This window comes from Brucella pituitosa (genome assembly GCF_003049685.1).
Lineage (GTDB): Bacteria > Pseudomonadota > Alphaproteobacteria > Rhizobiales > Rhizobiaceae > Brucella > Brucella pituitosa.
Window position 1 is genome coordinate 1,600,001 of record NZ_PYSY02000002.1, and the last position, 57,671, is coordinate 1,657,671.

The window sequence follows — 57,671 nt, forward strand, 5'->3', positions numbered from 1 at the left end:
TCGCAAGAGCTTGCTCAAGCCTTGCATTATGATTGGTCGCCTAACCGCACCACCGATTGTATCTCGAGAAGCTGGTCTTTCTGCTGATAACATTGAAACTGATGTTTTGATGGATATTGGCAATGAGAGTGATCAAGTGTCTTAAGGGCATTTGGTGGATGCCTTGGCATGCACAGGCGATGAAGGACGTGATACGCTGCGATAAGCGTCGGGGAGGTGCGAATACCCTTTGATCCGACGATTTCCGAATGGGGCAACCCACCTTAGATAGCTAGAAAATCACTTTAGTTGGAGCAAGTCTGTACTGGTTTATACCAATACAGACCGCTAGGTCGTCGGCCCATGTGGGCCGCCCCTGCGGAGTGCCAGCAGCGCAAGCTGCGTACGGCACGCGAGCAAGAACTAAAATGATTTCTAGTTATCGTAATAAGGTATCTAACTCTGAATACATAGGGGTTAGAAGCGAACCTGGAGAACTGAAACATCTAAGTACCCAGAGGAAAGGACATCAAACGAGACTCCGCTAGTAGTGGCGAGCGAACGCGGACCAGGCCAGTGGCTTATGTGAGTAAAGTGGAACAATCTGGAAAGGTTGGCTAGAGTGGGTGATAGCCCCGTACACGCAACATGATCATAAGTCCTTGAGTAGGGCGGGACACGTGAAATCCTGTCTGAACATGGGTAGACCACTATCCAAGCCTAAGTACTCGTGCATGACCGATAGCGAACCAGTACCGTGAGGGAAAGGTGAAAAGCACCCCGACGAGGGGAGTGAAATAGTACCTGAAACCGAATGCCTACAAACAGTTGGAGCCCAAGATTCGTTCTGGGTGACAGCGTACCTTTTTGTATAATGGGTCAGCGACTTAGTCTGACGAGCAAGCTTAAGCCGGTAGGTGTAGGCGCAGCGAAAGCGAGTCTGAACAGGGCGTTCAGTTCGTCGGATTAGACCCGAAACCAAGTGATCTAGCCATGAGCAGGTTGAAGGTACGGTAACACGTACTGGAGGACCGAACCCATATCTGTTGCAATAGATCGGGATGACTTGTGGCTAGGGGTGAAAGGCCAATCAAACTTGGAGATAGCTGGTTCTCCGCGAAATCTATTTAGGTAGAGCGTCCAGCGAATACCCCCGGGGGTAGAGCACTGAATGGGCTATGGGGACTCACCGTCTTACTGATCCTAATCAAACTCCGAATACCGGGGAGTACTACTGGGCAGACACACGGCGGGTGCTAACGTCCGTCGTGAAGAGGGCAACAACCCTGACCACCATCTAAGGTCCCTAAGTTATGGCTAAGTGGGAAAGGATGTGAGGATCCCAAAACAACCAGGATGTTGGCTTAGAAGCAGCCATCATTTAAAGAAAGCGTAACAGCTCACTGGTCTAAATAAGGGTCTTTGCGCCGAAAATGTACCGGGGCTAAAGCCATACACCGAAGCTGTGGATGCACGTATGTGCGTGGTAGCGGAGCGTTCCGTAAGCCTGTGAAGGGACAGTCGTGAGACATCCTGGAGGTATCGGAAGTGAGAATGCTGACATGAGTAACGATAAAGGGGAGTGAGAGACTCCCTCGCCGAAAGTCCAAGGGTTCCTGCTTAAAGTTAATCTGAGCAGGGTTAGCCGGCCCCTAAGGCGAGGCCGAAAGGCGTAGTCGATGGGAACCACGTTAATATTCGTGGGCCTGCAGGTAGTGACGGATTGCGTGTGTTGTACATTCTTATTGGATTGAATGTGCAGCGAAGCGGTTCCAGGAAATAGCTCCTGCATATAGACCGTACCCTAAACCGACACTGGTGGACTGGTAGAGAATACCAAGGCGCTTGAGAGAACTGCGTTGAAGGAACTCGGCAAAATGCACGCGTAACTTCGGAAGAAGCGTGACCCTTCTATAGGCAACTATTGGAGGGTGGCACAGACCAGGGGGTAGCGACTGTTTACCAAAAACACAGGGCTCTGCGAAGTCGCAAGACGACGTATAGGGTCTGACGCCTGCCCGGTGCTGGAAGGTTAAGAGGAGATGTGCAAGCATTGAATTGAAGCCCCAGTAAACGGCGGCCGTAACTATAACGGTCCTAAGGTAGCGAAATTCCTTGTCGGGTAAGTTCCGACCTGCACGAATGGCGTAACGACTTCCCCGCTGTCTCCAACGCAGACTCAGTGAAATTGAATTCCCCCGTGAAGATGCGGGGTTCCTGCGGTTAGACGGAAAGACCCCCGTGCACCTTTACTATAGCTTTACACTGGCATTCGTGTCGACATGTGTAGGATAGGTGGTAGACTTTGAAGCAGTGGCGCCAGCCATTGTGGAGTCATCCTTGAAATACCACCCTTATCTATATGGATGTCTAACTGCGGCCCGTTATCCGGGTCCAGGACCGTGTATGGTGGGTAGTTTGACTGGGGCGGTCGCCTCCTAAAGAGTAACGGAGGCGCGCGATGGTAGGCTCAGAACGGTCGGAAATCGTTCGTCGAGTGCAATGGCATAAGCCTGCCTGACTGCAAGACTGACAAGTCGAGCAGAGACGAAAGTCGGTCATAGTGATCCGGTGGTCCCGCGTGGAAGGGCCATCGCTCAACGGATAAAAGGTACGCCGGGGATAACAGGCTGATGACCCCCAAGAGTCCATATCGACGGGGTTGTTTGGCACCTCGATGTCGACTCATCGCATCCTGGGGCTGGAGCAGGTCCCAAGGGTATGGCTGTTCGCCATTTAAAGCGGTACGTGAGTTGGGTTCAGAACGTCGTGAGACAGTTCGGTCCCTATCTGCCGTGGGTGTAGGAATATTGATAGGATCTGTCCCTAGTACGAGAGGACCGGGATGGACGTATCTCTGGTGGACCTGTTGTCGTGCCAACGGCATAGCAGGGTAGCTATATACGGACGGGATAACCGCTGAAGGCATCTAAGCGGGAAACCCACCTAAAAACGAGTATTCCCTATCAGAGCCGTGGAAGACTACCACGTTGATAGGCCGGGTGTGGAAGTGCGGCAACGCATGTAGCTTACCGGTACTAATAGCTCGATCGACTTGATCATTCTCATTTACAATATCCATCGAACCAAGTTCGATAGATATTAGTTTAGTTTATGTCCTTACGGCTGAGCGCCTGACTAACGTCAGGCTAGCCTGCGGACAGCACGCCGAAACATCGGCGACGGCCAGTCGGCCTTGCGAAGCTTCGCTTCGAAACGCTTAAACTGATATCGTTTTATTATCTGCACGAAAGACAACCAGCTTCTCATATTTGTGTTCTTCGCCGACCTGGTGGTTATGGCGGAGCGGCTGCACCCGATCCCATTCCGAACTCGGCCGTGAAACGCTCCAGCGCCAATGGTACTTTGTCTTAAGACACGGGAGAGTAGGTCGCTGCCAGGTCTGCTAAGCACACAAATCATCAACATCTTCTCATAATCATACAAAACAGCTTTCATCAGCGATAAGCGCAAAAAATACCAAATCCGGTCATACAAATTAAGCCCTTAACGCGGGGTGGAGCAGCCCGGTAGCTCGTCAGGCTCATAACCTGAAGGCCGCAGGTTCAAATCCTGCCCCCGCAACCAAATTCAAAAACGCCCGTGGACAAAACCACGGGCGTTTTGACGTTTAAGGGACAGATAGATTGCACTCCCCCACGACGGATAACCGTCGTCCAAACGCTCACAACCTGAAGGGCGAGGAGAAAAAGCAATCATCGAGTATCAAGTCCCCCACAAACCGGACAAAGCCTCACACCAAAACCAAAAAGGCAGCAGCGTTCTGTGTTTGAAAATTGTGCCTGGTGCAGGATCGGCAAGGATGCAACTCCAAGCCCCCATGCAACGGCAATCAGTACCTTCGGAAGCCAAAGGCCAGACAATTAAACCCATGAAGGCTGGTTCTAAACGAAATCGCTATCTACATAGAGAAAAGCCCCGGCAACGAGAGTTGACCGGGGCTACGTTATTTTTAAACCTCTGTGAGGCTAACTCTGGAGGCCACGTAAATGTGCGGAAAAGCTAGACGGTTTCCGTGACTTTGCTGAGGTTCATAGGCTGGTCCGGATCAAGACCACGGCCAAGCGCAACACGCTCAATCAAGGTGTAATAAGCTCCAAGACCGACGAGCGGATCAATCAAACCGTGCCCCGTTGGTGTTATCCCTATAGTTTTATGCTGGGTGCGTTCAGCGCCAATCGTTAATACATCGGCCCCCAGACCGATCAGACGGTCGACTGCCTGTTTGCTGGCAGCGAATGCGTCGTCTTCATTCAAAAATGCCAGGACGGGAAAGCCGCTATGAACCAGACGTATAGGACCATGCATAACTTCAGCCAAAGAAAAAGCCTCCGCGTGAATGCCACAGGTTTCCTTGGCCTTAAGTGCCGCTTCCAATGCAACCGCAAAACCCGTGCCCCGTCCGACGATATACATTCCGTCTATCGAGGCGATCTGAGAAATCAGTGCGTCATCTAGGGGGGCTGCTACGGTGGCGTCTAACGCCTGCGGAAGTTTCGAAAGGGCCAGCTGCAACGCACTGTCGCCGTTGATTGCTGCCGTGATGGCGGCGAGCGCGGTTGCGCCAGCGATGCAGGATTTCGTTGCGGCTACACTCTGTTCTTTACCTGCGTGCAAGCCCAACACAATATCGGCCTGCTCTGCCAATGGGCTGTCAGTTACATTGACGATGGCCACAGTAATGGCTCCGCCTGCTTTGGCGGCCTTCTGCAAGGCAACAATGTCAGGACTCGCACCAGACTGTGAAACCGTAAAATGCAATCCGTCCTGCAGTTGCAGGCGGCTGTTATAAACGGATGTCACGGAAGGGCCGATTGAAGCCACCGGTAAGCCAACGCTGATCTCAAACAGATACTTGAAGAAGGAAGCGGCATGATCGGATGATCCGCGGGCAGCCGTGGTGATCACACGTGGCTTGCGCTCTTCATAGAGACGTTTGATTTCCGCGATTGTTGCGGCTTCTTCAGTCAGCAAACGCGAAACAACGGCAGAGGCCTCGATTGTCTCTTTGCGCATAAACGATGTCGTGACCATGAAGGCACCCTTGCTTGAATAGTTGTGTAATGTGCTGACGGTCTAGCTCTGCAGGATGGAAGCTCCGCCTGCGGCCTGTACGGCCAGACTGCCGCTCTTGACGCCTGCGGCGAGACAGTCGGCCGGGCTGCGCCCGTCAATCCACGAGTCAATGAAGCCAGCATTGAAAGCATCGCCCGCACCGGTCGTATCGATAACATCTACCTTGTCAGCCGGAATATGCATCTCCGTTGAGCCGGTAGTCAGCCATGCCCCTTCTTCGCCCGCCTTCAGAGCGACGACAGGGAAGTGCTTCGATAGAATATCAATCGCCTTACGGGGATCTCTATCGCCGGTAATGGCTTCTGCTTCTTCGCTGTTTGGCAGGAATATATCCACGCCCTCGCAGCTTTTCAGAAAGTCCTGGCTGTAGATGAGAGTTTCATCCCAGCTTGGATCCAGTGATACGGTCAGGCCGGCAGCTTTGGCTTTTGCTACCAGATCCGGAATTTCATGCAGTGTCGCATATTCTGCGATGTGCAGATGTTTAGCGCTGTTCCACATCAATGCGTCATCCAGAGTGGATGGCCTCGCGGAACCCGCACGACGGGAAAGAAACGCTCGGTCGTTGCCGATAACACTGGCCACAGTCACTTGCGGCCCAGCCTCAATTGAGGTTTCCAGAAAGCGAAGATCAAGGCCATCGATGGCCAGGTCTGTGGATATGCCTTTTGAGAGACTGTCAGTGCCAAGCCGTGCGACCAAAGCCACTGAGCGGCCAACATGAGCAAAGTGGGCGGCGGAAATAAAGGCACCGCCGCCGGCTACGATCTTCATGTCGCCTGCGAAAACTTCTCTGCCTGGTTGCGGTAACGCATCAAGGCCAGTGAAAATCAAGTCGCAGTAAATCCGTCCTATGCTCAGGACAGCAGGAGTTTTGAATTGTTTTGACATTATAGGCGACCGAGGCTCTTTTCCGTTTTGGCATCGAACAGATAAAGGCTACCAGCAGGCGCAAAGACGCTCAGTGTAGTGCCCGATTTTGGAACGGTTTTGCCCGGTGCTGTCGCAATGACTGCGGCGCCTTCGACATCAAGATGGACCAGAGTTTCCGCACCGAGTGGTTCAACAGCCGTTACAATGCCTTGCAGCGATATCCCGCCGGGCGTGCCGGTTTCACCAACAGTCAGCTCATGCGGGCGGATACCGATCAGCATGTCGCCATCAGCGGCAAACTCAACCGTGTCGCCCTTGCGGCGACCTTGGAGCAGGTTCATCGACGGGCTGCCGATAAAGCGCGCGGTAAACACATCCACTGGATGTTCATAAAGTTCAGTTGGTGTGCCGGTTTGCAAGATATTACCATCGCGCATTACTACAATGCGGTCGGCCATGGTCATGGCTTCAACCTGATCATGCGTTACATAAACCGTTGTGGTCTTGAGGCTCTGGTGCAGGCGCTTGATTTCAATGCGCATCTGCGCCCGCAATTGCGCATCAAGATTGGACAATGGCTCATCGAACAAAAACGCCGAAGGGTTGCGGACCATCGCGCGGCCAATCGCAACACGCTGACGTTGCCCACCGGACAATGCCGCTGGGCGGCGGTCCAAATAGGGTGTCAGGCCCAATGATGCGCCAACATCTTCAATTCGCTTGGCCTTTTCCGCCTTGGAAAGCTTCGATGTATAAAGACCGAAACCGATATTCTGGCGCACGCTCATATGCGGATAAATTGCATAATTCTGGAACACCATCGCAATATTGCGCTGTTTCGGATCGCGTTCGTTGACGACTTCGCCGCCGATTTTCAGCTGGCCGCCTGAAATATCTTCGAGACCGGCAATCATACGCAGAGTTGTTGATTTACCGCAGCCGGAAGGGCCAACGAAAACAACAAATTCTCCGTCTTCGATCTGCAAATCGATTGCGCGAACTGCTTCGACTTTGCCGTAACGTTTGACAAGTTTTTCGAGTTCAATGGTTGCCATTAACGTGTCTCCGCAAGTGCGCTGAATTTTTCATTAAGTTCTTGATTGGCTTTGGCTTCATAAGCTTCGTGCTCTGCTGCACGTGCATTGAATGCCTCTGCAGCCGCATGGTATCGCGTCAGAGCCTCGCCTATAGGCTTTGGTGCCGGACCGCCGAGACGGTCGCGTACGGCAACGAAATGTTGCGGCGAAACCAGTTCTTCAAATTTTATCTGATCAAAAGACGGTTCGCGCCCCGTTGCTTCATGGAATGCCGTAAGGAAAGGTGCAAAGCCGTCTTTCTCAAGTCCGCCACCCTGAGCCACCACGGCACGTGCTACAGTCGCTGCAATCTCATGCGCCTGACGGAACGACAGGCCTTCAATACGCACCAGTGAGTCTGCAAGTTCTGTAATTGTGATACAGGAGCGGCGAATATTTTCCGCAACCCGTGCCGGATCAATGCGGATGGCTTCAATGAAGGCTGCCAGAAGATCAAGCACACGACCGGAGGAAGCAAAAGCCTCATAGCCCATCTGCTGCGTTTCGCCTTCACTGTCATTCATATCGGTGAAAGGCGTATTGTGCATTACATCCAGCACGGTGCGGGCTCGCCCCATTGTCTGGCTCGACAGATGACGCATGTGCTCAATTGGCACCGGATTGCGCTTTTGCGGCATGATTGAAGAAATCTGCACAAAGGCATTCGGCACATAAATCTGGCCAACTTCAAAACTCGTCCAGAACTGGAAGTCCTGAATGAGCCGTCCCAGATGAATGAACATCAGTTCCAGCGCGGAATAGGTCGAGGTGACGTAATCCACGGCTGCGATACAGCTATAGGAATTGTTTAAGGGGGCAGCAAAGCCCAACAGCTCCGAGACGCGTTTGCGATCGATCGGAAAGCCGGAGGTGGTGATGGCTGCTGCCCCCATCGGGGACTGGTTTACAATCGTGCGTGCGGCTTCAAGGCGCTCGATATCCCGGATCAGCACTTCCGTAGCCGCTGCAAGATAATGCCCGAATGTTGTCGGCTGTGCCGGTTGCCCATGGGTATAGGCAACGATCAATGTAGCCTGCTCGCGTTCAACAGCTGCAACCAGCACATCAAGCAGGTGCCGTGACTTGGCGAGCAGCGTATCAATTTGCTTTTTCAAACCGAGCTTGAACAGCGTATGATCAATATCATTGCGTGAACGCGCAGTATGCAGGCGACCGGCAACATCGGCACCGATACGGGCTTTAAGTTCTTTTTCGATGAGGAAGAAGAAGTCTTCAACCTCACCGGTATAGGTCAGCTCAGCCGGATTGATTTCCTGATCAATAGCTTCCAGAGCGACGGCAATCTGTGCCGCCTGATCGCGATCAAGAATGCCGGTTTCAACCAGCATCACCAGATGGGCGCGGTCGATGCGTCGAAACCCATCCACATGATGCGTCTTGGCACCGTCAAACAGCGGCCGCAGCACGGTTTCTTTATAAACCGGATTTGGAAACACGCTGTTGTCGGACAATTTTGGGTCGAGATCAGACATGGTTCAACCTTTAAGACCAGCAAGCATAACACCGCGTACGATGTAGCGCTGCAGCAGCATGAAAACGATAAGCGTAGGCAATGTGGCGATAGCTGCGCCGGTCATGATCATTTCCCACTGGATCGACTGTTCAACCGCAAAGCTTGATAGACCAACCGGCAGCGTATAAAGCTCTGGACTGGTTGAAACGATCAGCGGCCAGAAGAATGCGGTCCAGTTGCCAAGGAAGGTAAAGATCGCCAGCGCTGATAGGGCCGGGGTGACCAATGGCATGGCAATTTTCCACCAGATCTGGAACTCGTTAAGCCCGTCCACACGTGCGGCTTCGAGGAAGTCATTTGGCACACCTTCAAAGAATTGCTTCATCAGGAAGGTGCCGAAGGCAGTCATCATGCCTGGGAACATGATACCCCAATAGCTATCCAGCCAACCGAGTTTGCTCGACATCAGATACCATGGAATAACCAGCATTTCGGTCGGGATCATCAGGGTCGAAAGGATCGCAAGGAAGATGAAATAGCGGCCCCGGAACTGGAATTTAGCCAACGTATAACCGACAAGGCTGTCGAAAAAAACGTTCGACAAAGTCACGACTACAGCCACGATCATCGAATTCATGAACCAGCGCAGAAAGCGCCCGTCAGCAAGAATGGTGGCATAGTTCTGGAGCGTTGGCTCCGCAGGAATAAGCCTCAAATCATAGACCTGACTTGCAGTTTTCAACGAGGTTGAAAACATGAAAACAAGTGGCGTGATCATGATCAGACCGCCGATGAACAGCAAAGTCCATGTAATGACGCGGCCGGGCTTCAGATTCTGGAACGGGAGGGATTTGGTTTGTGCAGGCGCGGTCATTTCTTTTCCCTCAGAATCCAGAGCTGTAACAGGGATACGCAAAGCAGAATGATGAAGAGAATGATTGTTTGAGCAGCCGCATAGCCCATTGCATAGGACGAAAACGCCGTTTGATAGATCATCAGTACCAGTGGTTTTGTCGAACCCAGCGGACCACCCGGATCATTGGTGGTCATGTTGTAGACCTGATCGAAGATGCGCAGGAAACCGATCGAGGAAAACACCACCAGAAACACAGTTGTTGGCTTTAGCAACGGGATGGTGATTTTGCGCAGGATTGCCCACTCGCCGAGGCCATCGATGCGCGCGGCCTCATAAAATGTGCCGGGAATTGCGCGCAAACCTGCCATGAAGATGATGATCTGAAAGCCAAGTCCCGCCCAGATCGACGTTGCCATAATGGCATAAAGCCCCTGGTCAACCGAGCGCAGAAAGCCCTGTTGAGGCAGGCCGAGCGAACTCAGAATATTATTGATGAAGCCGATTGGTGCCGGCTGATAAAACCAGCGCCATACCCACGCCATTGCTGCTGCGGTTGTCAGATAAGGCAGGAAATATAGGGCGCGAATGAAGCCGTGCATGAGCCTGACACGGTCCAGATAGTAAGCGATGACAAAAGCCAGAACCAGACTGATGGGCGTGCCGACCAACAGGTAGATGAAAGTGTTTTTGAAAACTTTCCAGAATTCAGGATCGGCAAAAAGCTTCTGATAGTTGGCGATGCCGATAAATTTCGGCGGGCTCATCAGATCCCAGTTGGTGAAAGATAGCCAGAATGCTTCAATCGTCGGATAAAAGCGAATGACGCTATAGAAAAGGATGGGCAGAGCCAGAAAGCTCCACACCCAAATCAATCTTCTAGTTTTCATCGACAGGCGATCTGTCAGTCGCGAACCGAAAGGTCTGCGCGCTGTATGATCGGGTTGAGCCGTCATTGTCATAATAAAAATCCTTCGGCCAGCCGGTGCGTTGCAAGGCAGCCACGGTCGGAAGCGGTAAGCTCCCAAAACAGAGCCGTATTGTTCAAAGCAGTACGAAAGCTGCTGAAAATCGGAAGTGGGCGGTCTGCGAGAACCGCCCAACCGAACGCAGTTTTACTTCGCAGTGTCCAGAATGGCCTGTTCGGCCTTGGCAGCTTCATCAAGGGATTCCTTGACTGGCTGGTTCTGCAGGATCACGCGGTTAGACATGTCGACAACGATCTGGCGCTGTTTCAGCTCATCGGTGAACATGGTTGTATGGGCATATTCCAGACCTTTGAGGAATGGTCCATAAACCGGATCAGCCAAGTTGGTTTCCGTCAAAGCCGCCGAGCGACGTGCAGGCAGTTCGCCCACACCTTTCAGCCAGATTTCCATCGCTTCAGGTGAAGTGATGTAGTTGAGGAACTTTGAGGCTGCTTCCAGCTTTTCGCCCTTTGCCGATGCGCTGATGCCGTTGGCAAAATAGCTGGCATAGTTTGAACGCACGCCTTCAGCATTGGCTGGCAGCTCTGTCACGCCCCATTCAAAGTCTTTGATGGTGTTGAATGCTGCCAGACGGAACGTTCCGTCCACAGTCATTGCCGCTTTGCCGGAGCGGAATGCTGCATGGCCTTCATCCATGAACTTCACTTCGCCGACTTTATATTTGGTCTGCAAATCGGTGTAGAACTGCAATGCCTTTTCACCGGCAGCGTCGTCGTAGGCAACCTTGCGATAGTCATCGCTGTAAGGTGCACCACCGAACTGGCGAACCAGCACTTCGCGCCACCAATGCAGATCCTGACCCGGCATATCGAGTGTAATGCCTTCGCTCAACAGATTGCCGGAAGCATCGCGCTTGGTGGCTTTCTGGGCGTAAGCGAGCAGTTCGTCGAGGTTTTTCGGCGGGTTCTTGGGATCAAGACCAGCTTCTTCGAAAAGCTTCTTGTTGTAGAACAGTGCCAGCGAGCGCACAGCCGTCGGCAAGCCATAATATTCATCGCCGCGCTTCATTGCACTGACGATCGGGAAGAATTCACTTTCGATCTTGTCGTGCGGAAATGCGTCCTGCGGCAGCGGCTGCAAAATGCCACCGGCTGCAAATTTATCGAGCCAGCCATAGAACAGCTGCATGACGTCCGGGCTTTTGCCCGCCATCTTCGCCGCAATGACGCGGGTCTGATAGTCGTCATAAGGGAACGTAACCTGTTTTACCTTGATGTCAGGATTGGCTTTTTCGAAATTCTCGATCAGTTTGTCCATCGTCTTGACGCGCGATTCAAAGACATACTGCCAATATTCGATTTCAACGGCTTGTGCAGCGTTGATTGCGATAGAGCTCAGACCGGCCACAAGACCCGCAAGCAGCAATTTACCCATTTGCATTAGACCTCCCCGTTGCTCAGCCCCTCTGGTGCCCGAGCAAGGTATGTGCAGGTCAATGACCTGCCGGTTCCACCATTGCTGCACTTTTCGTGCAGCATCCTCACCATCAGCATGTTCGGCCAAGTGCCGTTCGAATGCCGACAGGGCAATTATTTACCCCTGCATTAGGCTTCTATTTTGTGGCCCATTTGTCAATAAGATAATTTAGTTGAATTAATATATTGCTGTTAAAAGTCACGTGCGCTATCTAATTTGAGGCATATGGGAGAGGGCATGAAATCGAAGGCGGCGAACTCACCAACCATGGCGCATCTGGACACGCAACCGATCACTCTGGGTAAAAATCCTGAACGAATCCGGGATCATAACCGACGTGTTGTGTTGGATGTCGTTCGTCGTCACGGTCCCGTGGGTCGTATGCATATTGCCCGTTTGACCCATCTGACGGCGCAGGCCATCGCCAATATCGTCGACGAGCTGGTTGCTGAAAATCTTCTGATGCAGCTTGGAAGATTGAAGACCGGGCGTGGTCAGCCACCGATCCAATTTGCTGTTAATCCTTCTGGTGCGATGACGATTGGAATCGAAATGGGTTCGACCCATATCGTGACGACAGTCCTCGATCTTTCTGGCACTCCGCGCAGGCAACAGGTGCATCTGGTAAGCGACACGCGGCCAGAGGCGCTTTGCGCCCAGCTTCGTATAGAGATCGACAAGATCAAGTCTGAGTTTGATGCGCGTCTCCTTGGGGTTGGGGTTGTGATGCCCGGTCCGTTTGGCATTGAGGGCATGACTTCTGTTGGTCCGACGACACTGCCGGGTTGGGCTGGTATTGATGCAGCCGCTGTCTTAAGTGCTGCATTTGGTGAGCCTGTTATTGTTGAAAATGATGCGAATGCCGCAGCCGTTGGTGAACGCTTGTTCGGTGCGGGGCGTGCGATTTCAAACTTTGCGATGATCTATTTTGGTGCCGGCATCGGACTTGGTATGATTCAGGATGGTTCACCATTCCGAGGCGCTTTCGGCAATGCCGGTGAAATCGGACATATCTCAATTGTTCCGGGGGGACGGCTCTGCTCTTGTGGTCAGCATGGCTGTTTGGAAACCTATTCATCTGTGCATGTTCTCAAAGAGAAGTTGGCGAATGCGGGGCTTTTCGATGTCAGCATCGACAAGCTCGAGGAGCTGTTACGCGACAAAAATCCGGTGATTTTGGATTGGGTAGCGGATGCTGCAAAACATCTCGCACAAATGATTGCTATCGTCGAAAACATACTCGATCCCGAGACTGTTGTTCTCGGAGGAATGCTGCCAAATCCTGTCATCGACGCGCTGATTTCGCATATGGATGAGCTGCCGATATCGGTTGCAAACAGAAGCGCACGCACGCTTTCGCGTGTGCTTCGCGGGCAGACAGGTCAGTTCACGGCAGCGCTCGGGGCGGCTTCGTTGCCCATGTTTGAGGTGATGACTCCCAAACTCGATACGAGTCTATAGAGTCCGTTTCGATCTGATTGAACGAGATCGGCGCTCTAACCCTTCTATCTGAAGCATCCTTCAGATCGTTCGCTCGTCGGTTTTCCAGTTCTGAGGCGAGGCTGAGTCCACGCAAAAGTTCACAGAAATAGCATTTAATTCCAGCAGCTTGTTTAAGATGGCGGTGGAATTCCGCCTCTCTATTGGGTGTGCACCGTTGTCTTGCAAATCTCTATTTTGACAAATGACGTATGTTAATCAACAAATGTCAAATTCCTGTATTGACATATACGAGACAATTGGTGATTTTTGCCCTGCGTGGTCAAGGAGGATGACGTGCAGACGCTATCGGAGGATATGTCACCTTTTGCAGCAGTCTTTCTGGCATCAAGCGGCTCGCCCTATTGATCGATGGTGGAGCACAATTCTTTAAAGAAGCGGACGATCTGACGATTGGCTGGAGCCTTAGGCCTGACTTTACAATATATACCGCGGGAACTCATTTCTCGCCTTCGATAGGTGCAAAATGCAAAGATTTATCAATAACCCGGATGAAGTAGTCGAAGACACCGTCAAGGGCTTTGTCAAAGCTCATAAAGATCTGGTGCGGCTGTCGACGGAAAATCCCCGCGTGGTTGTAGCGAAAGACGCACCTGTCGATGGGAAAGTTGGCGTTATCACCGGCGGAGGCTCGGGCCACGAGCCAGCCTTCATTGGCTATACCGGCAAGAACCTGCTGGATGCTGTTGCCGTTGGCGAGCTTTTCTCTTCGCCGACCGCAAAGAGCTTTTACGATGCAGCGCGTGAAGCAAACGGCGGCAAGGGCGTCGTTTGTCTCTATGGCAATTATGCCGGCGACAACATGAATGTGAAAATGGCGGTGAAGCTTGCCGCCAAAGTCGGAATTGAGATTCTGACCGTTGTTGCCAATGACGATGTCTGCTCGGCTCCTATTGAAGAACGTGAAAAGCGCCGCGGCGTTGCTGGCGAAATCTTCATGTGGAAGGTTGGCGGCGCGAGGGCTGCTTCGGGGGCGAGCCTTCAGGAAGTACAGGCAACCGCACAGAAGGCCATCGATAACTGCCGTTCCATCGGCGTGGGTCTTGGTCCATGCACGTTGCCTTCGGTTGGGCACCCAAACTTCACGATTGAGCCGGGCACGATGGAAGTCGGGATCGGTCATCATGGTGAACCGGGCGTTCGCGTCGAGCCGCTGAAGCGTGCCGATGAAGTTGCCAAGGATATGACCAAGATTGTTCTTGACGATCATAACCTTCCAGAAGGCACTGAGGTGGCCGTTCTGGTGTCTGGTCTCGGTGCAACGCCGCTCAACGAGCTCTATATTCTCAACGATACCATTGAGCAGGAAATCACAGCACGCGGCCTTAAGATTTACCGCACCTATGTCGGCAACTATTTTACCTCACTTGAAATGGTTGGCGCGACGCTGACGATCATGGCGCTTGATGATGAACTCAAGACGTTGCTGGATGTTGAAGCCCGCTGCACGACAGTTTTGTAAGAAAGAGACGTATCATGCAGACTTTCAAGAACGCTGGATCGGGTAATATTGTTCTTTCGCTTGCAGACCGGATCATCGAAAACAAAGCCTATTTGAGCGAAATCGACGGCAAGATCGGCGATGGCGACCATGGTGTGAATATGGCCAAGGGCTTTGGCCTTGCCGCTGAACGCCTGAGAGGCAAAGATGTGACGCTCGCCGAAGGCCTCGATACGCTCGGAACGGTTCTGTTGACCGAGATCGGCGGCTCGATGGGCCCGCTCTATGGTGTGATGTTCAACGAGTTTGCAGAGAAGCTGGAAGGCATCGAGAATATTGACGCAGCCACTTTCAGCGCGATGCTTCATGCGGGTCTTGAAGGTATCCAGTCGATCGGCTCCGCAAAGCTCGGCGACAAGACGCTCCTCGATACGCTGATCCCGGCAATCAATGCTTTTGATGAAGCAAATGGCAAAGGCCAGTCCTTCGCTGAAAGCCTTGATGCTTTGTCGGCAGCTGCCGAAACAGGTCGTGACTCCACTATCAATCTCGTCGCTAAGATTGGTCGGGCAAGTCGTCTTGGCGAGCGCTCGCTGGGCGTACTTGACGCAGGTGCGACGTCCTGCGCGCTGATTCTGACAGACCTTTCGACACAGGCAAAGAGCCGTTTGCAGTAAGCTCTTTGCTTTAGTTTGGAATTTGGCACCTGAAAACTGTGTGGGTCAACACGTTCAGACGCCAAATTCGTTTCATCATGTTGCAATTGCGTTTGAACGCTTTCATGTTTGTGAGTGGAACAGAGGCAACAGAAAAATCGCATGACGCTCAAACCCAGCACATCGCGCAAGGCCGGCAAGCCCAAGGCCAATACCAGCGAAAATTCGTTTGCGATTCCCATGCGTTATGGTGACGACCCCTATGTTTGGGCCTGCTGGCTTTATTATGAAGACGGTCTGACACAAAGCGAGATTGCCGATGTCATGGGCATCTCGCGTGCCACCGTAAACAGCTATCTGGCTGAAGCGCGTGAAAAGGGTATCGTCAATATTTCCATTGAGGGTGGACGGCTTGAATCGCTGTCTATTGCTCAGGAATTGAAGCGCCATTTCGGTCTGGCAGACTGCCTTATCATTCCCCACGACGACAATGCCCGGCCTCTGATTGATCGGCTGGGTGGAGCTGGCGCTCATGCACTCAACAAGATCCTGAAATCAGGTGATACACTTGCCGTTGCCTGGGGCCGTACTGTGCTTTCGGTCGGAGAGCAGACCGTCATCGGTGCTTTGCAGGATATGACTGTTGTGCAAGCGACGGGTGGAACGACTGCATCTTTTCCTTATACGCCGGAACGCTGTGCAACCGTGCTTGCGGAAGCCGTATCTGCACGCTGCGTCAACATCATGGCGCCCGCAATGGTTCGTTCGCAACAGACGCGCGATGTTCTGCTTGACGAGCCCTTGCTTCACGAGCAATTCGCAACCCTTGAGAATGCCAATCGTATTCTGTTTGGTGTCTCGTCGCTTCGCTCCAATTCCACCATTCACACGAGCGGCTTTTTTGAATCTGTGTCTCTGCAGCAATATCTTGCAGCAGGTGCGGTCGGTGTTGTGGCCGGTCGTTTCATCGATGAGCGTGGGAAGCCGGTTGCGGGGCCACTTGATGAGCGCATCATAGGCATCTCGCTCGACAAGCTGCGCCAGATTCATACGCGTATTGCGGTTGCGGGTGGCTTCGACAAAGTGCCAGCGCTTCTCGCAGCACTCCGCGGAGGTTTCATCAATGTGCTTGTGACCGATGCTGCGACCGGGCTTGGTATTTTGCGTGCTGATGGCGTTATCGACCTTGATGCGCGCCTTTCGCAACGCCCGAAGGCAAATCAGGTGCCAGCGGCATTCCGCGTGCGGGTGAAGAAGCTTCTCAACAACCCCAACGAGGTGGTTGAGGAAATGCTCGACGGCGTGGTCCGCGCCCATGGAAAATTTCTGCAACCAATCAGCGGCTCCAATCGTGCGCTGGTCGCGCGTGATGGCCCGCGTCCCGGTAAGGTCGGCCTGGTGATTGGCGGAGGGGCTGGGCATGAGCCGTGTTTCCTTGGCTATGTCGGCAAGGGCCTGGCAGACGCAGTTGCTGTGGGCAACGTCTTCTCATCTCCTCCACCAGATCCGATTGTTCAATGCGCGCTTGCAGCCTCCAAGGGGGAGGGCGTACTCTTCGTTTACGGCAATTATGCTGGCGACGTCATGAACTTCGAGATGGCTGCCGAGATGGCCGAAGAAAAGGGCGTCAGGATCAAAACCGTTTTGACCACCGACGACATCGCCTCTTCGCCGATCGATGACAAGGACGGGCGGCGTGGTGTGGCAGGCAATTTCTTCGTCTTCAAAGTGGCGGGTGCCGCTTGCGATAAAGGACTGTCGCTCGATGCCTGTGAGATCGTTACACGCAAGGCCAATGTGCGAACTTATACCATAGGTGTGGCGCTGGAGCCGGGTTCCCTGCCGCAAACTGGTCGGCATAATTTCGAGATTGGTCCCGAAGACATGGAAATCGGCGTCGGTATTCACGGCGAGCCGGGCGTCTCACGTGACCGCATTCGTCAGGCCGATGAAATCGTTGACGGCATCATGGACAGAATTTTCAATGAAATGAAGGCGGTCTCTGGTGATCGCGTGGCCGTGTTGGTCAATTCGTTTGGAGCGACGCCGCTGATGGAACTCTACGTTCTCTATCGGCGCGTGGCGCAGCGACTGGAAGCGAAGAATATCCATATCGAAGCCAATTGGATCGGGCATTACTGCACGTCTCTGGATATGGTCGGGGCATCGATATCTGTCATGCATCTTGATCAGGAGCTTACGGATCTCTTACTGCATCCCTGTGAAACGGCGAGCCTCAAAATCAGCTAGACCCTGTGTTTGAGTTCTGTCGTTTCACTCTGCCTGAAAGTAAATTAGCATACGCCTTATGATGAGCGACGCGCGTTGCAGTTGTAAGGTTTGAGGAGATAATCCATGTCGGAAACTGCTGCTCGTCGTCTTGCCCATATGTTTGATGCTGTTTCTGCAGCCATAGAAGCTGATCGTGATCGGCTGTCCGAACTTGACGGCGCAATCGGCGACGGCGACCACGGAACGACAATGGCCCTGGGCTTTCAGACAGTGCGGAGTGAGTTGTCCAAGCTCAATCTGGATGAAGCTGACATTTCGATAGTTCTCAATACGGCAGCAACTGCCTTCATCAATGCGGTGGGCGCATCGACGGGTCCGCTTTATGCCACAGGTTTTCGTCGTGCAGCGCAGGCAACGACAGGCCGCAATGATCTCGACCTTGCCACTTGTGCAGTCATTATTGACGCTATCGGGGTAGGCATCCGTGAGCGTGGTCATGGTCAACGTGGCGACAAGACGATGCTTGACGCATGGCTGCCTGCCGCCGAAGCTGCTCAAGCGGCAGTCGCCGAAAATAGAAGTTCTGCTGAATTCTGGGACAAGGTTGTTTCAGCTGCCACGGCTGGCGCCAATACGACCCGCTCTATGATTGCAACCAAGGGACGCGCTGCGCGCCTTCGTGAACGCTCGCTCGGTCACATGGATCCGGGTGCGGCATCAGCGGTTATCATTTTGCAGGCGATGGCGGCATCAGCTAAAAACTGATGACAGTTATAGAGCTGAAAGCAGTTATCTGACAGCCCAACATTATCAGTATTTATTCGCCGTATGCCTCGATAGAAACCGATCAAGCTCTCTTTGCTGCGGTGCTTTGCCGGTGAAGGCTTCCACATAATGTGGAATGCGTGCGAGACGCACCTCAGTTTCTTCCTGTGTCCGCATGGAAATATAGCCGATCTGCACGAGATAGATTGTGCGGGCGCGGACATCTGAGATAGCTTTATCAAACCCGAAACGCTCAAACATGCGGGCCAGACCTTCCAGCCGCGAGGCATCGGCTGCACGCACTTCTTCTTCGACCTGTACGGATTGAAGCGCCCAGCTTCTAATGGCGAATTCGAAGGCTGGATCGAATAAATCGCGATCTAGCCAGCAGTCGAAGACATTCAAAACAGCTTCTTCGATGGTTTCTGCATAGGCGTCCGTCTGCCGTAAAAGAGCGCCGGTGTTCTTGTCACGCCAGCGTGCGATGAGTGCATCCAGCAACTCTTCGCGATCTTTGAAGAACCAGTAAAAACTGGTGCGTGAAATATCGAGGGTCTTTGCAAGCGGTAGAATGCGAACGGCATCCACGCCCTTTTCAATCAGTGCGTCATAGGCTGCCTGAAGCCATAAATCCGGCGAGCCGCGCCAGCCTGCATCACTCGTTGTGGCTTGTTCCATTGTTGAATTCTTACCAGACAGCATTGGTTTGGCAAGCGTAATGTACATCAATGATTATTAAATTGACAGTTGTGTACATTTATACTTAGCTCATAAAAAATCATAAAATGGGAACTCTCGATATGTCAGTCGATCCGCTGCTGCAGCCGCTTCAGATCAAGCATCTGACGCTTCGCAATCGCATCATGCTTACCTCTCATGAACCGGCCTATGCCGAAGATGGTATGCCGAAGGAACGTTATCGCGCCTATCATGTGGAGCGTGCCAAAGCTGGCATTGCTTTGACGATGACAGCGGGTTCGGCAGCCGTTTCAAGGGATAGTCCACCGGCTTTTAACAACGTGCTTGCTTACAAGGATGAGGTTGTGCCGTGGCTGCGCGATCTCGCTGACGAGTGTCATGAGCATGGCGCAGCAGTCATGATCCAACTTACCCATCTTGGTCGTCGCACGCGTTGGGATAAAGGGGATTGGCTGCCTTCGCTCTCCTCTACGGGTAAGCACGAGCCAGCGCATCGTGCCTATCCCAAGAAGGCAGAGGAATGGGACATTGAGCGCATTATCGGCAATTATGCCGATGCCGCAGAACGGATGAAGGCGGCAGGTCTGGATGGATTGGAACTCGAAGCCTATGGCCATTTGCTGGATCAGTTCTGGTCGCCACGAACCAATGAACTAGAAGGCGAATATGGCGGCTCGCTCGACAATCGTATGCGCTTTTCGTTGCAGGTATTGGGTGCCATGCGCGAACGTGTCGGCCCCGATTTTCTGATCGGTATTCGCTATGTTGCTGATGAAGTGCTGGAAGGTGGACTGACGAAATCGGATGGTCTTGAAATCTCGCGCAAACTCAAGGAGAGCGGTCTCGTCGATTTTCTCAACGTCATTCGCGGGCATATCGAAACCGATGCCGGATTGACGGATGTTATTCCCATTCAGGGTATGCCCAGTGCACCGCATCTTGATTTTGCTGGCGAAGTTCGCGCGAGCACAGGCATGGCGACCTTTCATGCGGCGAAAATTCAGGATGTGGCGACAGCGCGTCACGCAATTGCGTCCGGCAAGCTCGATATGGTGGGTATGACGCGGGCGCATATGACCGACCCGCATATCGTGCGCAAGATTATCGAAAAGCGGGAAGAGGAAATTCGCCCCTGTGTGGGTGCCAATTACTGTCTTGATCGTATCTATCAGGGTGGTTCTGCCTATTGCATTCATAATCCCTCGACGGGACGTGAACTGACCATGCCGCATGTGGTGCAGAAAGCAGATCAAAGCCGACGTATCGTCGTTGTTGGTGCTGGGCCAGCGGGTTTGGAAGTTGCTCGCGTGAGTGCGGAGCGTGGTCACAGGGTTACGGTATTTGAGGCCGCAAATCATCCCGGCGGACAGGTGCGATTGACCGCTCAAAGCCCGCGTCGCCGTGAAATGATGGGCCTTATCGACTGGCGCATGGCACAATGCGAAAAACTTGGCGTCGAGTTCCACTTCAATACATGGGCGGAAGCCGATGTCGTGCTTGGCGAGGCGCCTGATGTGGCAGTTATCGCCACAGGTGGCATGCCTGATGTGCAAGTCCTGCGTGAGGGTAACGAGTTAGCCGTTTCAGCCTGGGACATAATCTCAGGCGATGTGCGGCCGGGTGCAAATGTGCTGGTTTTCGATGAAGCTGGTGATCATGCCGGATTACAAGCGGCAGAGTTCGTCGCGACGTCCGGTGGGAAAGTGGAGATCATGACTGCTGATCGCACCTTTGCGCCTGAGGTGATGGGCATGAATCTCGTGCCCTATATGCGCAGCCTGCAAAAGAAGGATGTGACTTTCACGGTGGCCTATCGTCTGCACGCAATTCGCCGCGATAACAACCGGCTGATGGCACAGATTGGCAGTGATTACGGCGGTGTCGGTATTGAGCGCGAATTTGACCAGATCATCGTCAATGACGGCACACGACCGATGGATGATCTGTATTTTGAGCTTAAACCTCTTTCCCGAAATATGGGTGCCGTCGACTATGATGCGCTTATAGATGGAAGACCCCAGAAACTGGTTGGAAACGAGGAAAGTGTCTTTGAGCTCTACCGGATTGGTGACGCGGTTTCTGCGCGCAACACACATGCTGCCATCTATGACGGATTGCGACTTGGCAAGGCGCTATAGCCTGATGTTAGGCGGTATTACTTCAGGTTATGACTGCGGGGATATTTTTTGCATTTGTAATCTGTTGGGTCGGAACTATCGTGACTAACCAAGGGAACGCTGACGGCAAAAAAATAAAACAGCCGTTAGAACGATAAATACTTCAGCACCGCTGCAGGAAATTGAAATCTGCACGTCGCGGAATGGTGGAACAATCGTGATGAACGATCAAAATGGGGAGTTTGCTTGTTGAACGCAATGCGACCGACACTGGTGTCTGACAAGGCGAATGCAACCGCTCTCGCACCAAAACTTATTCGCCTGGAAGGGCTTAGCAAGCATTTCGGTGCACATCGCGTTCTCGAAAATATCGATCTGGATGTCGCGCAGGGCGAGGTTCTCGCAATTATCGGACCGAGTGGTTCAGGCAAAAGTACGCTGCTGCGCTGTATCAATTATCTCGAGCAGCCAGACGGCGGCTTGATTACGGTGGGCAAGGTGAAGCTTGATGCCACGCAACAGCCGCGTAAGGCGCAGTTGAAAGAGTTGCGCAACACGGTTGGTATGGTGTTCCAGTCGTTTAATTTATTTCCGCATATGAGCGTTCTGCGCAATGTCAGCTTGCCGCAGGAGCGCGTTTTGGGACGCAGCCGTGCCGAGGCTGAGGAAAGGGCGCTTCAACTCCTGGAGCGCGTAGGTCTTGCCGATAAAGCAACGCAATTTCCGGGGCGTTGTTCTGGCGGTCAGCAACAGCGTATCGCGATTGCGCGCTCGCTGGCGCTCGATCCGCAGGTGATGCTGTTCGATGAGCCAACTTCCGCACTCGATCCTGAACTCGGCCTCGAAGTCTTGGCCGTGATGCGCGAATTGGCTGAAAGCGGCATGACCATGCTGGTTGTCACGCATGAAATGGGCTTTGCCGAAAATGTTTCGGATACTGTCATGATCATGGCTGATGGCAAGATCATCGAAAAAGGCGCGTCGAAGGAAATCATGCGTAATCCGCAAGAGGAGCGTACGAAGCGGTTTCTTCGTGCGGTGCATGACAGATGACAGCAGACAATGTTCTTCTCATCCTGAGTGGCTTGCCATGGACACTTGCTCTGACGCTGGGTTCGTTTGGCATTGGCTGTATTCTCGGCGTTCCATTACTGGCAGCACGCAGAGCCGATTTTGCTCCCATACGCTGGATTGCGGCTTTCCTCATTCAGATCGTGCGTGCACTTCCGCCCATTCTTTGGCTTTTCATCATCTTCTTCGGCATCGGTATGGGTATCATGCCCATCAATCCGTTTGTCGCAGCATTGATCGGCCTCGGCCTGATTGCATCAGCCAATATGGCTGAGATCTATCGTGGGGCACTGGCGTCACTCCATCATGGTCAGTGGGAGGCGGCGACGGCTCTAAATCTGGGAACCAGATTTACACTGATTGACGTTGTTGCTCCGCAAGCGTTTCGTGTCGCGCTGCCTTCGGCTGCGAGCTATCTGATCGGGCTTATGAAGGAAACGGCTGTCGCATCGACCATCGGCGTTGCTGATCTGGCATTCCGTGGCAATCAGGTATCGCAGCTTACCTTCAAGGGTATTGAAGTTTTCGCGCTGGTTGGCCTGTTCTATATTTTCCTGAGCCTGCCGGTTGCGTGGTTGTCGCGTTCTGTGGACAGCTATTTGAGAGCAAAGGTGGCACGCTGATGTTTCCCACCCTGGATGAATTTTATGAATGGATGCCGGCGCTTCTTGGCGGACTTAAAATCAGCCTGCAAGTTGCGGCCTTAAGCCTCGCAATCGGTATTCCGCTTGGGCTCGGTCTGGCACTCGGTGTGGGTGCCAAATCCCGTGCAGCACGCTATGTAAGCCTGTTTCTGGTTGAAATTGGCCGTGGCGCGCCCGCACTGGTTCTTCTGCAGTTCATGTATTTCGGTCTGCCCTCAACGGGACTGACAATGACGTCTTTTGCGGCAGCAATAGTTGCACTAGCCTGGAATACCGGTGCCTATACGAGTGAAATCATCCGCGCCAGCCTGCAATCGATCCATCATGGTCAGCGGGAAGCAGCTGAAGCGATGGGGTTCAGTACGCTTGATGAGTTGCGCTTCGTTTTGTTGCCGCAGGCCCTGCGAGTGGCGCTGCCAGCACTGTTGGGCTTTGCCATCCTGATTTTTCAGAGCACCTCGCTCTGTTTCACCATCGCGCTGCCGGAACTCGTGAGCAATGCTTATGAAATCGGGGCTAACACCTTTCGCTATATGCCCGCGCTGATGCTGGCGGGGCTGCTCTATGCCACGATCTGCGTTCCGGCGGCATGGATCGTATCTTACGTGGAGAAGCGGTCATCCGCTTATGCCGCGCGATAATTCACAATAACAAAAGGGGAGTCGCACATGAATAACGGGATCATTCGCAAGGGTATTATTGGGGTCGCCATTCTGATGGGGCTGTCGGCAACAGCCTTAGCACAGGATTGCAAGCCGAAGCATGAGTTCAAAACCATTACGCCGGGAACATTGACGATTGCCGTCACCACCTATGCACCGCATTCATTTATGGATGAAAGCGGCAAAATGAGTGGGCTGGATGGCGATATAGCGACAGAATTCGCCAAACGCGAATGTCTGACGCTGAAGCCTGTTGCGGTCGATCCGGCTGCAGCTATTCAGTATGTCCTGTCGGGCCAAGCCGATATCACTACCGGTGACTGGTATCGCACGGCTGAACGCGCCAAGGTGATGAACCTTTCTTATCCGCTTTATAAGGATCAGATGGGCCTTTATTCCAAGGATGGCATCAAGACCGTCGAGGAACTGGTTGGCAAGAATGTAGGCACCGTTCAGGGTTATCTCTGGGTGACAGATGCCAAGAAACTGCTCGGTGCCAATCTTCGTCTTTATCCGAATTCGGTGAACATGCATCAGGATCTCGCATCCGGTCGTATCGATGTTGGTATCGATGGATATTCGACAGGCGCTTATGCTGCCAAGAATGGCAACTTGAAAGACATCAAGGTTGAGATTGCGCAGCCTGATGATCGCATTCGAGCCACTAAGGAAGCGGCACAGGCAAGCTTACCTTACGCCAAAAGTGCAACGGATTTTGGTGCTGCGCTCGATGCGAATATCGAAGAAATGCACAAGGACGGCACGATTTCCAAAATCCTGAAATCTTATGGTCTTGATGAAAGCATTGGGGACACCGGCGCTCCAAAGCTTATCGAATAGTCGATAAGATTACGACTTGATGCAGCGGATTGCCGCTGCATCCACCTCAACCAAATTCATATCGGAGACTGCAACGATGACTGTTTATGCGGTCAGCCGAAACAGCCAGTCGTGGTATGGGGAACAGGTCGGCATTCTCATTCTGGATGCCGCCTACCCTTGTGTGCCTGGCAATGTCGGCAATGCGACTACATATAAATACCCGGTGCGTTATCAGGAAGTGCGCGGCGCTTCCATTGATCTACTGCTGAACCAGCGCGATCCGGCGTTGCGTGATGCTTTCGTGGAAGCGGCACTTGAGTTGCAGGGGCGGGGCGTCAAAGCCATCACGGGTGCCTGTGGCTTTATGGCGTATTTTCAGGAAGAGGTTGCGGAAGCGGTCGATATTCCGGTCTTTCTGTCGAGCCTGATGCAGATACCGTTTATGCATGCTGTGGCGCGCGGTACGGTGGGCGTTATCACTGCCAATGCAGAGCGCCTGACCCCGCGCCATTTCGCTGCAAGCGGCATTCCAGACACGGTTCCGATTGTGTTGGCAGGAATGGAAGATCAGGTAGAGTTTCGCGAAGCGATCCTTGAGGAAAAAGGAACGCTTGATACCGCAGCCATCGAACGGGAAGTTTGCGAAGTTGCCAAAAAGCTGGTTCGCGAGAATCCGGAAGTGCGCTCGATTTTGCTCGAGTGCAGCGATCTGCCACCCTATGCCCATGCCGTGCAGAAGGTGACGGGTCGGCCGGTTTTCGATTTCATCTCAATGATCAATTATGTCCAGCAGACTGTTGCCTGTCGTCCTTATCAAGGCTTCATGTAATCCGCTTGATAATGAGGAGTTCCCCGATGTCGCTTGATCACTATTTCCTCCTCGGACGATCCGGTCTGCGTGTCAGTCGCCTAGCGCTTGGCACGATGACGTTTGGCAATGGGGGCGTCAGAGGGATCGGCGGTTCGTGGGGCACAGATGAAGACAATGCCCGCACCATCTTCAATCTTTATCTGGAGATGGGCGGCAATTTTATCGACACGGCAGACTCCTATGGCGCAGGTCTCAGTGAAACTCTGGTCGGCAAGTTTGTCACGGAAACTGCAAGCCGTGATCGGGTAGTGATTGCGACCAAATATTCGAACAATCTGCAGCCCGGCAATGCCAATGCGGGTGGCAATGGCCGCAAGAACATGATGCGTGCTGTCGAGCAGTCGCTGAACCGTCTGAAGACCGATTACATCGATCTTTATATGGTGCACACATGGGACGGCATGACCCCTGTTGAAGAAGTGATGCGCGGTTTTGATGATCTGATACGTGCTGGGAAAATCCGCTACTGCGGCCTGTCCGATGTGCCGTCATGGTATGCGGCGCGGGCACAAACATGGGCGGAAGCCCATGCATTGTCGCAACCGATCAGCCTGCAACTGCCGTATTCGCTGGTCGAACGCAGCATCGAACAGGAATTTGTGCCACTTGGGCAAAATCTCGAAATGGGTATCACTGCCTGGAGCCCGTTGGCCATGGGGCTTCTGTCTGGCAAATACCGTGCGGGCGGTGAGGGGCGGCTCAATCGCGATAATGCTGAGGGATTGGGGCTCTTCACGGAGCGCAACATGCGCATCGTGGCAGCACTTTCGGAAGTGTCCGACACTATGGATAAGTCAATGGCGCAGGTCGCGCTCAATTGGGTTGTCACTCAGCCGGGCATTGGTGCTGCCATCATCGGCGCAAGCAAGCTTACCCAGCTTGATGATAATCTCGGTGCGCTTGCGTTTACGATTCCCGACGAACTGCGCAAAAAGCTGGATGAGGCGAGTGCCATCCAACCGACTTATCCATACTCGCTTTTTGTCCCGGACTATCAGGCGGGCATCCTCAATACGGGTATTTCAGTTGGCGATAAGCCGCACGGTTATATGCCTTCGAAATTCGTGCCCAAGGTCGGTGACTACGCTTTCGGCAAATCCACCAAAGAATAGTGAAATTTCAGAAAGAACGATCATGAATGACATGCCAGTCAAGGTGCAGCCCGTGGCCAGCATCGATCCAACACTTTTTGTTCTGACGCTGGATTGTGATGACAAGCCCGGTATCGTGGCGGCAATCACCACAGAACTTGCGGCTGTTGGTGGTAATATCGTGGAAAGCAATCAGTTTCGCGATAAGCTCACCAATCGCTTTTTCATGCGTATCGCTTTCAGTGCTCCACTCGGCATGTCACGCGAAGCCATAGAACATGCATTAAAGCCGGCTGGCGAACGGTTTGGTATGAAATTCACGGTTGCTGACGCCAACCGCAAGCCGAAGATCCTGCTTATGGTGTCGAAGTTCGATCATGCCATGTTGCATCTTCTTTATCAGATTCGGGTTGGCTGGCTGAATGCCGAAATTGTCGCCGTGGTGTCTAATCACGAAGGTAGTCGTGAGACCGCCGAGAGCGCTCAAATTCCATATCATTATTGGGTCGTGAATAAAGATAACAAGGCTGAGCAAGAGGCGCGGTTGCTTGATCTCGTGCGGGAAACTCAGGCTGATCTGGTCGTGCTCGCCCGCTATATGCAGGTGCTTTCAGATAACCTTTCAAACCGCCTGTTCGGCAAAATCATCAATATTCATCACTCGTTTCTGCCATCTTTCAAGGGCGCCAAGCCGTATCATCAGGCATTCGAAAGGGGCGTGAAACTGATCGGTGCGACCGCGCATTATGTAACGCCGGACCTTGACGAAGGTCCGATTATTGAACAGGAAACCGAGCGCGTGACGCATTCCATGAGTGCTGAGGATTTTGTGGCGACAGGTCGCGATATCGAGAGCCGGGTTCTGGCGCGCGCGGTAAAGATGCACGCGGAAAATCGCGTCATGCTGAATGGGCATAAAACCGTTGTGTTTGCACAATAGATGCGGTTTCAGAACGTGCTTTAAATGCCGAATTCGGCATCTGCGCCTTGTTCCAGCAACCAGTCGCGAAACAGTTCAGCGCCTCGTTTTGGTGGGCGCTGGGCTGGCATGACGAGATGAATGATATCGCCAGATCGATTGTAAATGTCGATTGCAGGAACGAGGCGACCTGCCGCGATGTGATCGCGTACAAGATGCTTCCAGCCAAGTGCGATCCCCTGTCCAAAGACCGCAGCTTCAATCGAACTAAGCGCGTCGGTGAAGACAAAGTCCTGTTCAATGCGCGGATTTGGCACGCCGCTGCGTTCCAGCCATTCGCGCCAGCCAAGCCGGGACCGATGCCTTTCCTCAAAATGCAATAATGTATGGTTGAGAAGATCCTGCGGGGATTTGATTGTCCCGTGCTCTTCCAGATAGGACGGGCTGCAGACAAGCCACACTTCTTCAGTCACAAAAGGCCATGAATGAATGCCGGACCACTTGCCATTCCCGAGCCGGGCCGAAACGTCGATGTCTTCTTCCAGCATATCCTGATCGTCGCGGCTGCTTTCCTCGATGCGAAGGGCGACATCGGGATGCTTCTCCTTGAAGCTTTTCAGGCGCGGCAACAGCCAAAGCTGCACAAAAGACGATGAGAACGACACGCGAATAATATCGCGTGAGTGCTTTTTGCGCATGGATGAAATGACCATGTGTAGATGATCGAATGCTTCCTGCGTTTCGCGATAAAGCCTTTGTCCTTCAGCCGTCAGCTCCAGACGACTGCGATCCCGCCTGAAAAGCTTCAGGCCGGTCGCTTCCTCTAGTAATTTGATCGTCTTGCTCACCGCAGGCTGACTAACGTTCAGCTCTTCTGCAGCCGCCGTGAATCTCAGGCGGCGAGCGGCCGCCTCGAACACGAAAAGATAGTTGGCAGAGGGGATCAGCGAGCGGAGTCTATGCATAATCTGAAGTTATACCTAAGCGGATTTTTTATCAAGCTCACAGCGTCGAGAACCCTCTGTAATGTAATGCCAAATGGGACCGTCTGGTTGCTTCGTCTGATCGCCGGTCGTCCCCACAAAATATGACATGGAAGGGAACTTGGAATGCAAACTCATGCACGCGCGGTGGTCATCGGGGGAGGGTGCGTTGGCGCCTCAATTCTGTATGGTCTGGCAAAAAGAGGTTGGTCAGACGTTGTTCTGTTGGAACGTACCCAGCTTACTGCCGGTTCGACATGGCACGCCGCGGGCCTGATCCCTTCTTACGCGCGCAACATCAATATCGGGCGCATGATCAACAAGTCTATCGAGATTTATGAAGGGCTGGAAGCAGAGACAGGACAACATGTCGGCTGGCACAAATGCGGGCAGCTGCGCATCGCCAATACGCGTGATCGTCTCGACGAATATAAGAGCTATATGAGTGTCGCCGAGGTGCAGGGCATCCGGGCAGAACTTGTTTCTCCGGCCCGTGCGCGTGAGTTATGGCCTCTGCTTGAAAACAATCCTGATATGCTTGGCGCGCTCTATCATCCTGACGACGGCCATATCGCGCCGGCTGACGTAACCATGGCGCTTGCCAAAGGTGCACGCGACAATGGTGCAAAGATTTACCTCAACACGCAGGTGAATGGCTTCGAGCGTCTGCCGAGCGGCGAGTGGAAGGTGAAAACCAATAATGGCGATATCATCTGCGAGCACATTATTTCGGCCACCGGTAACTATGCTCGTCAGACCGGCGCGATGCTTGGGCTTGATATTCCCGCAATTCCGATTGTCCACCAGTACTGGATTACCGATGCCGTGCCGGAAGTGATTGAGCGCAAGCGTCAGGGCTTGCCGGAAATGCCGATCCTGCGTGATGAAGGTTTTGAAGGCTATCTGCGCGAAGAAGGCGATGGCCTGATGTTCGGACCTTATGAAAAGACCGAACATCTGAAGTTGTTTGCTGAAAATGGTGTGCCTGAGTGGTTCGGTGCCGATCTTCTGGAGGAGGATTTTGACTCCGTTTCGTGGAATTGGGAACGAGCAATGGAACTCGTGCCCACACTTGGTCGGGTTGGCATCAAAGCCAATGTTCGCGGACCATTTCAGATGACAGCCGACGAACTGCCGCTGGTCGGTCCTGCGTGGGGGCTCGACAATGTCTGGCTCGCGGAGGGGGTTCCAGGCGGCATTTTGTGGGGCGGTGCAATTGGCTATTATCTCTCTGAGCGCATCGTTGAAGGGTGCAACAGTATCGACACGAGCGAACTCGATCCGCGCCGCTTCGGTGATTATGCCAACAAGAACTGGACCCGCGAAAAGGTGCGAGAAGCATGGGGCACTCATGCGGACCAGCACTATCCGGGTCAGGATATGCCTGCAGCGCGCCCCCAGAAAACAGCGCCGTCTTATGATCGTTTGACGGAGTTAGGTGCCGTTTGGGGCTGCCTCAATGGCTGGGAAATGCCGAACTGGTTTGCACCAAAGGGTGTGGAAGCCAAAGATCAGTATAGCTGGCGTTGGACTGAAAAGGGCAAATATGTTGGCGAGGAAGTTGAAGCCGTGCGCAATGCGGTCGGCCTTGTCGAAATGACGCCGATGACCAAGTTTGAAGTCAGTGGTCCAGGTGCAGAAGCGTGGCTTGATGGTATTCTTGCCAATCGATTGCCGAAAGTGGGCCGCGTTAATCTCACCCATCATCTGACGAAAACGGGCGGAGTGCAGGCCGAATATGTCGTTGCCCGCATGGATGATGACAACTTTTATATGATTTCTACACCGCGTGCCGAACGCTGGAATTTCGATGATCTGTCAAAGCTTCTGCCTAAGGACGGTAGCGTGAGATTGCGAAACGTTACCAATGATCGTGGCTGCTTCACCATCGTCGGCCCGAAGGCGCGCGAGGTTCTGCAGTCGTTGACAGAGATTGATCTGTCCAACGAGGCATTTCCATGGTTTGGCATTAAGTCGGGAACGGTCGGGCTTGCCAGTGACGTGCGTCTGCTGCGCGTTAATTACGAAGGCGAACTTGGTTGGGAACTCTATCATCCACTCGCATATCAGCGGCATTTGCTGGAAGCATTGCTCAATGCAGGCAAAGAGCATGGCTTGCGCCTCATCGGTCTGCATGCACTGGAGTCGCTGCGTCTCGATAAATCCTACCGTGCGATGTATCGCGACATGAATCCTGAGCTAAGTGCTTGGGAAAGCGGTCTTGAACGCTTTATCCGTCTCGACAAGGGCGACTTCATCGGTAAACAAGCCCTGCTTGCAGAAAAGGAGCTCGGTATCAAACAGCGTTCCGTTACACTTGCTATCGAAACCGATGGTGCCAGCACGCTGACTTGCGAGGGCGTGTATCATAACGGTAAGCTCGTCGGCCGTGTTACATCGGGCAGTTATTCCTACACTTTCAAACACGATATCGCGCTGGCGCTGCTGCCTGTTGAGCTGGTTGTGCCGGGAACGGAGCTTGAAATCCCGGTTCTGGGTGAAATGCGCAAGGCCCGCGTGATTGAAGAGTCGCCTTACGATCCGGAAGCCAAGCGTGCCCGCGTTTAGCATGCAGATGACGCAAAACAGCGTTTCTATTTGAATGAAAGGTTGGCCTCATGAAGGCAGTTGTCGCAGTAAAGCGGGTTGTAGATTACAACGTAAAGATCCGTGTTAAGGGAGATGGTTCGGGCGTTGAGCTTGCGAACGTGAAGATGTCGATGAACCCTTTTGACGAGATTGCGGTTGAAGAAGCAATCCGTCTGAAGGAAGCTGGCAAGGTCACGGAAATCATCGCGGTTTCGGTCGGTCCGGCACAGGCGCAGGAAACGTTGCGCACAGCCCTTGCCATGGGTGCTGATCGCGCGATCCTCGTGAAGACCGATGACACCGTTGAGCCGCTTGGCGTTGCCAAGGTGTTGAAGGGCGTGGTCGAGGCTGAACAGCCGGATCTCGTTTTCCTCGGCAAGCAGGCGATCGACGACGATGCCAACCAGACCGGCCAGATGTTGTCGGCATTGCTCAACTGGAGCCAGGCAACGTTTGCCTCGAAGGTGGAACTGGGTGACGGTTCTGCCAAGGTAACGCGTGAAGTCGATGGCGGTCTTCAGACCATTGATGTGAAGCTTCCTGCCATTGTCACGGTTGATCTTCGTTTGAACCAGCCGCGCTATGCATCGCTGCCAAACATCATGAAGGCGAAGAAGAAGCCGCTTGATGAAAAGTCGCCTGCCGATTTCGGTGCTGATATTGCGCCGCGTCTCAAGGTCCTGAAGACCGAAGAGCCGGGTGGCCGCAAGGCTGGCGTGAAGGTCGGTTCGGTCTCCGAACTGGTCGAGAAGCTCAAGGCCGACGGCGTATTGTAAGAAATCGGAAGGGACAAACACATGGCTATTCTTCTTATTGCCGAACATGACAATGCAAGCCTTTCCGATCAGACCGCAAAGGCACTGACAGCCGCCGCTCAGATCGGTGGTGATGTTGATATTCTGGTTGCAGGCAAGGGTGCAAAGGCTGCGGCTGATGCGGCTGCAAAGCTTTCTGGCGTGCGCAAGGTTCTGCTGGCTGAAAGCGATGCGTTGGAAAATCGTTTGGCTGAGCCACTGGCTGCAGCCATCGTTGAACTCGCAGGAAACTACGACACGATCATTGCACCAGCCACCACGTCGGCCAAGAATGTGCTGCCGCGTGTGGCAGCACTTCTCGATGTGATGCAGTTGTCGGAAATCATGGAAGTGGTGTCCGCTGATACGTTCAAGCGTCCGATCTATGCGGGCAATGCGATCCAGACTGTGCAATCGACCGATGCCAAGAAGGTCATCACGGTTCGTACCGCTTCGTTCCAGGCCACCGGTGAAGGCGGCTCGGCTTCGGTTGAAAGCGTGAACGCGGCTGCTGATCCTGCGCTGTCGAGCTTCGTTGAAAACGCGCTTTCGGGTGGTGATCGTCCGGAACTGACTTCGGCCAAGATCATCATCTCGGGCGGACGTGCGCTTGGTTCGTCGGAAAAGTTCCAGGAAGTGATCTTGCCTGTTGCCGACAAGCTTGGTGCTGCGGTTGGTGCCAGCCGTGCGGCGGTTGATGCGGGCTATGCGCCCAATGACTGGCAGGTTGGCCAGACGGGCAAGGTGGTTGCACCGGATCTTTACATCGCAGTCGGCATCTCGGGTGCGATCCAGCATCTTGCAGGCATGAAAGACAGCCGCGTGATTGTTGCGATCAACAAGGACGAGGAAGCTCCGATCTTCCAGGTTGCCGATTATGGGCTCGTCGGGGATCTCTTCACCGTGTTGCCGGAAATGGAAAAGGCTTCGATCTAAAGCATGTCTCCCGAAAGTGGGAACCGGTTTCGGGATAAAGACATGCTTAAAAACAAATAGATAGAGCATTTCCAATAATTCAATCAAAACAGGAAATGCTCTAGATATGCAGCAGGTCGCCGGATATTTGGTCTGGCGACCTGTTTGAATTAAGCATTCTCGATCTTGTTCAGAAACGTCGAAACTGTCTTCATACAGAGATCGCGTTCTTCCACATGTGGCATGTGGCTCGATTCCTCGAAAAGCACCCATTCACTACCCGGAACATTATCGACGTAAGGTTTGACCACTAAAGGGGTAGCCTCGTCATAACGACCGGAGATGACAAGTGTTGGTGCTTGAATGTGGTTGAGGCGGTCTTCAATCGTCCAGTCCTTCATCGTGCCAATCACGTGAAATTCGGTCGGGCCATTCATGTTGCGATAGACGGTATTGTCTTCGTCCATGATGGCAAAGGTTCGCGCGACTTCCGTTGGCCAAGGGCTCACGCGGCAGACATGCCGGTCGTAGAATACCCTTGAGGCGGCGATATATTCCGGATCGGTCAGCGTGCCTGCTTCTTCGTGTTTCAACAAAGTCTGTTGTACATCTGAAGGAAGTTCGAGCCGCAAGCGGTTGGCCTCCGCGACCCATGTCCGCATATTGGCAGGTGAGTTGGCGATGACCAATGCTTTAAGGCCAGTCGGTCTTTGCACGGCATGTTCCGCGCCCAGTATTCCGCCCCATGATTGTCCCAGATAGGCATAGCGATCCTGAATGCCGAGATGTGTCAGAAGATTATCCAGCTCTTCCAGAAACAAATCCACGGTCCAGAAATCGGGGCCTTTATCTGGAAGACGTGTGGAGTTTCCGTTGCCGAGCTGATCGTAATGAATGACTGCACGACCATCGAGTGCTGCAATGTCCTTGAAAGCATCTACATAATCATGCGTGCAGCCGGGGCCGCCATGAGCGACAACAAGCGGGAGTTTTTCTGAATTGAGTGAGCCGGTAATGCGATACCACGTCCGGTAATCACGGAAGGGGGCAAAGCCTTCCGTCTGATTGATTAAAGCCAATTTGGTCCTCCATTTGTCTGTTTTTGGAGAACCATAGCGCCGCTTTTTTGGCTGCGGCAGCTATCATAACTTATAGGTCAGGCATCGAGCAGCCGCGCACGCGTCGCCCGTACAACGGCCTGAGTACGGTTTTTTGCACCCAGTTTTTTGGCTGCCGCGTTAAGATGCATCACCACTGTTGGAACGGATCTGTCGATGATGCGTGAGATTTCTTTCGCTGAGAGGCCTTCTGCCGCATAACGCAGACATTCACGCTCGCGAACTGTGAGATGCACCTTGCCAATGCCGCGAATATGCTCGTCAAAAAGCTCATATGCACTTTGATGGAAAATCTGTGCCATCAGATTGAAATCGGCCACATAGCGTAAAGCGCGCTGTCTGAAGTCGGATCGTGGACCGGAAAATACGCCTGTGACGGTTGCATAATCGCCATGTGGCATATGAATGGGAACGGTGACGCCTGCAGATATATCGCGCTCATGAAGATAGTTTGCGACGGGTGCCGTGTCTTCCGTCATGAATTCCTGCAGCAGCGATTCAGCTCCCTCATCATAATTCCAGAAGAATGGGACTGATGCCCTGCAGGCAAGACGCTGCACGGGGTCGATGCGGAAATAGCCCTTTTCTGCCCAGAATTCGAACATGTCATCGCTGATATTGCGCAGTTTCATCAGCGATGGACCCATCATGTCGCCATTCATGTCGAAAGCGGATGGGGTGTAATCGTAGATGAGGGCCTCGAAGCCCAGAGGCTTCATAGCCTGAAATATCTCATCAATGCGCCCGTCGAGCGTCTGGTGAGCAGTAAAATTTTGTCTGAAGGTCTCAATCTCGTCTCGCATCATGGTCTCCGAAACCTGACCCCAAGATTACATCCTATCACTTCTTATAGCTGGTGTAGTTTAGCTATTCGGTCCAAAATCAAAAGAAAAATGATGCCGACAATTCGACGCGGGAAACGGGTCGATGCGGTGATCGGGGAACAGATGTGGCGTGAGATGAAACCGGACAACCGGTATGAAGTGTCTGTGGGCATTCATAAGGTCGTGGCGTATAGTTTTGGAACGGGCGATGAGGTGGTGCTCTGCCTCAATGGCGGGCCCGGTTTGCCATGCGACTATCTGAGAGATGCGCATTCTTGTCTGGTTGATGAAGGTTACCGCGTGGTGGCTTTCGATCAGCTTGGAACCGGTGCGTCTGATCGACCAACTGACCCCGCATTATGGACAATCGCGCGCTATGTCGAGGAAACCGAAACGGTTCGTCAGGCGCTGGGTCTTGGTACAGTGCATCTTCTTGGCCATTCCTGGGGCGGCTGGCTTGGAATTGACTATGCACTGACCTATCCACAAAATCTGAAGACGCTCATTCTTGAAGATACAGTCGCGGACATGCCGCATCTGGTAAGTGAACTGGAGCGGCTGCGCAGCGCGCTGGGACCAGAAACCGTTGCGATGATGCAGAAGCATGAGGCGCAGGGGACGCTCGATCACCCGGAATATGCGGCAGCGATCACGATCCTCAATTATCGCCATGTTTGCCGCCTTTCGGATTGGCCCGCACCCGTGAAACGCTCGCTTGATGACTGGAACATGGGGCCATATGGTACGATGCAGGGTCCGAACGAGTTTCTCTATACGGGCAACCTGAAAGACTGGAACCGTGTACCTGATCTCGGAAAAATCGAAGTTCCTGTGCTGATCACGGTTGGGGAGCATGATGAGCTGACGCCTGCCTGCGCTCTGCGCATGAAGCTTGCCTTGAAAAATGCCGAACTGCATGTGGTGCCAAATGCCAGCCATATGCCATTTTACGAAAACCCGTCCTATTATTATCCGGCCTTGACCGGCTTTCTCAATCGACATCGTTCCTCTCGATAGATCAGAATATTAGGGAGAAACTCCGCAGCCCATGCATCGCTTTCAGTTTGTACTACGCCGCCCCTTCCAGTTGCTGCCGGTTCTGTTCGGGATCAGTGTCATCACATTCGTACTGGTCCGGCTCATTCCGGGTGATCCGGCACGTGTGCTTCTGGGCACGCGCGCGACACCAGCAGCCATTGCCAATATCCGTGCGCAATATGGCCTCGATGAACCCATGTGGCTTCAATATCTGTATTTCCTGCGCAACATTGCAAATGGCGAAATGGGAAAATCGATCCTCTATAAGATTGACGTCCTGAAGCTGATTGCGACACGCATCGAACCGACTTTGATGCTGGTTATTTGCAGTGTCATTCTTTCGATCTTGATCGCCGTCCCTTTGGCCGCGATTGCAGCGCGGCGTAACGGTAAAATCAGCGATCATGTGATCCGCACGGTCTCGACATTCGGGATTGGCTTTCCGCCCTTCTGGCTCGCCTTGATGCTGATTATCCTCTTTAGTGTAAAGCTCGATCTGCTGCCGGTTTCAGGCTATGGCAACACGCTGCAAGAGAAGCTCGCGCATCTGGTGCTGCCGAGCCTCACGATAGCACTTTCACTTTCAACTGTGCTTGCCCGCAGCCTGCGCGCGGCTATGATCCAGTCACTCAATTCGGATGTTGCGACAGCTGCGCGAGCCCGCGGGATGCCTGAAAACATTGTGTTCTGGCGACATGTTTTACCCAACTCTCTGGTGCCGACTGTTAATTTGCTGGCCGTTAATATTGGCTGGCTGATCGGCAGCACAGTGGTTGTCGAGAGCGTGTTTGCTCTTCCGGGCATGGGGCAATTGCTGGTGCGTGCGATTTTCTCCCGCGACTATATGGTTGTGCAGGGCGTTGCCATGGTCTTTGCCTGCGCAACGGTTCTGGTCAATTTCATGGCCGACATCGCCACTGTCGCGCTTGATCCACGGGTGAAGCTATGAGTGCACGCCTTCTCCCTATAACCCTGATCAACTGGCGCCGTTTCCTAAGCCGACGCACGACGCTCGCCATCGGGATCGGTGTTCTTGCGTTCTTTGTATTGCTGGCTTTTGGTGCGCCGCTGATTGCCCCTTTTGATCCCGTTGTTCAAAATGCTGACGTTCGTTTGCAGCCACCGTCATGGTTGCACCCGTTCGGGACTGATAATTTCGGGCGGGATATTCTCTCTCGCGTTATCTGGGGTGCACGTATCGATCTTCAGATCGCAGTCTTCGGTGTCATATTCCCTTTCGCCATTGGAACGGTCGTCGGCACGGTTGCCGGGTTTTTTGGTGGCATCGTTGATACGATCTTCATGCGCCTGATCGATATCATTCTGGCGTTCCCATTTCTGGTTCTGATGCTATCGATCATTGCCATTCTGGGGCCAGGTCTTAAGAGCTTTTATATCGCCATGGCACTGGTTGGATGGGTTTCTTACGCCCGCCTTGTTCGGGCGCAGATACTGGTTCTGAAATCCACCGACTATGCCGTTGCTGCTGAAAGCCTTGGCTTCAGCCGTTTCCGTATCATGTTCCGCCATCTTCTGCCGAATGCCATTGCCGGATCGCTGGTTTTCGTAATGTCGGATGCCGTTCTCGTACTGCTGAACGGTGCGGCAATCAGCTATCTTGGACTTGGTGTGCAGCCACCTGTTGCAGAATGGGGTGTCATGGTTGCGGAAGGCCAGCCGTTTGTGACCACGGCCTGGTGGATCACCTTGTTTCCCGGACTCTCTATCGTGTTTCTGGCTTTTGGTTTTAGCATGCTCGGCGATGGACTGGGTGAAGCGCTGGGAGTGCACGAATGATGAAGCCAGTTCTTTCCATTCGTAATCTTCAGGTTGATGCAGATTTGCCGGATGAAACCCGGCGCCTGATCGATGACGTTTCTCTCACGCTCAACCAGGGTGAAATTCTTGGCTTGGTCGGTGAAAGCGGATCGGGAAAAAGTCTGCTTTGTCGTTCGATAGTCAGGCTTTTACCGTCGTCGATTTTAAAGATCACCGCAGGTTCGGTCATGCTCGATGGCAAGGATCTGGTTCAGGCAAGCGAAGCTGAATTGCTTGCCGTGCGTGGTGGCAAGATCGGCATGATTTTCCAGAACCCGACCAGCCATCTTGATCCTGTGATGAGTGTTGGTGACCAGATCGCGGAAGGCATACGCTTTCATAAAGGGCTCAATAAGGCTGACGCGCGGGCCGCAGCAATCGAAATCATGGCGCAGGTCGGCTTTACAGACCCTGCGCACCAATATGGCAGTTATCCGCACGAATTTTCTGGTGGGATGCGTCAACGGGCGATGATTGCGGTGGCCCTTTCATGCGATCCGGAAATTCTTATTGCCGATGAGCCGACGACTGCGCTCGATGTCACCATTCAGGCGCAGATACTCCAGCTTTTGATGGACATACGCGATCAACGCGGGCTTTCCATCATCCTCATCACCCATGATCTTGGGGTGGTCGCGCAGACTTGTGATCGTATTGCTGTTATGCGTAACGGGAAGGTGCTGGAACAGGGGTTGAAGAGCGACGTTCTCGGTGATCCCCGCGATCCCTACACACGTAATCTCATAGCCAGCCATCCGTCGTTGCCTGAGACGGCTTCCTTGCGTCTCGTGCCTCAGTTAGGGGATCAGCCGCTGTTGCAGGTTAATGATCTGCATGTTCGCTACCCTGTGGCTGGGGGATTTCTCAAGGCCCGGACGACGAGCGCGCTAAAGGGTGTCAGTCTTGAAGTTCGGGCTGGTGAGACGGTCGGGATTGTTGGGGAATCTGGCAGCGGAAAAAGCACGCTTGCACGTGCGATCTTGGGCCTGACACCAATCGCCGAAGGCAGCATTACATTTGACGGATTGACGCTCAGCCCTGATCGTAAGGAAGCACTGGCGGCATTACGTCGTGATGCGGCCATGGTATTTCAGGACCCGTTCAATTCGCTCAATCCTCGCATGACGGTAGGTGAGACACTGGCAGAAGTACTGCGGGTTCAGGGCAAGATTGACGTTAAGGATATACCTCAGCGTATTGTCGAGCTGCTCGATCTTGTTGGGCTTGATCAAAGCTTTGCCACGCGCAAACCACGCAGCATGAGCGGCGGACAATGCCAGCGCGCCGGTATAGCGCGTGCTTTGGCAGTGGAGCCAAAAATGATCATCGCCGACGAGTGTATCGCAGCACTCGACGTCACCATTCAGGCACAGATCGTTGATTTGTTTCGCGAGCTCAAAAGCAAGATGCAGCTGACATTGCTATTCATCGCCCATGATCTTGCCGTCGTGCGGAATCTCTGTGAGCGCGTGGTCGTTATGTATCATGGCGAGATCGTTGAAGAGGGATTAAGCGCCGAGGTCTTTGCGCACCCGAAAGAGGCCTACACGGCAGCGCTCATCAGCGCGATACCCGATATTGATCCCACGAAATCGCTGTTTGAAGAGAGAATTCTTGCTGAAGCATCCTGAACACGCATCGAAAACGATGTGTGACTAACCAAAAATATAAGGGGAAATACACATGCTTAAAAAATGGATGAAGATCGGCCTCGTCACTGTCATGACGAGCATGACATTTGGTGCAGCACTTGCCGAAGCGGCGGGTGTTTTGACAATCGGACGACGCGAGGATTCCTCTACTTTCGATCCAATCAAGACCGCACAGAATATCGACAACTGGGTGTTCTCAAACGTTTATGATGTGCTGGTGCGGGTCGATAAGACAGGCACGAAACTCGAGCCTGGTCTTGCTGAAAGCTGGACGATTTCGGATGACGGTCTCACCTATACGTTCAAGCTGCGCGATGCTAAATTCTCGGATGGATCGCCGATCACAGCCGATGATGCCGCTTTTTCGCTTCTGCGTATTCGCGACAATCCAGCTTCGCTTTGGAGCGACTCTTATAAGGTCGTGGACACTGCCGAAGCTGCTGACCCGCATACGCTGGTCGTTAAACTGAAAACGCCTTCCGCGCCATTCCTGTCCACCCTGGCACTCCCCAATGTTTCAGTTCTTTCCAAGAAGGGACTGGAGGAGTTGGGTGAGGACGGCTACGCAGAAAAGCCAGTGGCGTCAGGTGCGTTTGTGGTGGACGAATGGCGTCGTGGTGATCGTGTCATTCTGAAAAAGAATCCGAATTTCTGGGAGGCGGATCGTGTCAAGCTTGACGGGGTCGAGTGGATCTCTGTTCCTGACGATAATACGCGTATGCTCAACGTACAGGCCGGTCAGCTGGATGCCGCGATTTTTGTACCGTTCTCGCGCGTGGCAGAGCTGAAAAAAGACCCGAATTTGAAGGTTCTCGAAGATACCTCCACACGCGAAGATCATCTTCTGATCAATCATGAGCATGGTGCACTCGCGAAGAAGGAAGTCCGTCAGGCGCTGGACATGGCGATCGACAAGCAGTCGATTGTCGATACCGTGACATTCGGGATTGGTCAGGTTGCAAATTCCTACATACCGAAGGGCGCTCTGTATCATTACGCGGACAATCTCAAGCGTCCGTATGATCCGGAAAAAGCCAAGCAGATGCTGGCCGATGCTGGCGCATCGGGCTTGTCGCTCAATTATATCGTCAATGCTGGCAACGAAACGGACGAACAGATCGCAGTTCTTCTACAACAACAGCTTCAGAAGGCAGGTGTTACCGTCAACCTCCAGAAAGTCGACCCCAGCCAGAGCTGGGATATGTTGATTGCTGGTGATTACGATATCTCCGTCATGTACTGGACCAATGACGTTCTGGACCCCGACCAGAAGACCACATTCGTTTTGGGGCACGATACCAATATGAATTATATGACCCGCTATAACAATGAGAAGGTAAAGGACCTCGTTGCAGCAGCGCGTCTGGAGCTTGATCCAAAGAAGCGTGAGGCCATGTATATCGATCTTCAGAAAATGGCGAAGGACGACGTCAACTGGATCGATCTCTATTACAGCCCTTATATCAATGTCACCGGCAAGAACATTGAGAACTTCTATCAGAACCCGCTTGGTCGTTTCTTCCTCGAAGATACTGTGAAGAACTAAATTTGTGAGGGTATGTCGAAAATGTTGCGGCGGGCAAAGCCCGCCGTTTCTTATTGGTGTTATTTGCCGAAGCGATAATTCACCTCGAAAAACTCAAGTTCGAGATGGACAGCGCGGAGAAAAAAGTCTCGACATATTTCGGGTTGCGCTGGACCAACCCGATCCAGTTCGGATTTGAGGAAACTTACAAATTCCCGGAAATGGGGATTGTCGTGTAGTGTGATCCATTCTGCATGGACGAAATTATTTGGAAGCGGCGAGGGCGCGCGCGATGCCCAATCGAGATAAAGACCTTCAGCAGCGTTGAGAACTGAGAGTATTGCACCATAGGAGCGCGTGGTAGCAGCTTCACGCATGATTGCTTTGAACCCAATGGTTGGTTCGGTATCGGGGGTATTTGCGCGTGCCTCTTCATTCACATTGAGTGCTGCAAAAGCACGGAGGAAATAGGTGTTTTCTTCTCCGGATACCATTCCAGCAAAGCGGCCAAAGCGCAGCCGCGCCTCAAATGTATCGGCTGTGGCCATTGCCGCACCCAACAAAGTGAGAAAACTGTCGAGAAAACGATGATCCTGAACCAGATAGGATACCATCGATATATCCGAAAGGGTGCTAGCACAGAGCTCTTTGACGAAAGAATGCTCAACGGCCTGCGTCCACAATGGCTCGCTTGCTTGCTTCAGTGTTTGAGAGAAGTGTTCAGTCATAGTGCTACCTTTCTGCTGGTAGCGAGACCGCATACATTCTGCATTATACGGCCTCGCAATGAGGCCGGCAAAAGGCTGGCTTAAACTCCCCATCCCTTCGCCGGCATGATCCGGATCAGGTTCGAAGGGTCACGGCGCTGCGCTTGCCAGCCGTATCTCAGCCCCTTGCGGGACTCCCCTTGGTGTCAAAAATCTTAATCGAGACTCTCGCCAATGTCGAGCCGTTGGGTAGTCGATGGTTTGGATATAACCGAACTGAAATCATCGTATCAACGATGCGCTAGTCAGTTAGCCTTATTGGATTCCACAAGTTCAAGTTCTCTTCGTCTCAGCATCTCAAACATGGATGTAGTACGCAAATTTGTCTCGGGATCAATCTTGCCGCCCTTCTGCCAGATGCCATACTTTTCGCGGAAATAATCGATGACAAGGAGATCGGCCTCAATACGGTCATGCCCTTCCTGAACCAGATTAAGCAGTGCATCCACTCTGCTTCCTTCGCCTTCACGAAGGTGGCGTCGCTTTCCAGTATTCCAGATTGGAATGCCCACGCGTTCCAAATGTCCGGAAATCCATGGATCATCTACAGTCCACATCACGTCGGGAATATCGTAGAAGAGTTCATCGAACCATTCTGGGCGAACAAGCACACCAGCAAAACCGGAAATCTGATCGACATATCCCGGGGAGGTCAGGTTAGGCTTGATGGTAAAAAGACAGAGTATCCGTTTCACTCTGTAAATAGAGTCTTTGTGTTTCCAACGGCTGCGTGGGAGCCTGTCGGATGGGCGGTAATCATCGGATATGTCCGGGAATGTTTCGCCTACCTCAATAATACAAGTGTTCGGTTTCTTGGCCGCTTCGCTTTTAAAGCGTGCATGCCAGCCTCGATCATAAATCTTGTCGTCGTCGCAGAACAGAATATCGACATCCTGTCCCTTCAGGTCCCTGGCGGCGGGAAGGACTTTCGTCGCGGGGCCATAATCCTGATCACAATGGCAGATAGTTACGCCCTTCGGCACAACCGGCAGTGTTCCATCCCAATCGGGAAAGCGGCGGTATGTCTCCGGTATATAAAGCCTAATTTCGTGGGCTTTTAAATTCTGAGATAAAAGAGACTTTAGGGTTGGCTGTATCAGATGAAAACGCGAAGGTATCGATGATAAGCTTATGATAGTCGGTCTACTCAATTTCAATCCCTTTGAGCAATCTGGTCTGCTGAAACGTGCTTCCACGCGTTCTGATTGAATGCTTTGTTAGTATAACTTATCAAATAAAAAAATATACAAACTAATGAATAGCTATGCACATATCGTGTGCTTTGGCGGACGCGCAATAGCATAAATGTTATAGCTGCAAATCCGACAACGCAGGCCGCAAAAGCCGTGAGTGAAACATTGAACCAGTACATGATGCATAACTTTCGCAGCCTGAGTGCAAAACTTAACTATTATACTCATGTTTAAATTGCAAGAGTTCTCATATGCATCGCAAACGTTTTGCACCGCCTTGGCAGGCGGTGCGTTTCATGCCGCGCGAACATAGCAAGCGAGGCGGCGTGTTGCGCTTCTTTCAACGAGCAATGGCGGGGTTTGATGGCATTCTGCAACTGCGATGGGGCATCGTGTGGAGAAGCTGCAGCCCTTCGGCGGATTGGCGGGACTTGGCAGATCGCCACGTAAAACGATGCGTTTGCGCTGACGCTGGGCCACAGGATCAGGCAGTGGAATGGCTGAGATCAGTGCTTCAGTGTAAGGATGTTCCGGCTGATTGAAGACTTCGGACGTTTTGCCCGCCTCTACGATCCGCCCCAGATACATGACGGCTACACGGTCAGCAAAATGTCTGACAACCGAGAGATCATGGCTGATGAATAGATATGACAGTCCGAACTGGCGTTGAAGGTCGAGAAGCAGGTTGAGTATCTGCGAGCGGATCGAAACATCGAGCGCTGAAACCGGCTCATCCAAAATCATCAGCTTGGGATTAAGTGCCAGTGCTCTGGCAATCACGATGCGCTGCCTTTGTCCGCCTGAAAATGCACCTGGCTTTCTGAGCGCGTGTTCAGGATGCAAGCCTACGAGTTTGAGTAGTTCTGCAACGCGGGCACGCCGTTCAGATGCTGTGCCGATATTGTGTATAGCCAGTGGCTCGGCAATGCTCTCGCCAATCGTCAATTTCGGATTAAGTGCCGATGCAGGATCCTGAAACACGATCTGAATATCACGCGAAAGCCCGCGTATTGTTTCAGATAGACCATGCGTGACTGGTTTCCCATCAAAGCTGATATTGCCGGATGTCGCTCTGGTCATGCCAAGGATAGCTGTGCCGAGCGTGGATTTACCACAACCAGACTCACCGACCAGTGCCACGCTTTCTCCACGGCCAATCTCAAGATCGACGCCATCAACGGCTTTCACAAAGTTGACGGCACGGCCCAGCAGACCGCCGCGAATGGGATAATGAACTTTAAGATTTTCAACGGACAGCAACATGTCACTCATACCAGCGCTCCCACTTGTTGCGAGCGCCAGCAGGCCGCTGCGCCAACATCCATGCGCGCTGAAAGCGGCGGTACATGCGTCCTGCATTGATCTTCCGAGATCGGACAGCGTGGCGCGAAACGGCAACCATTAGGCCATGAGCCGATATCAGGCACAATGCCTTCAATCGTCGGAAGATGGGTTTTCGGTTCGCCTTCGAGACGTGGAATGGTTGAGAGCAGCAGCTTTGTGTAAGGATGCTCCTGCCGGGAGAAAATCGCATCGACGGGCGCCTGTTCGATGACGCGGCCTGCATACATCACCGCCACACGATCGGCCATATCGGCGACAACTCCCATGTCGTGCGTGATGAGCAGGATTGCTGTTCCCGTCTCGTCGCGCAGCTTTTTCATGAGGTCGAGTATCTGCGCCTGAATGGTCACGTCGAGAGCTGTCGTAGGCTCATCCGCGATCAGAAGGCGAGGACGGCAGATCAGGGCCATGGCAATCATAGCGCGCTGGCACATGCCGCCTGACAGTTCGAAAGGATATTGTCCGAAGCGAATTTCAGGTTCTGGAATTCCCACTTCTTCGAGCATGGCAATGGCTGCGTGGCGCGCTTTCTTGCCACTCAGATCGCGGTGTACGACAAGGCTTTCTTCGATCTGTCGGCCAATTTTCATCAGTGGATTGAGCGATGCGACCGGCTCCTGAAAGATCATTGCGAGGCCATTACCGCGCAAGTCGCGTTTGGTCTTTTCAGGCGCACTGACAAGATCCTGCTCGCCGAATAGAATGCGTCCAGATGCTATGTTTGCTACCTTGGGCAATAGTCCCATGACGGAGAAGGCCGTCAGCGATTTTCCGCAGCCGGACTCGCCCACAACAGACAGGATTTCGCTTTCATTGACTTGAAAGCTCACCCCATCCACCACCGGTTGGCCTGCAATATGGACGACAAGTTCATCGACTGTAAGCACAGGTTTCGTCATGCCGCCTCCGTGCGTACTGCTGCCCATGGATGATAGGGATGAGCCATGCCGATATTCTGGCCGTCTTCGCGCATCACGATGGAAGGAATGGAGAAGTTCACCGGATAGAGTGTGTCGGCGATGATTTCGACCGGAAATTCTTCACTTAAACGCGCTGCCACATCGGGCTGCGCGCGTTCACTAACGCGAAGCTTTACGCCGCTTGCATCGATACGCGGTGCATGAAATGCCTCTTCTGGCGAAAGGCCGAACACGTCTATATAGGACAGTATCTGAGCGACGGCTGGCATGATCTGACGCCCACCTGCAGCTCCCAGCGCGATATGGGGCTGACCATTTTTGCTTGCAATGATCGGGCACATGTTTGCAAGCGGCTTCACACCAGCCGCTATGGAGTTTGGTTGCCCGGGGCGCGGGTCGAACCACATCATGCCATTGTTCATGAGAAGATCGAGCGAGGGCACAACGACTTTCGAACCGAAGCGCGACAACAGCGTGTTGGTGAGCGAAACCATGGTTCCATCACGATCAACAACGCTGATATGTGTTGTGCAGCTTTCGCCGCTGCTGCCATGTCCGAGTGTACGAAGCCGTTCTTCGGATGCGCGGCGAATGGCTCGCGCAAAGGCGAGCGCGGTTTTCCCCGAAAGGGCATCTTCCTGCGGCAATGTTCTGTCGAGTTCTTCAAGAACGCGTGCGAGTGTTGGTCCACCGGAAAGCCCTGGCATAGCGTGAACAGTAGTATCGCGATAATCAACAGTGAGTGGCTTTTTCCACTCAGGCTGGAAGTTGCGCAGATCGTCCTTGTCGATGAGGCTGCCACCAGCGCGCAAATCGGCAATGAGCTTTTCGGCGATTTGTCCTTCGTAGAAGTCGCGCGCGCCTGCTTCTGCCAGCCGCTCCAGCATCGCGGCTTTTTTGGGCATTGGAATGCTACGCGGCGAACCGGTTTCAGGAACGCGCGGCGCACGGCCATTGTCAAGAAACAGTGCGCTTGATGCGGGAAAGCGGTTCAGTCCTTCGGTGTCGATGGCGAGGCAAAGCGTGGTGAACCAGTCGATTTGCAATCCATGCCGGGCACGATCGATTGCAGGCACCAGCGCATCGGCGAAGCTGATTGAGCCAAAGCGTTCCAGTGCAGATGACAATCCCGCAATTGCGCCCGGCACACATATGGAGCTGTAGCCTATGAGATTTTGGTCGTCGACAACTTTGGGCCAGTTGAACCAGTCGCCATCGCTGCCCGGGGCAAGCGGATAGTCGTTTGGATCAATATTGCGTGGCGACGTGACGTTGAAATCAAGCGCATCGACGCTTCCGTCTTTGCCATCAGCGTGCAAGAGAAAACCTCCACCGCCGATACCGGAAAGCCAGGGCTCTACTACACTCAAGACAAGCGCCGTCGTGACTGCGGCATCCATGGCATTGCCACCACGACGCAAGACCGCAGCACCCGCCTCAGCTGCGAGCCAGTTCTGGCAGGCGACCATGCCGCCTTCGCTACGGATTTGCTTTTTCTGGATTGCCCAGCTCTCAGCCATTCGTCTGTCCAAATCTACGGTTTCCGATAGAGTCGGGTATTTTCGCTTCGACAGCAAAGCGCCCTACATTGGCGGATGATGCATGGTGTGCCGCAATTTCTGCCGCCGTTGTGACCCACGCGTCTTTTTGGCTGGTGATGTTGTCGAGCAGTTCCTCCAGAAGGGCGATGCGCTGCGCGCGACCTGAAATCCAGTCATGCACAGTCAGCGTAAACAACCCGCCAAAGCGATGAAGTGTGCGCCATTCAGAAATCCAGTCGCGCAATATTGCTTGCCCGGATTGAAACGGCCACTTGTCGCGTCCGCCACCTTCAAACTTGAAGAAAATGGCATCGTCGGTCGCCCACTGGACTGGAATTTCCGTGATGCCATCAATCTCATAGGGGTGATCGAAGCCGGAGAGTGAGGAGTCATAAGCCAATCCCACCCGCTTGATCTCGCGCAGCATATGCGGCGTGATTTCCCATGCAGGGGAACGAAAGCCGACTGGTTTCTTGCCAGTCTGTTTGACGAACAGTTCTATGCTTGCTTCCAGCGCGCCGGTGAATTCTGCATCCGTCACATCGGCGACAATCTCATGAAAATAGCCGTGAAGGCCAACTTCATGCCCCGCCTCGATGAGTGTGGGCAGGATTTCCGGATTGGTTTCTGCGGTTAATCCCGGGACATAAAAACTGGCTTTCACGTGGTAGCGTGCGAAAAGGTCAATCAGCCGATAAAGCCCGGTGCGCGGTCCGAAGTTACGGATTTCGAGCGTAGCCAGTCGATCAGGAAGGCCATCGCGATGCGCCCACATGAACGGCACCTGCGCATCCACATCGACGGACAGGAGTGTCGCTGATTGCTTTCCAGACGGCCACTGATAGTTGGGCCAGGGCGATTTGGCGTTTAGTCCTTCGGTCATAGCGCCTTCTTCTTCTGCTGAAATACGGCAAGCGAACCGATGGAGTTGCCGCCGTCCACAGTCAGGGTGGCGCCAGTGACATAAGCGGCGGCCGATGATGTCACATAGAGGACTGCAGATGCGACATCGGGTGCGGAAGAAGCACGTCCAAGCGGTATCGACGAAGTCACAGTCTTCACATGCTCATCGGACAAGGCGCTGACATCGCTTCCGGCGGCAAAACCCGGTTCGACCGCATTGACGCGAATGCCATATTCGGCAAGCTCAAGCGCAAAGCCTTTGGTCAGGCGATCAAGTGCTGTCTTGGAGGTGCAATAAGGGACGACCGTGGTACGCATCTTGCGTGCCGCACCTGATGATATATTGACGATGGAACCCGCAGTTTCGGTGTCGACCATCTGTTTTGCGAAAAGTTGAGACAGCAGGAATGGAGCGCGCAGGTTGACACCCATGATGCGGTCCCAGTCTTCCAGCGAAATATCGAGCAGGAATCCTGAAGGATATATGCCCGCATTGTTGATGAGAATATCCGGCGCGCTCCAGCGTGTCGCAACCGCGTCCGCAAAGCTCGTGATAGAAGCTGCATCAGTAAGGTCTGAGACAATGCCGAAATGGCCCTCGCCGGGCAGTTCCGCGATGCGGGCATCAAGCTTTGTCTGATCCTGATCGGTAAGGCAGAGGATTGCGCCTTCCTGCGCAAAAGCCGCGGCGATCCATGCGCCAATAATGCCGCCAGCGCCTGTTACGATAACTTTTTTGCCTTTGAATTCATTCTCGAAATTCACGGATAAAACTCCTATCTGCCGCGCGGATCGAGCCGGTCGCGGATATGATCGCCGATAAGGTTGATGGAGAGGACAAGCAGGAACAAAGCGAGGCCCGGAAAAGTCGCGATCCACCATGCGGAAGCGACGTAGTTGCGTCCGGTCGAAAGCATCGCTCCCCAGCTTGCGGTCGGTGGCTGCACGCCCAATCCAAGGAAAGACAATCCGGCCTCAAACAGGACCATCAACCCGAATTCAAGCGTGGCAACGACAATAAGCGCGCCAGCGATATTGGGCAGAATATGCCGCCACAAAAGGCGTAACCATCCAGCTCCCATGAAACGTGACAGGCGGACATAGGGCATATTGGCCACCGAAAGTGTCTGTCCATAGGCAACACGCGCATAGCGCGGCCAGCGGGTGAGGGCGAGGACGATGACGACATTGGCGAGACTCGGCCCGAGGATCGCAACCGTGATGATTGCCAGAAGAATGGCTGGGACCGACAAGACCATATCGACCAGCCGCATGATGATGGTCTCTGTCCAGCCGCGATAAAAGGCTGCAACCATACCAAGGATGCTTCCCAGAATTCCGGAAAGAACGACTGAGGAAATAGCCACCAGCAGCGAAATACGTGCACCGTAAATCAGCCGGCTTAAAACATCGCGCCCCAGCTCATCGGAACCAAGATAATAGACGATGCCACGGCTCTCAAAGCCCGGCGCTTTGAGGCGCGCAAGCAGGTTCTGCTTGTTGGGGTCCATCGGTGCGAAGAATGGCGCAAAAATCGCTATCAGGATCAGGAGGATCAATATCGCCAGAAAAGGTGAAACCGATAATGGCAGTTTCTTCGACCATTTGATGAATGTGCTGGTCGATGAAGTGAGGGACGTCATGAATGACCTCCCATGCGAATGCGTGGGTCGATAATACTATAGAGCACGTCGGCGATGAGATTGAGTGCAATTGCGGTGACCGCGCCGAGCAGAACAACCCCCTGCACCAGCATGAAATCGCGTGCAGCAATCGCCTGCACGGTCAACTGCCCCAGACCGGGCCATGCGAATACGGTTTCGACGATCACTGCACCTGCCAGAAGGTTGGCAATCTCAAGTGCTGCAACGGTCACAACCGGAATGGATGCGTTGCGCAGCAGATGGCGTATGACGATGCGCGTTATCGGTACGCCCTTGGCATGAGCGGTGCGCACATAATCTTTTTCAAGTTCATCGAGTACAGCTGTGCGTGCCACACGCGCAAATGTCGCCATGGAGAGGAGACCGAGTGCCACGGACGGCATGATGAGGCTCGGCCAGTCACGCGCACCGGAAGGTGGCAGCCATCCAAGCCAGACCGCGAAGACCATGATCATCAGGATCGCGCTCCAGAATGTTGGCATGGATTGGCCCGCAAGTACAAAGCCCATAATGGCCTTTGATTCCGCTCTTCCACGGCGCACGGCCATGATGACACCAAGCGGAATGCCAAGCCCCACGGCAACCAGAAGCGCGCCTCCGGCGAGCATGAGCGTATAAGGCAGGCGGCTCGCAATCAGTGTCCAGACCGAAACATTCTGCACATAGGAACGACCGAGATCGAACGTCAGCAAGCCGCGCAGATATTCGAGATACTGAACGGCAAGCGGCCGATCAAAGCCGAGCGCTGTGCGCATCGCTTCGATATCAGCCTGAGTTGCATTCTGCGGAACGAGCAACAGAACAGGGTCTCCCGCAAGACGTTGCAGAAAGAAAATAAGCGTTATGACGCCAAGAATGGCGATCAATGCCTGCACAATGCGGGTCAGAAAAAAGGCTGGCACTGCGTGTATTGTTCCCTTGTTATTTTTATTGCAGGTCGGCGCAGTTATACGCCGACCTTTGGTGCTCTAGTCCTGCCAGCTCATCCGGTTCAGGAAGAGGCTTTCATTGGCCGTCGGTTTCCACTGAAGCTGTTTTGCTGCGCCATAGATGATCGCGGCCTGATAAAGCGGCACAAGCGGCACTTCCTCGGCTACGAAAGTGCTGACGGTCTTGTAGTTCTCAAGGCGGGTCTTTTCGTCCAGCGTGCCGCGTGCGGCTTCCAGCGCCTTGTTGATTTCCGGATTGTTCGTGGATGACCACGAGCTTGATGAATGAAGCAGCGGGAAGAGCACTCCGTCCGCATCCTGACAGGCGCAAGACCAGCGACCGAAAGCGATGGCAGGCTGGCTTTTCGGTTCACTCTGCGCGCTCTTCAGATAGGTCGCCATATCGGTCATCTCGATATTGACGGTAAGCCCCGTTTCGCCGACCATCTGCGCCACTGCCTGCACGATGCGCTGGTCGAATGTTGGGGCGGTAGCAAAATTCACTGCCTTACCGGTTGCGCCTGCATCCTTGATAAGCTGCTTGGCCTTTTCCAGATCGTAAGCATAGCCCTCAATGCCTTCGACATAGCCAAAATGTGCGGGCGTCGCCATTTGTGCGACTGGTTTATCAACGCCTCCAAGCAGCCCTTCGGTAATCGCTTCCTTATCGATTGCACGAGCAACGGCTTCACGAACCCGTTTATCATCGAATGGAGGAAGGTTCGGGTTAAGCTTTACATAGCCCACACGCTCTGTAAGGACTGACAATGGCTTGGCATTGGCAGAACCTTCGATCTGAGCTGCGAGATCTGCATCAAGTCCAACCGCAAGATCGGTTGTGCCCGATTGCAGATTGGCGATGCGGGTGGCCGCATCGGGAACAGCACGGAATTCGGCAGTTTTGAACGCGCCCTTTTCGCCCCAATAGTCGTCATTGCGTTCCAGCGTAACCGCAACGCCGCGCTGCCAGTTCACGAACTTATAAGGGCCGGAGCCGACAGGAGCCGCATTGAAGGCGTCGTTGCCTTTTGCTTCAACAACCTTTTCCGGAACGATGGAGAGTTTGACGAGTTGTGCCAGAAGCGCTGGATAAGCACCGTCGGTCTTCACAGTGACTTCGTTATCGCCGGTGGCTTCTGCCGATACGATCTTATTAAACTGGCCAAGCTGTGGACTTGCGAAGGCCGGGTTGATGATGCGGTTGATGCTGAACGCAACATCCTTCGCCGTCAGTGGCGAGCCATCATGAAATTTCACATCATCGCGTAGCTTGAAGACGATTTCCGTGTCGGAATTATATTTCCATTCAGTGGCAATCTGCGGCGCGATTTCGCCGACATCAGTGCGCGTGACCAGATTGTCGAAAACATTGCGATAGACGTAGTAGCTGTCCGGGTTCCATTGCTTGTGCGGGTCGAGCGATGACGGCTCGTTCACAAGATCAATGACGAGCTGATCCTTGGCAAAGGCTGCAGTCATTGTAAGCGGTGAACAGGCCAGAACGAGGCCTGCAATGACGGAACGGATCGAACGGCTCACTACTTCCATATCTATAATGCCCCTGGTTTATCCAAATGTGATTCTGGACGAGGTTGTTTCCCGGTTTTGCTTTTGCCCGCGTTGCGGCGGGCGGGTTTTGCGCTGACCATTGCTTCCGATTCAAGGAAGCGGTCGAGCAGATAAGTTTCGAGCGCGGTGTTGGCCGCGCCAAACAGTTCCAGCGCTTCGCTCTTTCGCCCCTCGACAATCGCACGGATCAACAGCGAACGGTTGGCGGGGATCAGTCTGACGCGCCCGGTCTTCTCAAAGAAGTTAACCAGACGTACGGCACGATCCCAAAGGTCGGTCAGCCAGCCTGCAACAATCGGCATATTGAGCCGGTTGGCGAACAATTCCAAAATTTCGCGCTCATAGCGGCGAATGGTCGGAAGGATATCGCCGCCAAGTTCATTGCGCTGTGTGAGTGCAAGATGCATTTCACCCAGCGCATTCAGCCGCTGAATAGACGCCTCATCCAGTACCGCTACGAAAAGCAATGGCTCCAGATGTCGCCGCGCCGCACTCAATTCGCGGATTTCGCCCGCAGAAATTGGAGTGACAACCCAGCCGCTTCGCGCTGACGACGATACCAGCCCACTCGCTTTAAGGCGCGCGAGTGCCGAACGCAGTGCACCGCGTCCCAGTGCGAATTCGGTTGCAAGTGCGGATTCCGACAGCCGTTCACCCGGCGCGAGAACACAGTTTACAATCGCATTTCGCAGTGCCTTTTCCGCCAGATCTCCCTTGCCCTCGAGCGATACAGGCGATGTATAGGCATCGTTATCCAACATTTATAACTGACCTCTCAGTTTCATATTTTGAAATTTCTCTATGCTAAAGAAAAGAACAGATTTTCTTTTCCGGATCACCGGAGTGAAGAATTTATCTCCGTATCGCTCTCCAGAGGAAACAGGAGCATGTTGCCTCTACAATTCCCATAAATCAACTGTTTCTCTTCGATGCACAAAATTGAAATGGCATTTTTCAATTGCATGCAGATTTAGAAAATGCGCTGGTTGCACGATTTCCCGTAAAGTGACAGTATTTGATATTAATATTGCAAAACAAAAAACTGAGATGTCAAATTGTATTTTTGGGTTGCAATCTGCTTATCGTTCAATCGGAAAAACCGGGGAACCCTACGGGAGAAAACTCGATGCGCTTTAAAAACGCACTCTTCGCCGCGCTGCTTGCCGCGACAGCACTCGCTGTTCAGCCACATAGTGCTAGCGCGAAGGACCTGCTGGCGGTGGATTTCATTGCTGAGCCGAGCTCACTTGATCCGCATGTGCAGTGGAATACCGACAGCTTCAATGTCTATCGCAATATTTTCGACAATCTGCTGACGCGTGACGATAAAGGTGAGATCGCTCCGCAAATCGCCACTGAGTGGAAATATCTTTCCGATGCGGAAGTCGAATTCAAAATCCGCAACGATGTGAAGTTCCACGATGGCACACCACTGACCGCTGCGGACGTTGCCTTCAGCATCAAACGTATTATCGACCCGGCATTCGCCAGCCCACAGATTGGCCAGTTCAATCAAATCAGTGATGCGGTTGCCAAGGATGATACGACTGTCGTTGTTACCACCAAGGGCCCTTATCCTGTTCTGCTTGCACAGTTGACGAAGCTTTCCATCGTACCAAAACATGTGGTGGAGAAGGTCAGCAAGGATGAGTTCAACGTCAAGCCTGTGGGCTCTGGTCCTTACAAGCTCGAGAACTGGAACCGTGGCGTTGAAGTACTGCTCGCGCGCAATGACGAGTATTGGGGCACGAAGGGTGAATTCCCGAAAGTGGCCTTCCGAGCCGTTCCAGATGGTTCAACCCGCATTGCTAACTTACAGGCCGGAACGGCTGATCTCGCAAGCAATCTCGATAATGATCTTGCCGCTCAACTGGAAGCATCGGGGCAGGGCAAGGTATTGCCGGTTCGCGGTGAGCGCATTGCTTTCTTCTCGCTCAACATCAACAAAGCACCGCTTGATGATCCTCGCATTCGTCTGGCAATTGCCCATGCCATTGATAAACAGGGCATCGTCGAGGGCATTCTGGGTGGTTATGATGCTCCGATTGACGAGCTCACGTCTCCGGTTTCATTTGGGTTTGTTGAGGGCATAAAGGCTCCAGAATATAACCCTGAGAAAGCCAGGGAGCTGGTGGCGGAAGTTGGTGATGCGGCCAAAACCGAAATCACTCTGCTCACCACGCCGACCTATGATCAGCGTGTCGTGCAGGCCCTCCAACAGATGCTGAATGATGTCGGCCTCAACGTCAAAATTGCTACCACCGATATGGGCAACTGGATGCAGCAGATGCAGTCTGGTGCCGATACGATCCCTTCGGCGGCCTTTGGCCGCTGGAGCTGTGGCTGTCAGGATGCCGATGGCACGCTCTATCCGCTTCTGCATTCTTCGAGCAGCTGGTCGACGATCAAGGATGAGCGTCTCGACAAAGCACTGGACGAGGCGCGAACAGTCATCAACCCAGAACGTCGTCTCGAACTCTACAAGTCCGTCCACGAGATCGTAGCCGCAGAGAACTATATCATTCCGCTTTATCAGGCATCAGTGCTTTACGGTGCGGCAAAGAATGTGGAATTCGCGCCCCTGCCAAATGAGAACCTCTTCCTTAACCGCGTCGGCTGGTCGGAAAAGTAAACGGATCGAGAAGCCTTGAAGCCGGACTGTCGTGCAGTCCGGCTTTTGCAGTTTCCAGGTCTCATCACAGGAACAGATTGCAGTGATTACGATTATCGAAAATGCCAATGTCGTCGACGTTGAAAATGGCAAGGTGCTCCCCGATCAGCGCCTTGTTCTGGAGAATGGTTTCATTCGCGAGGTGAGCGAAGAAAAATTGCCACACTCCGAGGCAAACCGGGTTAATCTTAAAGGTGCATTCGTTATTCCGGGGCTGATTGATGCCCATGTCCATGCAACAGCCTACACTGCAAATCTGGGCGAGCTGCCGCGTCAATCGCCGATGTATGTGGCAGCATGTGCGGCAAAGGTGCTGGACGGAATGCTCTCTCGTGGCTTCACGACTGTGCGTGATGTCGGTGGTGCTGATTTTGGTCTCGCACAATCGGTCGAGGAAGGGCTGATTTCGGGACCGCGACTTCTTTACGGGGGCAAGGCGCTTTCAGCCAGTGGTGGTCATGGCGATCATCGCGCCATGGGTGTGGATCGGACTGACGAAACCTATGCGCAGGTCAGCCTTGGTAGGCGCTGCGATGGTGTTGATGAGGTTCGCCGAGCAGCGCGTGATGAGATCAGGCGCGGCGCGCACCACATTAAGATTATGGCTAATGGTGGTATTTCTTCCCCAACCGACCGCATCACTTCGGATCAGTTTTCGGAAGATGAAATTGCGGCAATCGTCGATGAAGCCAATATGGCTGATCTTTATGTCGTGTCACATACCTATACCGCCCGTTCGGTTGCACGCGCTGTGCGTAACGGTGTGCGTTCAATCGAGCATGGTAATCTTCTTGATGAAGAGACTGTCGCGCTGATGAAGCAGGCTGGGAGTTTCCTGACGCCGACGCTCTCTTGCTTCCGGGCGCTGGCGGAAGTGGGCGCGGAAAGCGGTTTCCCAAAAGACCGGATGGACAAGATCAGGCTGGTGCTCGATTCGGGCCTTTATGCTGTCGAACTTGCCTATCGCGCGGGGGTGCCGATGGCATATGGCACCGATCTGATCGGGCCAATGCATTCGCGCCAGCTGCATGAGTTTGCCTTGCGTGCTGACGTTGTACCACCGCTTGACCTGCTTCGTGCGGCAACGAGTACGGCGGCGGAATTGGTGCGGCTTGAGAATGAAATCGGCCACGTTAAGGAAAATTACCGCGCCGATCTCAATGTCCTCTCAGCCAATCCGCTGGATAAGGGTGTTCTGGAAAGCTTTGCCAAGCATCTCCAGTTCGTCATTAAAGGTGGTGAAATCGTTAAAAGCTATTCTTCATAAGATCTGAAATGCAATCTCGCATTCTTCAGCGACCTGACGGTCCCATTCGCTCTTGTCGAATGACGCAAGCGGAAGAATGCGGGTAGCACGTTTTGTGAAAGGGAACTTGGTCGCATCCGTCGAAGCATAACCGCCGCTGTCGACGACAAAAACACCTTGTTCTGCAAGCGGCGTAAATGATGTGCGGAAATGGTTGCTCGATTTGACGTGAATGATCGCCTTGCTTTCGAGATTGATACCCAGACTACGGAAAGCCTGCGTGTCATAGGCCTGAATGCGCTCGGTGACGAGAACGATATGACCGTGATCGCGGACACGAAGAACAGCGCCCAGACCGCCCTCTAGCAGTTCGCCATGCAGATTGGCGCCTTCATTGCGATAACGAACATCCGCGATGCGTTCCACAAGCGCATCGACAACGAACGGCTCCCCACTTTGCAAGCGCCCCATGGCGATTTTGCCGCGATTGCCCTCACCAATCGCCTGCGCGGCCAAGACCGCTTCGCCATCAATCATGAAACCAGCTGCGAATGGCAGATCCTGCGCAGAAAGACTTGCAAAAATATCGGCGACATTAGCAACCCCGCCTGAACCGGGGTTATCGCCGGCGTCACCAATGACCACACGTCCTTTGGTGGCACGATCATAGATCTCCGGCGCTATTGCATTGAATGAAGGTGCGGGACGGGTAATCGCTTCGCGCTTTTGCCAGATGACCTCTGCCATATCGCGATAGGCCTGTTTCATGGCTTCTTCGTCGGTGCCTGTTACAAGAACAGAGCTTCCAACATCATCGGAATCCACATAGGGAAAGCCGCCCATTACAACGACATCGGCAAGCCCATCACGGTGTTCGATGTCATTGGATAGTGCGACCAGGCTTTTGAATGGCTCTGCATCGCTGGTTTGTGCGCTCATGGGTGCTGCTACTGGCAAGCGGAAGCGCCGTGTCCGCCAGCTCACAGGGTCAAGCGCCAACTGCATCAATTTTTTGCCGCGCGCATGAGTGTCAGAATGTGGGTATAGTTTGCCACCTATCACCACATCGACAACATGCGGCAGCGTCGGTTCGACATTGGCATGAAAATCGAGCGGTACGGCTATGCGGACATGAGGGCCAACAATTGCACGTACCTTTCGGGCAAGATCTGTCTCAGGCGTGGAGACGCCCTCAACCACCAGAGCGCCGTGCAACAGAAGCGCTACGACGTCTACGGGCGCCGTTGCTGCAATGTCTTCTAGCGACTGAATAATTTCTGCCACGAGACGGTGATAACCTTCTGCCTCGAGCGTTCCACCCGGAAGGCATCCGGTGCAAACGCCGTAAGCAATGTCATAGCCAGCTTCATCAAGCGCTTCCGTTACACCGCCCAGCCAGTTGCTGGTTGAGCCGAATTCTCGCCGCACATCTTCGCCACAAAAATACTGTGCTGAGAGAAATCCATCGTAATTCGCCTTGACCGGCGTAAACGCGTTGGCTTCGTGAAAGAGCTGAATAACGGCGGCGCGGGGCATGGGGCTTCCTTGGAATTTTGGTCAGACTTCGCGGCCATCCTGCCATCGCATATAAGGCAGGATGAAGCGCGCCGTTCGGCTAACAATGGGGTGAAAAGCGACCTGTGGCACAGGTGTTGGACGCAAGGCGAGTTGGTCATCCGCTACGCCGCAAACGGCGTCGGCAACTACATCCGCCATAGCGCATGAGAGTGCAAGGCCGCGCCCATTGCAGCCAATCCAGCTGTAAAGACCGTCGTCGCGTCTATGCAGATGCGGCAGGCGATCCACCGTCATAGCGATGCGCCCGCCCCAGAACGTTTTCACTGTTCCGTTTGGCAGGTCAGGGAAGAGCGCGCGCAACCGACCCTCTACCATCGCAGGCAGACGATACGCAGCACCTGCCTGAATGGCGAGCGCGCCGCCAGAAACCAATCGCCCCTCACGATCCTTGCGGAAATAACGAAGGTCAAATCGGGTGTCTGACGATGCTTCATTGCCGGGCAGGATTGTATCCGCTAAATCACCCAGCGGCTCGGTTGCCGCTTGATAGGATGTCACCGGCACAATGGAGCGACGCAGTTCGGGCCAGAGATTGCCGGTGTGGGCGGCGGTCGCGAGCACGACTTTTTCTGCGTGAAGTTCGCCGTTTGAGGTTTTGATCAGCCAGTCTGTCGACGCTCGCGTGAGATTAAGTGCTGGACTTTGCTCAAAGACCACAACACCTTCTGAGGTAGCGGCACGTGCAAGGCCCACCGTGAAAGCATAAGGGTTTATGTGCCCACCGCCACGATGCTCCCATCCGCCATGGTAAGTATCGGTGCCTAGCCGGGTTGCCAGATCATCAGAGGAAACAACGGCAGTTGGTGCACCAGCCTCAGCCCATTGTGCAGCAAGAGCGGAAAC

At 53.4% G+C, this 57,671-nt stretch carries 47 protein-coding genes, 1 tRNA gene, 2 rRNA genes and 1 riboswitch (1 of these 51 cut by a window edge); of the genes, 26 read left to right on the plus strand and 24 right to left on the minus strand.

The genetic code is table 11. The features are described 5' to 3' along the window. Positions 1–130: 130 nt before the first annotated feature. The 3 genes from C9380_RS19815 (at position 131) to C9380_RS19825 (ending at position 3,567) form a co-directional block, all read left to right on the plus strand. Positions 131–3,042 (plus strand): 23S ribosomal RNA (locus C9380_RS19815). 225 nt (positions 3,043–3,267) lie between these two features. After that, a 5S ribosomal RNA gene (gene rrf, locus C9380_RS19820) occupies positions 3,268–3,382 on the plus strand. 108 nt (positions 3,383–3,490) lie between these two features. Then, a tRNA-Met gene (locus C9380_RS19825) sits at positions 3,491–3,567 on the plus strand. Between the two features lie 435 nt (positions 3,568–4,002). On the opposite strand, the gene C9380_RS19830 is transcribed toward C9380_RS19825, so the two are convergent. The 7 genes from C9380_RS19830 to C9380_RS19860 form a co-directional block, all read right to left on the minus strand. Next, the gene (locus tag C9380_RS19830; RefSeq protein ID WP_128094381.1) at positions 4,003–5,034 is read right to left on the minus strand and encodes an SIS domain-containing protein; all 1,032 of its coding nucleotides are present in this window, start codon (positions 5,032–5,034) and stop codon (positions 4,003–4,005) included. A gap of 42 nt (positions 5,035–5,076) precedes the next feature. Beyond that, positions 5,077–5,967: a carbohydrate kinase family protein gene (locus C9380_RS19835; protein ID WP_100558154.1), complete on the minus strand. Its 891-nt coding sequence runs from the start codon at positions 5,965–5,967 to the stop codon at positions 5,077–5,079. Then, on the minus strand, positions 5,967–7,004 hold the full coding sequence (locus tag C9380_RS19840; protein ID WP_024898682.1) for an ABC transporter ATP-binding protein: 1,038 nt from the start codon (positions 7,002–7,004) through the stop codon (positions 5,967–5,969). The genes C9380_RS19835 and C9380_RS19840 overlap by 1 nt, the downstream gene beginning before the upstream one ends. Then, positions 7,004–8,518 carry an argininosuccinate lyase gene (gene argH / locus C9380_RS19845; protein ID WP_128094382.1) on the minus strand — a complete coding sequence of 505 codons (1,515 nt, stop codon included), beginning with the start codon at positions 8,516–8,518 and terminating at the stop codon, positions 7,004–7,006. The genes C9380_RS19840 and argH overlap by 1 nt, the downstream gene beginning before the upstream one ends. A 3-nt stretch (positions 8,519–8,521) precedes the next feature. Next, the gene (locus C9380_RS19850) at positions 8,522–9,373 is read right to left on the minus strand and encodes a carbohydrate ABC transporter permease (protein WP_024898680.1); all 852 of its coding nucleotides are present in this window, start codon (positions 9,371–9,373) and stop codon (positions 8,522–8,524) included. Next, positions 9,370–10,242 (minus strand): ABC transporter permease subunit, encoded by an 873-nt coding sequence (locus C9380_RS19855; protein ID WP_164844695.1) that lies wholly within the window; start codon positions 10,240–10,242, stop codon positions 9,370–9,372. Before C9380_RS19855 ends, C9380_RS19850 begins: the two co-directional genes overlap by 4 nt. Positions 10,243–10,467: 225 nt before the next feature. Beyond that, positions 10,468–11,715 carry a sugar ABC transporter substrate-binding protein gene (locus C9380_RS19860; RefSeq protein ID WP_024898678.1) on the minus strand — a complete coding sequence of 416 codons (1,248 nt, stop codon included), beginning with the start codon at positions 11,713–11,715 and terminating at the stop codon, positions 10,468–10,470. A 279-nt stretch (positions 11,716–11,994) separates the two neighbouring features. Here C9380_RS19860 and C9380_RS19865 point away from each other — a divergent pair, with 279 nt between their 5' ends. The 5 genes from C9380_RS19865 to dhaL (C9380_RS19885) all read left to right on the plus strand — a co-directional run bounded on the left by C9380_RS19865 (position 11,995) and on the right by dhaL (C9380_RS19885) (position 18,351). Beyond that, positions 11,995–13,218: an ROK family protein gene (locus tag C9380_RS19865; RefSeq protein ID WP_036567623.1), complete on the plus strand. Its 1,224-nt coding sequence runs from the start codon at positions 11,995–11,997 to the stop codon at positions 13,216–13,218. A 505-nt stretch (positions 13,219–13,723) separates the two neighbouring features. Next, the gene (locus C9380_RS19870; RefSeq protein WP_128094383.1) at positions 13,724–14,719 is read left to right on the plus strand and encodes a dihydroxyacetone kinase subunit DhaK; all 996 of its coding nucleotides are present in this window, start codon (positions 13,724–13,726) and stop codon (positions 14,717–14,719) included. Between the two features lie 14 nt (positions 14,720–14,733). After that, complete coding sequence (gene dhaL, locus C9380_RS19875; RefSeq protein WP_128094384.1) at positions 14,734–15,375, plus strand: dihydroxyacetone kinase subunit DhaL; 642 nt, start codon at positions 14,734–14,736, stop codon at positions 15,373–15,375. 141 nt (positions 15,376–15,516) lie between these two features. After that, on the plus strand, positions 15,517–17,604 hold the full coding sequence (locus tag C9380_RS19880) for a bifunctional sugar-binding transcriptional regulator/dihydroxyacetone kinase subunit DhaK (RefSeq protein WP_128094385.1): 2,088 nt from the start codon (positions 15,517–15,519) through the stop codon (positions 17,602–17,604). A gap of 105 nt (positions 17,605–17,709) precedes the next feature. Further along, positions 17,710–18,351, plus strand: coding sequence for a dihydroxyacetone kinase subunit DhaL (dhaL, locus tag C9380_RS19885; protein WP_105708050.1), 642 nt, complete (start codon positions 17,710–17,712; stop codon positions 18,349–18,351). Between the two features lie 45 nt (positions 18,352–18,396). Here dhaL (C9380_RS19885) and C9380_RS19890 read toward each other — a convergent pair whose 3' ends face one another. After that, positions 18,397–19,029 (minus strand): TetR/AcrR family transcriptional regulator, encoded by a 633-nt coding sequence (locus C9380_RS19890; RefSeq protein ID WP_128094386.1) that lies wholly within the window; start codon positions 19,027–19,029, stop codon positions 18,397–18,399. 122 nt (positions 19,030–19,151) lie between these two features. On the opposite strand from C9380_RS19890, the gene C9380_RS19895 reads away from it, so the two are divergent. The 8 genes from C9380_RS19895 to purU all read left to right on the plus strand — a co-directional run bounded on the left by C9380_RS19895 (position 19,152) and on the right by purU (position 27,268). Next, positions 19,152–21,188 (plus strand): NADH:flavin oxidoreductase, encoded by a 2,037-nt coding sequence (locus C9380_RS19895; protein ID WP_128094387.1) that lies wholly within the window; start codon positions 19,152–19,154, stop codon positions 21,186–21,188. A 237-nt stretch (positions 21,189–21,425) separates the two neighbouring features. Further along, the gene (locus C9380_RS19900; RefSeq protein WP_051514795.1) at positions 21,426–22,220 is read left to right on the plus strand and encodes an amino acid ABC transporter ATP-binding protein; all 795 of its coding nucleotides are present in this window, start codon (positions 21,426–21,428) and stop codon (positions 22,218–22,220) included. After that, a complete protein-coding gene (locus C9380_RS19905; RefSeq protein WP_128094388.1) occupies positions 22,217–22,861 on the plus strand; it encodes an amino acid ABC transporter permease in 645 nt (214 codons plus the stop codon). Before C9380_RS19900 ends, C9380_RS19905 begins: the two co-directional genes overlap by 4 nt. Further along, positions 22,861–23,523 (plus strand): amino acid ABC transporter permease, encoded by a 663-nt coding sequence (locus C9380_RS19910; protein WP_128094389.1) that lies wholly within the window; start codon positions 22,861–22,863, stop codon positions 23,521–23,523. The genes C9380_RS19905 and C9380_RS19910 overlap by 1 nt, the downstream gene beginning before the upstream one ends. Before the next feature lie 27 nt (positions 23,524–23,550). Then, positions 23,551–24,384 (plus strand): substrate-binding periplasmic protein, encoded by an 834-nt coding sequence (locus C9380_RS19915; protein WP_024898668.1) that lies wholly within the window; start codon positions 23,551–23,553, stop codon positions 24,382–24,384. A gap of 76 nt (positions 24,385–24,460) precedes the next feature. Further along, a complete protein-coding gene (locus tag C9380_RS19920; RefSeq protein WP_128094390.1) occupies positions 24,461–25,195 on the plus strand; it encodes an aspartate/glutamate racemase family protein in 735 nt (244 codons plus the stop codon). Positions 25,196–25,221: 26 nt separating this feature from the next. Continuing rightward, positions 25,222–26,349 (plus strand): aldo/keto reductase, encoded by a 1,128-nt coding sequence (locus tag C9380_RS19925; protein ID WP_128094391.1) that lies wholly within the window; start codon positions 25,222–25,224, stop codon positions 26,347–26,349. 22 nt (positions 26,350–26,371) lie between these two features. Next, positions 26,372–27,268 (plus strand): formyltetrahydrofolate deformylase, encoded by an 897-nt coding sequence (gene purU, locus C9380_RS19930; protein ID WP_128094392.1) that lies wholly within the window; start codon positions 26,372–26,374, stop codon positions 27,266–27,268. A 20-nt stretch (positions 27,269–27,288) separates the two neighbouring features. Here purU and C9380_RS19935 read toward each other — a convergent pair whose 3' ends face one another. After that, positions 27,289–28,212 (minus strand): LysR substrate-binding domain-containing protein, encoded by a 924-nt coding sequence (locus tag C9380_RS19935; RefSeq protein WP_128094393.1) that lies wholly within the window; start codon positions 28,210–28,212, stop codon positions 27,289–27,291. 144 nt (positions 28,213–28,356) lie between these two features. On the opposite strand from C9380_RS19935, the gene C9380_RS19940 reads away from it, so the two are divergent. Genes C9380_RS19940 through C9380_RS19950 form a run of 3 tightly spaced genes read left to right on the plus strand, consistent with a single transcriptional unit; the run spans position 28,357 to position 32,549 of the window. Continuing rightward, on the plus strand, positions 28,357–30,798 hold the full coding sequence (locus tag C9380_RS19940; protein ID WP_128094394.1) for a GcvT family protein: 2,442 nt from the start codon (positions 28,357–28,359) through the stop codon (positions 30,796–30,798). Positions 30,799–30,848: 50 nt separating this feature from the next. Continuing rightward, positions 30,849–31,595, plus strand: coding sequence for an electron transfer flavoprotein subunit beta/FixA family protein (locus C9380_RS19945; protein ID WP_128094395.1), 747 nt, complete (start codon positions 30,849–30,851; stop codon positions 31,593–31,595). A gap of 21 nt (positions 31,596–31,616) precedes the next feature. Further along, a complete protein-coding gene (locus C9380_RS19950) occupies positions 31,617–32,549 on the plus strand; it encodes an electron transfer flavoprotein subunit alpha/FixB family protein (RefSeq protein WP_128094396.1) in 933 nt (310 codons plus the stop codon). A 149-nt stretch (positions 32,550–32,698) separates the two neighbouring features. Here the strand turns inward: C9380_RS19950 and C9380_RS19955 are convergent, their stop codons facing one another. Together C9380_RS19955 and C9380_RS19960 are read right to left on the minus strand one after the other, a co-directional pair. Then, positions 32,699–33,607 carry a proline iminopeptidase-family hydrolase gene (locus C9380_RS19955; RefSeq protein ID WP_128094397.1) on the minus strand — a complete coding sequence of 303 codons (909 nt, stop codon included), beginning with the start codon at positions 33,605–33,607 and terminating at the stop codon, positions 32,699–32,701. 77 nt (positions 33,608–33,684) lie between these two features. Continuing rightward, the gene (locus C9380_RS19960; RefSeq protein ID WP_128094398.1) at positions 33,685–34,449 is read right to left on the minus strand and encodes a LuxR family transcriptional regulator; all 765 of its coding nucleotides are present in this window, start codon (positions 34,447–34,449) and stop codon (positions 33,685–33,687) included. 144 nt (positions 34,450–34,593) lie between these two features. Between C9380_RS19960 and C9380_RS19965 the strand changes: the two genes are divergently transcribed. The 5 genes from C9380_RS19965 to C9380_RS19985 are packed head-to-tail and all read left to right on the plus strand — an operon-like array spanning position 34,594 to position 40,524. Continuing rightward, on the plus strand, positions 34,594–35,487 hold the full coding sequence (locus tag C9380_RS19965) for a proline iminopeptidase-family hydrolase (RefSeq protein WP_128094483.1): 894 nt from the start codon (positions 34,594–34,596) through the stop codon (positions 35,485–35,487). 31 nt (positions 35,488–35,518) lie between these two features. After that, complete coding sequence (locus C9380_RS19970; RefSeq protein ID WP_024898058.1) at positions 35,519–36,457, plus strand: ABC transporter permease; 939 nt, start codon at positions 35,519–35,521, stop codon at positions 36,455–36,457. Further along, positions 36,454–37,305: an ABC transporter permease gene (locus C9380_RS19975; RefSeq protein WP_024898057.1), complete on the plus strand. Its 852-nt coding sequence runs from the start codon at positions 36,454–36,456 to the stop codon at positions 37,303–37,305. The genes C9380_RS19970 and C9380_RS19975 overlap by 4 nt, the downstream gene beginning before the upstream one ends. Continuing rightward, positions 37,302–38,957, plus strand: a complete 1,656-nt coding sequence (locus C9380_RS19980; RefSeq protein ID WP_128094399.1) for a dipeptide ABC transporter ATP-binding protein — start codon at positions 37,302–37,304, stop codon at positions 38,955–38,957. Before C9380_RS19975 ends, C9380_RS19980 begins: the two co-directional genes overlap by 4 nt. A 52-nt stretch (positions 38,958–39,009) precedes the next feature. After that, positions 39,010–40,524, plus strand: a complete 1,515-nt coding sequence (locus C9380_RS19985; RefSeq protein ID WP_128094400.1) for an ABC transporter substrate-binding protein — start codon at positions 39,010–39,012, stop codon at positions 40,522–40,524. Positions 40,525–40,583: 59 nt separating this feature from the next. Here the strand turns inward: C9380_RS19985 and C9380_RS19990 are convergent, their stop codons facing one another. The 11 genes from C9380_RS19990 to C9380_RS20040 all read right to left on the minus strand — a co-directional run bounded on the left by C9380_RS19990 (position 40,584) and on the right by C9380_RS20040 (position 52,094). Next, positions 40,584–41,264, minus strand: a complete 681-nt coding sequence (locus tag C9380_RS19990) for a TenA family protein (protein ID WP_345772262.1) — start codon at positions 41,262–41,264, stop codon at positions 40,584–40,586. Between the two features lie 42 nt (positions 41,265–41,306). Further along, positions 41,307–41,421, minus strand: a riboswitch (TPP riboswitch). A 94-nt stretch (positions 41,422–41,515) separates the two neighbouring features. After that, complete coding sequence (locus C9380_RS19995) at positions 41,516–42,421, minus strand: glycosyltransferase family 2 protein (protein ID WP_128094484.1); 906 nt, start codon at positions 42,419–42,421, stop codon at positions 41,516–41,518. Positions 42,422–42,757: 336 nt separating this feature from the next. Further along, the gene (locus tag C9380_RS20000) at positions 42,758–43,735 is read right to left on the minus strand and encodes an ABC transporter ATP-binding protein (RefSeq protein WP_128094402.1); all 978 of its coding nucleotides are present in this window, start codon (positions 43,733–43,735) and stop codon (positions 42,758–42,760) included. Next, entirely contained in the window at positions 43,732–44,706 is a 975-nt protein-coding gene (locus tag C9380_RS20005) for an ABC transporter ATP-binding protein (protein WP_128094403.1), read from the minus strand. The genes C9380_RS20000 and C9380_RS20005 overlap by 4 nt, the downstream gene beginning before the upstream one ends. After that, entirely contained in the window at positions 44,703–46,247 is a 1,545-nt protein-coding gene (locus C9380_RS20010) for a gamma-glutamyltransferase family protein (protein WP_128094404.1), read from the minus strand. Before C9380_RS20010 ends, C9380_RS20005 begins: the two co-directional genes overlap by 4 nt. After that, positions 46,240–47,151: a polysaccharide deacetylase family protein gene (locus C9380_RS20015; protein WP_100556710.1), complete on the minus strand. Its 912-nt coding sequence runs from the start codon at positions 47,149–47,151 to the stop codon at positions 46,240–46,242. The genes C9380_RS20010 and C9380_RS20015 overlap by 8 nt, the downstream gene beginning before the upstream one ends. After that, positions 47,148–47,936 carry an SDR family NAD(P)-dependent oxidoreductase gene (locus C9380_RS20020; protein WP_128094405.1) on the minus strand — a complete coding sequence of 263 codons (789 nt, stop codon included), beginning with the start codon at positions 47,934–47,936 and terminating at the stop codon, positions 47,148–47,150. The genes C9380_RS20015 and C9380_RS20020 overlap by 4 nt, the downstream gene beginning before the upstream one ends. An 11-nt stretch (positions 47,937–47,947) precedes the next feature. Next, a complete protein-coding gene (locus C9380_RS20025) occupies positions 47,948–48,814 on the minus strand; it encodes an ABC transporter permease (protein WP_024898048.1) in 867 nt (288 codons plus the stop codon). Next, complete coding sequence (locus C9380_RS20030; protein WP_100556712.1) at positions 48,811–49,737, minus strand: ABC transporter permease; 927 nt, start codon at positions 49,735–49,737, stop codon at positions 48,811–48,813. The genes C9380_RS20025 and C9380_RS20030 overlap by 4 nt, the downstream gene beginning before the upstream one ends. 66 nt (positions 49,738–49,803) lie before the next feature. Further along, a complete protein-coding gene (locus C9380_RS20035; protein ID WP_128094406.1) occupies positions 49,804–51,312 on the minus strand; it encodes an ABC transporter substrate-binding protein in 1,509 nt (502 codons plus the stop codon). A 2-nt stretch (positions 51,313–51,314) separates the two neighbouring features. Then, a complete protein-coding gene (locus C9380_RS20040) occupies positions 51,315–52,094 on the minus strand; it encodes a GntR family transcriptional regulator (RefSeq protein ID WP_128094407.1) in 780 nt (259 codons plus the stop codon). 365 nt (positions 52,095–52,459) lie between these two features. Between C9380_RS20040 and C9380_RS20045 the strand changes: the two genes are divergently transcribed. Together C9380_RS20045 and C9380_RS20050 are read left to right on the plus strand one after the other, a co-directional pair. Next, complete coding sequence (locus C9380_RS20045; protein ID WP_100556715.1) at positions 52,460–53,965, plus strand: ABC transporter substrate-binding protein; 1,506 nt, start codon at positions 52,460–52,462, stop codon at positions 53,963–53,965. An 82-nt stretch (positions 53,966–54,047) separates the two neighbouring features. Then, entirely contained in the window at positions 54,048–55,271 is a 1,224-nt protein-coding gene (locus C9380_RS20050; RefSeq protein ID WP_084486819.1) for a metal-dependent hydrolase family protein, read from the plus strand. On the opposite strand, the gene C9380_RS20055 is transcribed toward C9380_RS20050, so the two are convergent. Together C9380_RS20055 and C9380_RS20060 are read right to left on the minus strand one after the other, a co-directional pair. Next, a complete protein-coding gene (locus tag C9380_RS20055; RefSeq protein WP_024898042.1) occupies positions 55,266–56,786 on the minus strand; it encodes a M81 family metallopeptidase in 1,521 nt (506 codons plus the stop codon). The genes C9380_RS20050 and C9380_RS20055 overlap by 6 nt on opposite strands. Positions 56,787–56,807: 21 nt before the next feature. Further along, positions 56,808–57,671 carry the 3' portion of an NAD(P)/FAD-dependent oxidoreductase gene (locus tag C9380_RS20060; RefSeq protein WP_024898041.1) on the minus strand. It continues 426 nt past the right edge of the window, so the window shows 864 of its 1,290 coding nt (coding positions 427–1,290); its start codon lies off the right edge, out of view — the gene reads right to left on this strand; it ends in the stop codon at positions 56,808–56,810.

Excerpts from the sequence above, each read along its gene's own strand:
- C9380_RS19975 (WP_024898057.1), top strand. The coding sequence starts at position 36,454 with ATGAGTGCACGCCTTCTCCCTATAACCCTGATCAACTGGCGCCGTTTC.
- C9380_RS19870 (WP_128094383.1), top strand. The coding sequence starts at position 13,724 with ATGCAAAGATTTATCAATAACCCGGATGAAGTAGTCGAAGACACCGTC.
- C9380_RS20035 (WP_128094406.1), bottom strand. The coding sequence starts at position 51,312 with ATGGAAGTAGTGAGCCGTTCGATCCGTTCCGTCATTGCAGGCCTCGTT.
- C9380_RS19865 (WP_036567623.1), top strand. The coding sequence starts at position 11,995 with ATGAAATCGAAGGCGGCGAACTCACCAACCATGGCGCATCTGGACACG.
- C9380_RS19835 (WP_100558154.1), bottom strand. The coding sequence starts at position 5,967 with ATGTCAAAACAATTCAAAACTCCTGCTGTCCTGAGCATAGGACGGATT.
- C9380_RS19960 (WP_128094398.1), bottom strand. The coding sequence starts at position 34,449 with ATGCGAGACGAGATTGAGACCTTCAGACAAAATTTTACTGCTCACCAG.
- purU (WP_128094392.1), top strand. The coding sequence starts at position 26,372 with ATGAATGACATGCCAGTCAAGGTGCAGCCCGTGGCCAGCATCGATCCA.
- C9380_RS19860 (WP_024898678.1), bottom strand. The coding sequence starts at position 11,715 with ATGGGTAAATTGCTGCTTGCGGGTCTTGTGGCCGGTCTGAGCTCTATC.
- C9380_RS19905 (WP_128094388.1), top strand. The coding sequence starts at position 22,217 with ATGACAGCAGACAATGTTCTTCTCATCCTGAGTGGCTTGCCATGGACA.
- C9380_RS20025 (WP_024898048.1), bottom strand. The coding sequence starts at position 48,814 with ATGACGTCCCTCACTTCATCGACCAGCACATTCATCAAATGGTCGAAG.
- C9380_RS19900 (WP_051514795.1), top strand. The coding sequence starts at position 21,426 with ATGCGACCGACACTGGTGTCTGACAAGGCGAATGCAACCGCTCTCGCA.
- C9380_RS19950 (WP_128094396.1), top strand. The coding sequence starts at position 31,617 with ATGGCTATTCTTCTTATTGCCGAACATGACAATGCAAGCCTTTCCGAT.
- C9380_RS19910 (WP_128094389.1), top strand. The coding sequence starts at position 22,861 with ATGTTTCCCACCCTGGATGAATTTTATGAATGGATGCCGGCGCTTCTT.
- C9380_RS19945 (WP_128094395.1), top strand. The coding sequence starts at position 30,849 with ATGAAGGCAGTTGTCGCAGTAAAGCGGGTTGTAGATTACAACGTAAAG.
- C9380_RS19990 (WP_345772262.1), bottom strand. The coding sequence starts at position 41,264 with ATGCGGTCTCGCTACCAGCAGAAAGGTAGCACTATGACTGAACACTTC.
- C9380_RS19935 (WP_128094393.1), bottom strand. The coding sequence starts at position 28,212 with ATGCATAGACTCCGCTCGCTGATCCCCTCTGCCAACTATCTTTTCGTG.
- dhaL (WP_105708050.1), top strand. The coding sequence starts at position 17,710 with ATGTCGGAAACTGCTGCTCGTCGTCTTGCCCATATGTTTGATGCTGTT.
- C9380_RS20040 (WP_128094407.1), bottom strand. The coding sequence starts at position 52,094 with ATGTTGGATAACGATGCCTATACATCGCCTGTATCGCTCGAGGGCAAG.
- C9380_RS19965 (WP_128094483.1), top strand. The coding sequence starts at position 34,594 with ATGTGGCGTGAGATGAAACCGGACAACCGGTATGAAGTGTCTGTGGGC.
- C9380_RS19920 (WP_128094390.1), top strand. The coding sequence starts at position 24,461 with ATGACTGTTTATGCGGTCAGCCGAAACAGCCAGTCGTGGTATGGGGAA.
- C9380_RS20045 (WP_100556715.1), top strand. The coding sequence starts at position 52,460 with ATGCGCTTTAAAAACGCACTCTTCGCCGCGCTGCTTGCCGCGACAGCA.
- dhaL (WP_128094384.1), top strand. The coding sequence starts at position 14,734 with ATGCAGACTTTCAAGAACGCTGGATCGGGTAATATTGTTCTTTCGCTT.
- C9380_RS19925 (WP_128094391.1), top strand. The coding sequence starts at position 25,222 with ATGTCGCTTGATCACTATTTCCTCCTCGGACGATCCGGTCTGCGTGTC.
- C9380_RS19850 (WP_024898680.1), bottom strand. The coding sequence starts at position 9,373 with ATGACCGCGCCTGCACAAACCAAATCCCTCCCGTTCCAGAATCTGAAG.
- C9380_RS19940 (WP_128094394.1), top strand. The coding sequence starts at position 28,357 with ATGCAAACTCATGCACGCGCGGTGGTCATCGGGGGAGGGTGCGTTGGC.
- C9380_RS19970 (WP_024898058.1), top strand. The coding sequence starts at position 35,519 with ATGCATCGCTTTCAGTTTGTACTACGCCGCCCCTTCCAGTTGCTGCCG.
- C9380_RS19855 (WP_164844695.1), bottom strand. The coding sequence starts at position 10,242 with ATGAAAACTAGAAGATTGATTTGGGTGTGGAGCTTTCTGGCTCTGCCC.
- C9380_RS19895 (WP_128094387.1), top strand. The coding sequence starts at position 19,152 with ATGTCAGTCGATCCGCTGCTGCAGCCGCTTCAGATCAAGCATCTGACG.
- C9380_RS20055 (WP_024898042.1), bottom strand. The coding sequence starts at position 56,786 with ATGCCCCGCGCCGCCGTTATTCAGCTCTTTCACGAAGCCAACGCGTTT.
- C9380_RS20005 (WP_128094403.1), bottom strand. The coding sequence starts at position 44,706 with ATGACGAAACCTGTGCTTACAGTCGATGAACTTGTCGTCCATATTGCA.
- C9380_RS20015 (WP_100556710.1), bottom strand. The coding sequence starts at position 47,151 with ATGACCGAAGGACTAAACGCCAAATCGCCCTGGCCCAACTATCAGTGG.
- C9380_RS19980 (WP_128094399.1), top strand. The coding sequence starts at position 37,302 with ATGATGAAGCCAGTTCTTTCCATTCGTAATCTTCAGGTTGATGCAGAT.
- C9380_RS19880 (WP_128094385.1), top strand. The coding sequence starts at position 15,517 with ATGACGCTCAAACCCAGCACATCGCGCAAGGCCGGCAAGCCCAAGGCC.
- C9380_RS19985 (WP_128094400.1), top strand. The coding sequence starts at position 39,010 with ATGCTTAAAAAATGGATGAAGATCGGCCTCGTCACTGTCATGACGAGC.
- C9380_RS19890 (WP_128094386.1), bottom strand. The coding sequence starts at position 19,029 with ATGGAACAAGCCACAACGAGTGATGCAGGCTGGCGCGGCTCGCCGGAT.
- C9380_RS19915 (WP_024898668.1), top strand. The coding sequence starts at position 23,551 with ATGAATAACGGGATCATTCGCAAGGGTATTATTGGGGTCGCCATTCTG.
- argH (WP_128094382.1), bottom strand. The coding sequence starts at position 8,518 with ATGTCTGATCTCGACCCAAAATTGTCCGACAACAGCGTGTTTCCAAAT.
- C9380_RS20010 (WP_128094404.1), bottom strand. The coding sequence starts at position 46,247 with ATGGCTGAGAGCTGGGCAATCCAGAAAAAGCAAATCCGTAGCGAAGGC.
- C9380_RS20000 (WP_128094402.1), bottom strand. The coding sequence starts at position 43,735 with ATGAGTGACATGTTGCTGTCCGTTGAAAATCTTAAAGTTCATTATCCC.
- C9380_RS19830 (WP_128094381.1), bottom strand. The coding sequence starts at position 5,034 with ATGGTCACGACATCGTTTATGCGCAAAGAGACAATCGAGGCCTCTGCC.
- C9380_RS19840 (WP_024898682.1), bottom strand. The coding sequence starts at position 7,004 with ATGGCAACCATTGAACTCGAAAAACTTGTCAAACGTTACGGCAAAGTC.